General features: G+C 66.7%; 49 protein-coding genes and 1 pseudogene (1 of these 50 only partly in view). 26 read left to right on the top strand and 24 right to left on the bottom strand.

The annotated features are described in order from the left end of the window. Positions 1 to 282: 282 nt before the first annotated feature. Positions 283 to 3,684: a class I SAM-dependent DNA methyltransferase gene (locus GGQ64_RS06055; protein ID WP_183800554.1), complete on the bottom strand. Its 3,402-nt coding sequence runs from the start codon at positions 3,682 to 3,684 to the stop codon at positions 283 to 285. 368 nt (positions 3,685 to 4,052) lie between these two features. Beyond that, the gene (locus GGQ64_RS06050; protein WP_183800551.1) at positions 4,053 to 4,934 is read right to left on the bottom strand and encodes a branched-chain amino acid aminotransferase; all 882 of its coding nucleotides are present in this window, start codon (positions 4,932 to 4,934) and stop codon (positions 4,053 to 4,055) included. A gap of 186 nt (positions 4,935 to 5,120) precedes the next feature. Between GGQ64_RS06050 and GGQ64_RS06045 the strand changes: the two genes are divergently transcribed. From GGQ64_RS06045 to tam, 5 genes are all read left to right on the top strand, one after another. Then, the gene (locus GGQ64_RS06045) at positions 5,121 to 6,161 is read left to right on the top strand and encodes an alcohol dehydrogenase catalytic domain-containing protein (RefSeq protein WP_183800548.1); all 1,041 of its coding nucleotides are present in this window, start codon (positions 5,121 to 5,123) and stop codon (positions 6,159 to 6,161) included. 101 nt (positions 6,162 to 6,262) lie between these two features. Continuing rightward, entirely contained in the window at positions 6,263 to 6,736 is a 474-nt protein-coding gene (locus tag GGQ64_RS06040) for a DUF1801 domain-containing protein (RefSeq protein ID WP_183800545.1), read from the top strand. 30 nt (positions 6,737 to 6,766) lie between these two features. Continuing rightward, positions 6,767 to 7,189, top strand: coding sequence for a DUF1801 domain-containing protein (locus GGQ64_RS06035; protein WP_183800544.1), 423 nt, complete (start codon positions 6,767 to 6,769; stop codon positions 7,187 to 7,189). Between the two features lie 133 nt (positions 7,190 to 7,322). Continuing rightward, entirely contained in the window at positions 7,323 to 7,973 is a 651-nt protein-coding gene (locus GGQ64_RS06030; RefSeq protein WP_183800541.1) for a haloacid dehalogenase type II, read from the top strand. A 45-nt stretch (positions 7,974 to 8,018) separates the two neighbouring features. After that, positions 8,019 to 8,789: a trans-aconitate 2-methyltransferase gene (gene tam / locus GGQ64_RS06025; protein WP_183800538.1), complete on the top strand. Its 771-nt coding sequence runs from the start codon at positions 8,019 to 8,021 to the stop codon at positions 8,787 to 8,789. 9 nt (positions 8,790 to 8,798) lie between these two features. Here the strand turns inward: tam and GGQ64_RS06020 are convergent, their stop codons facing one another. Together GGQ64_RS06020 and GGQ64_RS06015 are read right to left on the bottom strand one after the other, a co-directional pair. Beyond that, positions 8,799 to 9,542, bottom strand: a complete 744-nt coding sequence (locus GGQ64_RS06020) for a pentapeptide repeat-containing protein (protein WP_246422369.1) — start codon at positions 9,540 to 9,542, stop codon at positions 8,799 to 8,801. A gap of 165 nt (positions 9,543 to 9,707) precedes the next feature. Next, entirely contained in the window at positions 9,708 to 10,805 is a 1,098-nt protein-coding gene (locus tag GGQ64_RS06015) for a helix-turn-helix transcriptional regulator (RefSeq protein WP_183800535.1), read from the bottom strand. A 92-nt stretch (positions 10,806 to 10,897) separates the two neighbouring features. On the opposite strand from GGQ64_RS06015, the gene GGQ64_RS06010 reads away from it, so the two are divergent. Beyond that, a complete protein-coding gene (locus tag GGQ64_RS06010; protein ID WP_343059425.1) occupies positions 10,898 to 11,839 on the top strand; it encodes a DUF1194 domain-containing protein in 942 nt (313 codons plus the stop codon). Between the two features lie 14 nt (positions 11,840 to 11,853). Here the strand turns inward: GGQ64_RS06010 and GGQ64_RS06005 are convergent, their stop codons facing one another. After that, on the bottom strand, positions 11,854 to 12,750 hold the full coding sequence (locus GGQ64_RS06005) for a LysR family transcriptional regulator (protein WP_183800532.1): 897 nt from the start codon (positions 12,748 to 12,750) through the stop codon (positions 11,854 to 11,856). 159 nt (positions 12,751 to 12,909) lie between these two features. Here GGQ64_RS06005 and GGQ64_RS06000 point away from each other — a divergent pair, with 159 nt between their 5' ends. Beyond that, the gene (locus GGQ64_RS06000; protein ID WP_183800529.1) at positions 12,910 to 14,112 is read left to right on the top strand and encodes an MFS transporter; all 1,203 of its coding nucleotides are present in this window, start codon (positions 12,910 to 12,912) and stop codon (positions 14,110 to 14,112) included. Between the two features lie 85 nt (positions 14,113 to 14,197). Here GGQ64_RS06000 and GGQ64_RS05995 read toward each other — a convergent pair whose 3' ends face one another. Further along, positions 14,198 to 15,028, bottom strand: coding sequence for an alpha/beta fold hydrolase (locus tag GGQ64_RS05995; protein ID WP_183800526.1), 831 nt, complete (start codon positions 15,026 to 15,028; stop codon positions 14,198 to 14,200). A gap of 366 nt (positions 15,029 to 15,394) precedes the next feature. Here GGQ64_RS05995 and GGQ64_RS05990 point away from each other — a divergent pair, with 366 nt between their 5' ends. Next, on the top strand, positions 15,395 to 16,561 hold the full coding sequence (locus GGQ64_RS05990; protein WP_183800523.1) for an MFS transporter: 1,167 nt from the start codon (positions 15,395 to 15,397) through the stop codon (positions 16,559 to 16,561). On the opposite strand, the gene GGQ64_RS05985 is transcribed toward GGQ64_RS05990, so the two are convergent. Continuing rightward, positions 16,521 to 17,468: an EamA family transporter gene (locus GGQ64_RS05985; protein ID WP_183800520.1), complete on the bottom strand. Its 948-nt coding sequence runs from the start codon at positions 17,466 to 17,468 to the stop codon at positions 16,521 to 16,523. The two genes, GGQ64_RS05990 and GGQ64_RS05985, sit on opposite strands and share 41 nt — an antisense overlap. Positions 17,469 to 17,623: 155 nt before the next feature. Then, positions 17,624 to 18,013 (bottom strand): DUF2780 domain-containing protein, encoded by a 390-nt coding sequence (locus tag GGQ64_RS05980; RefSeq protein ID WP_183800517.1) that lies wholly within the window; start codon positions 18,011 to 18,013, stop codon positions 17,624 to 17,626. Positions 18,014 to 18,244: 231 nt separating this feature from the next. On the opposite strand from GGQ64_RS05980, the gene GGQ64_RS05975 reads away from it, so the two are divergent. The 5 genes and pseudogenes from GGQ64_RS05975 (at position 18,245) to GGQ64_RS05955 (ending at position 23,397) form a co-directional block, all read left to right on the top strand. After that, positions 18,245 to 19,801, top strand: coding sequence for a helicase HerA-like domain-containing protein (locus tag GGQ64_RS05975; protein ID WP_183800917.1), 1,557 nt, complete (start codon positions 18,245 to 18,247; stop codon positions 19,799 to 19,801). A gap of 169 nt (positions 19,802 to 19,970) precedes the next feature. Next, positions 19,971 to 20,260: pseudogene (locus GGQ64_RS05970) on the top strand (DUF4242 domain-containing protein). Positions 20,261 to 20,608: 348 nt separating this feature from the next. Beyond that, positions 20,609 to 21,283: a YoaK family protein gene (locus GGQ64_RS05965; RefSeq protein WP_183800514.1), complete on the top strand. Its 675-nt coding sequence runs from the start codon at positions 20,609 to 20,611 to the stop codon at positions 21,281 to 21,283. 59 nt (positions 21,284 to 21,342) lie between these two features. Beyond that, on the top strand, positions 21,343 to 21,546 hold the full coding sequence (locus tag GGQ64_RS05960; RefSeq protein WP_183800510.1) for a hypothetical protein: 204 nt from the start codon (positions 21,343 to 21,345) through the stop codon (positions 21,544 to 21,546). A 327-nt stretch (positions 21,547 to 21,873) separates the two neighbouring features. Then, complete coding sequence (locus tag GGQ64_RS05955; protein ID WP_183800507.1) at positions 21,874 to 23,397, top strand: ATP-binding cassette domain-containing protein; 1,524 nt, start codon at positions 21,874 to 21,876, stop codon at positions 23,395 to 23,397. Between the two features lie 142 nt (positions 23,398 to 23,539). On the opposite strand, the gene GGQ64_RS05950 is transcribed toward GGQ64_RS05955, so the two are convergent. The 3 genes from GGQ64_RS05950 to GGQ64_RS05940 all read right to left on the bottom strand — a co-directional run bounded on the left by GGQ64_RS05950 (position 23,540) and on the right by GGQ64_RS05940 (position 25,753). Beyond that, the gene (locus GGQ64_RS05950; protein WP_183800504.1) at positions 23,540 to 24,301 is read right to left on the bottom strand and encodes an RES family NAD+ phosphorylase; all 762 of its coding nucleotides are present in this window, start codon (positions 24,299 to 24,301) and stop codon (positions 23,540 to 23,542) included. Then, positions 24,261 to 24,644, bottom strand: coding sequence for an MbcA/ParS/Xre antitoxin family protein (locus GGQ64_RS05945; protein WP_183800501.1), 384 nt, complete (start codon positions 24,642 to 24,644; stop codon positions 24,261 to 24,263). Before GGQ64_RS05945 ends, GGQ64_RS05950 begins: the two co-directional genes overlap by 41 nt. Positions 24,645 to 25,330: 686 nt before the next feature. After that, the gene (locus GGQ64_RS05940) at positions 25,331 to 25,753 is read right to left on the bottom strand and encodes an organic hydroperoxide resistance protein (RefSeq protein ID WP_183800498.1); all 423 of its coding nucleotides are present in this window, start codon (positions 25,751 to 25,753) and stop codon (positions 25,331 to 25,333) included. A 107-nt stretch (positions 25,754 to 25,860) separates the two neighbouring features. On the opposite strand from GGQ64_RS05940, the gene GGQ64_RS05935 reads away from it, so the two are divergent. The 5 genes from GGQ64_RS05935 to chrA all read left to right on the top strand — a co-directional run bounded on the left by GGQ64_RS05935 (position 25,861) and on the right by chrA (position 31,131). Then, a complete protein-coding gene (locus tag GGQ64_RS05935) occupies positions 25,861 to 26,385 on the top strand; it encodes a MarR family winged helix-turn-helix transcriptional regulator (RefSeq protein ID WP_183800495.1) in 525 nt (174 codons plus the stop codon). Positions 26,386 to 26,443: 58 nt separating this feature from the next. Then, a complete protein-coding gene (locus GGQ64_RS05930; RefSeq protein WP_183800492.1) occupies positions 26,444 to 28,378 on the top strand; it encodes a sensor histidine kinase in 1,935 nt (644 codons plus the stop codon). Continuing rightward, entirely contained in the window at positions 28,347 to 28,724 is a 378-nt protein-coding gene (locus GGQ64_RS05925; protein WP_183800489.1) for a response regulator, read from the top strand. The genes GGQ64_RS05930 and GGQ64_RS05925 overlap by 32 nt, the downstream gene beginning before the upstream one ends. Positions 28,725 to 28,904: 180 nt before the next feature. Next, complete coding sequence (locus GGQ64_RS05920) at positions 28,905 to 29,720, top strand: chromate resistance protein ChrB domain-containing protein (protein ID WP_183800486.1); 816 nt, start codon at positions 28,905 to 28,907, stop codon at positions 29,718 to 29,720. A 1-nt stretch (position 29,721) separates the two neighbouring features. Next, a complete protein-coding gene (chrA, locus tag GGQ64_RS05915; protein ID WP_425488487.1) occupies positions 29,722 to 31,131 on the top strand; it encodes a chromate efflux transporter in 1,410 nt (469 codons plus the stop codon). Positions 31,132 to 31,169: 38 nt separating this feature from the next. On the opposite strand, the gene GGQ64_RS05910 is transcribed toward chrA, so the two are convergent. Further along, complete coding sequence (locus GGQ64_RS05910) at positions 31,170 to 31,958, bottom strand: L,D-transpeptidase family protein (protein WP_183800483.1); 789 nt, start codon at positions 31,956 to 31,958, stop codon at positions 31,170 to 31,172. Positions 31,959 to 32,215: 257 nt separating this feature from the next. On the opposite strand from GGQ64_RS05910, the gene GGQ64_RS05905 reads away from it, so the two are divergent. Next, complete coding sequence (locus tag GGQ64_RS05905) at positions 32,216 to 33,055, top strand: protein-L-isoaspartate O-methyltransferase family protein (RefSeq protein ID WP_343059423.1); 840 nt, start codon at positions 32,216 to 32,218, stop codon at positions 33,053 to 33,055. 99 nt (positions 33,056 to 33,154) lie between these two features. Here GGQ64_RS05905 and GGQ64_RS05900 read toward each other — a convergent pair whose 3' ends face one another. Together GGQ64_RS05900 and GGQ64_RS05895 are read right to left on the bottom strand one after the other, a co-directional pair. After that, a complete protein-coding gene (locus GGQ64_RS05900) occupies positions 33,155 to 34,594 on the bottom strand; it encodes a metal-dependent hydrolase family protein (RefSeq protein ID WP_183800480.1) in 1,440 nt (479 codons plus the stop codon). 127 nt (positions 34,595 to 34,721) lie between these two features. Continuing rightward, on the bottom strand, positions 34,722 to 35,324 hold the full coding sequence (locus GGQ64_RS05895; protein ID WP_183800477.1) for a TetR/AcrR family transcriptional regulator: 603 nt from the start codon (positions 35,322 to 35,324) through the stop codon (positions 34,722 to 34,724). Between the two features lie 50 nt (positions 35,325 to 35,374). Between GGQ64_RS05895 and GGQ64_RS05890 the strand changes: the two genes are divergently transcribed. After that, the gene (locus GGQ64_RS05890; protein WP_183800474.1) at positions 35,375 to 36,220 is read left to right on the top strand and encodes an oxidoreductase; all 846 of its coding nucleotides are present in this window, start codon (positions 35,375 to 35,377) and stop codon (positions 36,218 to 36,220) included. 41 nt (positions 36,221 to 36,261) lie between these two features. Here the strand turns inward: GGQ64_RS05890 and GGQ64_RS05885 are convergent, their stop codons facing one another. From GGQ64_RS05885 to GGQ64_RS05870, 4 genes are all read right to left on the bottom strand, one after another. Next, positions 36,262 to 37,074, bottom strand: coding sequence for a nickel-binding protein (locus GGQ64_RS05885; RefSeq protein ID WP_183800471.1), 813 nt, complete (start codon positions 37,072 to 37,074; stop codon positions 36,262 to 36,264). 85 nt (positions 37,075 to 37,159) lie between these two features. Further along, positions 37,160 to 38,800, bottom strand: coding sequence for a cisplatin damage response ATP-dependent DNA ligase (locus tag GGQ64_RS05880; protein WP_183800468.1), 1,641 nt, complete (start codon positions 38,798 to 38,800; stop codon positions 37,160 to 37,162). Between the two features lie 256 nt (positions 38,801 to 39,056). Continuing rightward, positions 39,057 to 40,067: a ligase-associated DNA damage response exonuclease gene (locus tag GGQ64_RS05875; protein ID WP_183800465.1), complete on the bottom strand. Its 1,011-nt coding sequence runs from the start codon at positions 40,065 to 40,067 to the stop codon at positions 39,057 to 39,059. Between the two features lie 88 nt (positions 40,068 to 40,155). Continuing rightward, complete coding sequence (locus tag GGQ64_RS05870; RefSeq protein WP_183800462.1) at positions 40,156 to 40,614, bottom strand: MarR family winged helix-turn-helix transcriptional regulator; 459 nt, start codon at positions 40,612 to 40,614, stop codon at positions 40,156 to 40,158. A gap of 172 nt (positions 40,615 to 40,786) precedes the next feature. On the opposite strand from GGQ64_RS05870, the gene GGQ64_RS05865 reads away from it, so the two are divergent. Continuing rightward, positions 40,787 to 41,257, top strand: coding sequence for a DUF1579 domain-containing protein (locus GGQ64_RS05865; protein ID WP_183800459.1), 471 nt, complete (start codon positions 40,787 to 40,789; stop codon positions 41,255 to 41,257). Between the two features lie 255 nt (positions 41,258 to 41,512). Beyond that, positions 41,513 to 42,391 carry an amino acid ABC transporter substrate-binding protein gene (locus tag GGQ64_RS05860; RefSeq protein WP_183800907.1) on the top strand — a complete coding sequence of 293 codons (879 nt, stop codon included), beginning with the start codon at positions 41,513 to 41,515 and terminating at the stop codon, positions 42,389 to 42,391. A gap of 553 nt (positions 42,392 to 42,944) precedes the next feature. On the opposite strand, the gene GGQ64_RS05855 is transcribed toward GGQ64_RS05860, so the two are convergent. Further along, positions 42,945 to 45,245, bottom strand: a complete 2,301-nt coding sequence (locus GGQ64_RS05855; protein WP_183800456.1) for a sensor domain-containing protein — start codon at positions 45,243 to 45,245, stop codon at positions 42,945 to 42,947. A 307-nt stretch (positions 45,246 to 45,552) separates the two neighbouring features. On the opposite strand from GGQ64_RS05855, the gene GGQ64_RS05850 reads away from it, so the two are divergent. Then, complete coding sequence (locus GGQ64_RS05850) at positions 45,553 to 46,920, top strand: TIGR03808 family TAT-translocated repetitive protein (protein ID WP_183800453.1); 1,368 nt, start codon at positions 45,553 to 45,555, stop codon at positions 46,918 to 46,920. 315 nt (positions 46,921 to 47,235) lie between these two features. After that, entirely contained in the window at positions 47,236 to 48,039 is an 804-nt protein-coding gene (locus GGQ64_RS05845) for a GNAT family N-acetyltransferase (RefSeq protein ID WP_183800450.1), read from the top strand. A 23-nt stretch (positions 48,040 to 48,062) separates the two neighbouring features. Here GGQ64_RS05845 and GGQ64_RS05840 read toward each other — a convergent pair whose 3' ends face one another. After that, entirely contained in the window at positions 48,063 to 48,593 is a 531-nt protein-coding gene (locus GGQ64_RS05840; protein WP_183800447.1) for a copper chaperone PCu(A)C, read from the bottom strand. A gap of 208 nt (positions 48,594 to 48,801) precedes the next feature. Between GGQ64_RS05840 and GGQ64_RS05835 the strand changes: the two genes are divergently transcribed. Beyond that, the gene (locus GGQ64_RS05835) at positions 48,802 to 49,461 is read left to right on the top strand and encodes a glutathione S-transferase family protein (RefSeq protein WP_183800444.1); all 660 of its coding nucleotides are present in this window, start codon (positions 48,802 to 48,804) and stop codon (positions 49,459 to 49,461) included. Here the strand turns inward: GGQ64_RS05835 and GGQ64_RS05830 are convergent. Next, a complete protein-coding gene (locus tag GGQ64_RS05830) occupies positions 49,421 to 50,377 on the bottom strand; it encodes a LysR substrate-binding domain-containing protein (protein ID WP_183800441.1) in 957 nt (318 codons plus the stop codon). The two genes, GGQ64_RS05835 and GGQ64_RS05830, sit on opposite strands and share 41 nt — an antisense overlap. 137 nt (positions 50,378 to 50,514) lie before the next feature. On the opposite strand from GGQ64_RS05830, the gene GGQ64_RS05825 reads away from it, so the two are divergent. Then, a complete protein-coding gene (locus tag GGQ64_RS05825) occupies positions 50,515 to 50,715 on the top strand; it encodes a hypothetical protein (RefSeq protein WP_183800438.1) in 201 nt (66 codons plus the stop codon). A 374-nt stretch (positions 50,716 to 51,089) separates the two neighbouring features. Here the strand turns inward: GGQ64_RS05825 and GGQ64_RS05820 are convergent, their stop codons facing one another. The 3 genes from GGQ64_RS05820 to GGQ64_RS05810 form a co-directional block, all read right to left on the bottom strand. Next, entirely contained in the window at positions 51,090 to 51,710 is a 621-nt protein-coding gene (locus GGQ64_RS05820) for a glutathione S-transferase family protein (protein ID WP_183800435.1), read from the bottom strand. Positions 51,711 to 52,034: 324 nt separating this feature from the next. Beyond that, positions 52,035 to 52,424, bottom strand: coding sequence for a VOC family protein (locus GGQ64_RS05815; RefSeq protein WP_183800432.1), 390 nt, complete (start codon positions 52,422 to 52,424; stop codon positions 52,035 to 52,037). Positions 52,425 to 52,852: 428 nt separating this feature from the next. Further along, on the bottom strand, positions 52,853 to 53,308 hold the 3' end of the coding sequence (locus GGQ64_RS05810; protein ID WP_183800429.1) for an asparaginase. 552 nt of this gene lie beyond the right edge of the window; the window shows 456 of its 1,008 coding nt (coding positions 553-1,008); its start codon lies off the right edge, out of view; it ends in the stop codon at positions 52,853 to 52,855.

The raw sequence follows: 53,308 nt of genomic DNA, 5'->3' as shown, positions 1-53,308 counted from the left end.
CCCTGCGTATGCGACACACTGCATCCCTCACGCCGGACGTGATCCAGCGTCGCACAGCCCGCCCCCGCCGTCATCCCGGCCCCCGAGCCGGGATCCAGCCGCCTTTCCCCTCCTCCGTCATCCCGGACTTGATCCGGGATCCAGCCACCGCGCGTCCGCGCGGTGAATGCCCCATATCATTGCGGATGCAAAAAAATCCTTTTCCCGCGCGATGGACATCGCGCGCTGGATCCCGGCTCGAGGCCGGGATGACGGAGGGTTTGGGTGTTTCGGCCTGCCCCCTCACGCCGCGCGGCGGTAGGCGAAGGTGCGGCCGTCCGACGTGGAGATGAGGCCCATGCGGTGGAGCGAGGCCAGCACACTGGAGACGGCGGGGCGCACCTTCTGGCCCTGGCGGAAGCGGGCGGCGATGGCTGCGGCATCGACCGCGCCGCCGGTCTCGATCAGCGCATCGATGACGAGGCCGGTCTGGGCGACCTCGTCTGTGAGCGGATAGCTCGGGCGGACGCCGGTGCCGGCTGCCTCGGCAGGCAGGCCGAGATCGGCCTCGAGCTGCTCGGCCTTCTCCTTCTCCGAACCGAAGCGCGGGATCTGGTAATCGGGCCGCAGCCAGCGCACCAGCCCGCGCTTTTCCTCTCTCAAACGCTCCTTGTTGAGCGCCACGAGGCGGGCCAGCACCTCTTCCTCGGGCAGATCGACCGGCCAGCCATAGGCCTCGGCCACCGCCGCATCGAGCCTGTCGTGCAGCTCCCTCATGATCAGCACCAGCCCGTCGTCGAAGATGCGGCGCTCCTTCTCCTCCAGATCGTCGGGCCTCACGCCGGCGCGCAACCGCTCCAGCACGTTGTAGAGCCCGGTCAGCGTCAGGTGCCCGTGTTCGGCCAGCACGCGCTTGCGATGGGCGTCGAGTTCCTCGGCGACGGCGGCGATCGCCGCCTTCTGCGCGTCCGTGGCGGTAGGGAATGGGAAGGGGTCGAAGCAGCGGGATTTGACGTAGACCGGGTCGTTGCCGACGCCGAGCCAACCGCCCGTACGCATCGCCCAATGCACGTGGAAGCGCGAGGACAGCACGCCGAGCGGATAGCCGTCGCTGAGCCCGATGGCGACCAGCTTGTTGTCCGGCAGGATCGCAGCATCGAGGAACTGGAAGGCGCGGTGCTTGGCGGTTTCGACGGTGGCGATGTAGCGGGGGAGATTGGCGAGCGCCGGGCGCAAATCCTTGCGGGGCTCGCCGAAGATCCACCAATTGTCGCGATAGGTTGCGCGGTTGTTCTTGTCCCGCTCCGGCTTAACTGTGGTCAAGACGTGCTGATAGACCTCCGGAAAACGCGCGCGAACCTGCTCCGCCGAAAGCCCGAAAAGGTCGATGACCATGACGCCGCGCGGGCGATCGGTCAGGTCGCGGCCGTTGCGATAAGTGCGGATGTGCTGTTCGAGGCCCGGCCGCCGACCGAGCCCCAGATGCTCCGCCTCCTGCGGCGTTACGATGAAACCGGAGCCATGGAGCGACATGCCTCTCGATGAGAGTGCCTCGCTGGCCTTCAACGGCGCAACCGACGCTACATCCACCCCGACCGTCAGGTCCGAATTCACCTTCCCCCGCTTCTCGGCAAACAGGATCACCGGGCTGTCGGTCTCCACCGCCTCCTCCGCCGTCACCTCCAGCAGCAGGCCGTCCTTCCTGCCGGCTTCGGCCACCGTCATGGCGATGCGGACGGCGGCGCTGTCCCTCGTCACCTTGGTCCAGGGATGATCGGGAATGGCCATGACCAGCGACAGCGGCTTTTTGGCGTTCAGATAGGGCTCCATCACCCGGCGCTGGAACACCTGGCTGATGGAATTGGTGGTGACGAAGCCGAAGCGCTTCAGCGGGCTCTTCGCCTTCAGCAGGATTTCCGCCGAACGGTCCCACCAGTACATGACGAAATCGGCGCTCTCGTTCATGTGCTTGTGGGCCTTCCACAGCGCCTGCGCATAGGCGCCGCCCATGCGGGCGCGGATGTCCTTGCCGCCGACGAAAGGCGGGTTGCCGACGATGTAGTCGGCCTTCGGCCAGTCCGGCCGACGGGGGTTCGGATAGGTCTCCACGCCGTCCTTCACCTGCGGCAGCGGATAGCCGTCCCAGGTCAGCACCGCGTCCAGGTTCTGGATGTTGCGGAAGGCTTTCAGGATCGGTTCGGACGGGGCGGCACCGCTGTTGCGGAAGTGCCATTGCAGGTGGCCGATCCAGAGCACCAGCTCGGCGATGGCGGCCGCACGCGGGTTGAGCTCCAGCCCAAGGAACTGGTGCGGATCGACCGAATGGCTTTCGAGCGACAGCGCCTCCTGGCCGCCGAGGTCGTTGATCGCCTCCAGCACCTCGCCCTCTAGCCGCTTCATCAGCTCCAGCGAGACATAGAGGAAGTTGCCGGTGCCGCAGGCGGGGTCGAGCACGCGGATCTCGCAGAGCTTGTCGTGGAAGGCCTGCACCGTCCTGATCGCGGCCTCGGCCTTGCCGTCGGACTTCTGCCGGTCGGCGGTGGAGCGCACGCTGTCCCATTCGGCGCGCAGCGGATCGATGACGGTGGCGATGACGAGCCGCTCGACATAGGCGCGCGGCGTATAATGCGCGCCGAGGCGGCGGCGGTCGGTCGGGTCGAGCGCCTGCTCGAGGAACGTGCCGAAGATCGCCGGCTCCACGTCGCGCCAGTCATGGCTGGCGGCGGCCGCAAGTTCGCCGATCTCTTCCTTGCCGAGCTTCAGCGCCCGGCGGTTCTTGAAGAACGCGCCGTTGAACTTCCTCACCTTCTGGCGGATCGCGGCGGTGAAATCGCCCTCGTCCATCGCCCGCCAGAGGTCCTCCATCATGCCGGGGAAGATCTCCGGCGTCTCCACGCAAACCTTCAGGAGCTCCTTGAAGCTGTCCTTCGGCAGGAGGTCCACGTCCTCGGCGAACATGGTGAAGAGCACGCGCATGAGGAACATGGCCACCTCTTCGGTCGGATAGCCGGATTTTTCCAGCGCCTGGCTGACCCGGGCGATGCGGGTGGCGATCTCGCGCGTCACCTTGGCCGCGTGGCGCGAGGGATCGAGCGAGAGCGGATCGGACCAGATGGCGACGAGCCGGTCGCGCACCTCCTTGTCGCGCAGGTCCTCCAGGTAGATGCGGAAGGAGCGGCGATCGGGGAACTGGTCGTAGGCCTTTCCGTCGCGGCGGAAATTGGAATAGACCTCGATGCAGTGGCCGACGTCGCAGACGAGCACGAAGGGCGGCGGCTCGTGGCTCTCCGGCAGCAGCCGGACATAGTTTTCCGCCTGCGTGCGGGCGTTCATCATCAGGACGTCCCAGGAGCGGTTGGCGCCGGCGCGGCGCCCGCGCGGGGCAGCCGCGATGCCGGGCAAGACCGGCGCCTCGGCCAGAAGCTTCTTGTCGCCCGAAAGCCGGCTCTGCTTGGCCTCCAGGACGAAGCAGTCGCGCTTGTAGAGATCGATGCGCTTCGACGACACTGTGCCGTCGCGGCCGGCCTCCCTGACCACGCGCTCGAAGACGTAGGAATTGCCCTCGGTGGTCGCGGACGCCGGATCGGCATGCGGCAGGCCGAGAAGATCGCAAAGCTCGGTGAGGAACAGGGCGTAATTCGCCCGCTCCTGTCCGCCCTCCTGCCCCTGCCAACGCCGGATGAAGGCTTCGACTGCCGCTGTCACTTTCGCATGATCCCCCTGGCCATCCCCTGGCCGCTTCGGGCGCGATCTTAGTCAGGCGGGAGAAAGGTGCAAGGGCCCGGTGCCGGCCATCCGTATGCGACATACTGCATCCGCCACGCCGGACCCGGTGTCGTACCGCCCCGCCCCTTCCGTCATCCCGGCCCCCGAGCCGGGATCCAGCAGCGCCGCGTCCGCGGCGCGGGAAGTGCTTTATCGCGCAAGGACTTGCGCGGCTGGATGCCGGCTCGGGGGCCGGCATGACGGTGCGGCCGGTGCTGATCCTCACGCATTACAGGCAGTTGCCGCGGGTCTTCTCCCCCCTTGTGGGGGAGATGCCCGGCAGGGCAGAGGGGGACTTGCCGCCCCCCTCAACCGTTGGCGCTGGAATGGGCCCAGTCGAAATAGAGTTCACGCGCCTTGGCCGTTACCGGGCCGGGCTGGAGGTGGCGGTCGTCGAGGCGGTTGACGGGGACGACCTTGGAATAGTTGCCGGAGGTGAAGATCTCGTCGGCGGTCTCGAAATCCTTCAGCGTCAGCGTCTTCTCTATGACGCTGAAGCCCTCGTCGCGCATCAGCTTCATGACCCGGTGGCGGGTGATGCCGGCGAGGAAGGTCTGGTTGGCCGTGGGCGTGAAGACGACGCCGTCCCTGACCATGAAGATGTTGGAGGCGCCGGTCTCGGCGACGTTGCCGAGCATGTCGCGCACCAGCGCGTTGTCGAAGCCGCGGCGCTTGGCCTCAACGATGATGCGGGCGTTGTTGGGATAGAGGCAGCCGGCCTTGGCGTCGGTCGGCATGCACTCGATCGTCGGGCGGCGGAAGGGCGAGACGGTCAGCGAGTTGCCGGCATGGACGTCCCCCATCGGCGCCTCGAACAGGCACAGCGCAAACCGGGTGGATTCCGGGTCGGCGGGGACGACGCCGTAGGCGCCGTGCTCGGCCCAGTACATCGGCTTGACGTAGATCGCCGTCCTGCCGTCGAATTTCTCCACGCCCTCCCAGGCGAGCGCCTCGATGTCCTCGGCCCGCATGGTGGCCCGCAGACCGAGGGCGTCGGCCGAGCGGTTGACGCGCTGGCAATGCAGGTCGAGGTCCGGGGCGATGCCGTCGAACCAGCGGGCGCCGTCAAACACCGTCGAGCCGAGCCACATCGCATGCGAGGTGGGGCCGATCAGCGGCGGATTGCCGGGAAGCCATTCGCCGTCGACATAGGTCCAGGTGGGGGTGCGCGGGGATGTATCGACTGCCATCTTTGTTGCTCCTTTTTTTCCGGTCCGTTCTTCCGGGGCAAGTTGCCTCTGGCCTGAACCAATCGGCGGGCGCTGTCCACTCACGATCTTAGATGAATGCATCAGCCATTGTCATGGGTGCGGCGGTGGAAGGCGTGGCCGGCGCGTGGCATAGAGATCGGGACAGCAGAACTGGAGGGACCGCCCGTGAAAGCGATGTACTACGAAGCCTTCGGCGCCACCCCGCAGATCCGTAAGCTGCCGGATCCGACGCCTTCGCGCAACGGCGTGGTGGTCAAGGTCGAGGCGAGCGGGCTCTGCCGCAGCGACTGGCACGGCTGGCAGGGGCACGATCCCGACATCCGGCTGCCGCACGTGCCCGGCCACGAGCTTGCCGGCACGGTGCTCGCCGCCGGCAAGGGCGTGTCACGCTTCAGGGTCGGCGACCGGGTGACGGTGCCCTTCGTCTCCGGCTGCGGCCATTGCCACGAGTGCCGCTCGGGCAACCAGCAAGTCTGCGAGGAGCAGTTCCAGCCGGGCTTCACCCACTGGGGCTCGTTTGCCGAATATGTCGCCCTCGACTTTGCCGACCAGAACCTCGTTCCCCTGCCGGAGAACGTCTCCTTCGCCACCGCCGCCAGCCTCGGCTGCCGCTTCGCCACCTCGTTTCGCGCCGTCTGCGACCAGGCGAAGGTCAAGGGCGGCGAATGGGTGGCCGTGCATGGCTGCGGCGGCGTCGGGCTGTCGGCGATCATGATCGCGGCGGCGCTCGGCGCCAGGCCGATCGCGATCGACATTTCCGAGGAGAAGCTGTCCTTCGCGCGCAAGATGGGGGCCGTTGCGGCGGTTAACGCGCGCACGGTGGCCGACGTCGCCGAGGCCGTGCGCGAGATCACCGGCGGCGGCGCGCATGCCTCGATCGATGCGCTCGGCTCGCCGGTCACCTGCTTCAACTCGATTGCGAACCTGCGCCGCCGCGGGCGACACGTGCAGGTGGGGCTGATGCTCGGCGAGGATGCTGCGCCGCAGATCCCGATGGCGCAGGTGATCGGCCACGAGCTGGAGATCTACGGCAGTCACGGCATGCAGGCCTGGCGCTACGACGCCATGCTGTCGATGATGGCGGCGGGCAAGTTGCAGCCGGAAAGGCTGATCGGCCGGGAAATCAGCCTTGCGGACGCCGTTCCCGCGCTGATGGCGATGGACAGCGCGACCGACCTCGGCATCAGCGTGATCACGACATTCTGAGGCAGACTTCTGCAGGACGGGGCTTTGCCACCACCGGTAGGTCCGTCATCATGGCCATCGCGCATCCCCTACCGGGACGCGGCAAGCGAATGGAGAAGACGATGGCGAACGGGACGAGGACGAAGACGGGCAAGGGCACTGACGCGGCCGGGGCTGCGGCCGGCGAAGGGGAAGGGCCGGTGCTGCTGTCGGGCGGCAATCCGCAGATCGCCAAGGGCTATGGCGACGCGCCTGTGCAGGCCTATATCGCCGCCATGCCGGGATGGAAGAGCGAGGTGGGGCACCGGATCGACGCGCTGATCGTCGCCGCCGTCCCCGAGGTCGGCAAGGCAGTCAAGTGGAACTCGCCGTTCTACGGGTTGGAGGGCCAGGGCTGGTTTCTCAGCCTGCATTGCTTCACGAAGTACATCAAGGTGGCCTTCTTCCGCGGCACGGCACTCGAGCCCGTCCCGCCGGAGGCATCCAAGAGCGGGGACACGCGCTATTTCCACATCCACGAGGGCGAGGCGCTCGACGAGAAGCAGTTTGCCAGCTGGGTGAAACAGGCCAGCCGGCTGCCGGGCGAGAAGATGTGATGTGAAGCTACAGACGGAGGAGGAACGCGGATGACTGCCAGCAGTTCGAAGACAGAGCAGGCAGGCGAGGATCCCTCGCGGCTGATCGACGCGCGGATCGCCGAACTCGGCGACTGGCGCGGCGAGACGCTGGCGCGGGTGCGCGCCCTCGTCAAAGAGGCGGTGCCAGACGTGGTCGAGGAGTGGAAGTGGCGCGGGGTTCCGGTGTGGTCGCACGGCGGCATCCTGTGCACCGGCGAGACCTACAAGGCCGTCGTCAAGCTCACCTTTGCCAAGGGGGCAGCACTCGAGGATCCTTCGGGTCTCTTCAACGCCAGCCTGGAGGGCAATACCCGCCGCGCCATCGATATCCGCAAGGGCGAGGCCATCGACGGCGCAGCGCTGAAGGCGCTCCTGCGCGCCGCCGCCGCCTTGAACGCTGCAGGACGGCCGCGGAAGGCCAAGGGTGGCTGAGACGTCTGAAATCCGTAGTTGGCCGGCGGGAAGCGCATGTCGTAGCGCGGTATTGTGCGGCGCACCGAATATTGACATGATCCGGGACTAGTGATCTGGAATGTCAGCGCTTTCGGGAAGTTGAGCTATCGCCTTGCCCTATGCCGCCTATGTCTTCGATGCCTATGGCACCCTGTTCGACGTCCATGCGGCTGTCCGCCGCCATGCCGGCGACGTCGGCCCGGACTCCCAGCGCTTTTCCGAACTGTGGCGCTCCAAGCAGCTTGAATATTCCTGGACCAGGGCGCTGATGGGCGCCTACCGCGACTTCTGGCAGCTGACCGAGGAAGCGCTCGATTTCACGCTCGAGCGCATCCCGGGCGTCGATCCGGCGCTCAGGGGCCGGCTGCTGGAGGCCTACTGGAAGCTCGACTGCTATCCGGAAGTGCCGGCCGTGCTGAAGGCGTTGAAGGCCCGGGGGGCGCGGGTGGCGATCCTGTCCAACGGCTCGCCGGCGATGCTGCGATCGGCGGTCGCCAATGCCGCGCTCGACACGGTGATCGACGACGTCTTCTCCGTCGATGCGCTGCGCACCTACAAGACGGCGCCGGCCGTCTACGACGTGGTGACGACCAGCTACCGCCTCTATCCGGATGCCGTGTCGTTCCAGTCCTCCAACCGGTGGGACGTGGCCGGCGCCACCAAATTCGGGTTCCGCACCGTCTGGATCAACCGCAGCGGCATGCCGGACGAATATGCCGACCTCAAGCCGTCGCTTATCCTGCCGACGCTGGAGGCGCTGTAGTACGGGCGGCGGCAGTCGGCCGAGGATCAAGAGCAGGAGGATGGAATGGGCTGGTCGGCAGCGCAGTATCTGCAATTCGAGGACGAACGGACGCGGCCGGCCCGCGACCTGCTGGCGCAGGTGCCGGACCTGCCGGCGGGCCCCGTCTACGATCTCGGCTGCGGGCCTGGCAATTCGACCGAGCTTTTGCTTTCCCGCTTTCCCGGCCATCCCGTCACCGGCATCGACAGCGATGCGGACATGCTGGCCGCCGCCCGCAGGCGGCTGCCGCAACTGTCCTTCGCGTTCGGTGACCTTTCCGCCTGGACCCCGCCGGCGCCGGCAGCACTGCTCTATGCGAACGCGGTGTTCCAGTGGGTGCCGGAGCACCTGGCGGTGTTCTCGCGGCTGATGGACCATCTCGTGCCTGGCGGGGTGTTGGCCGTGCAGATGCCGGACAACCGGACCGAGCCGAGCCATGTCGCGATGGATACCGTGGCCGAGGACGGCCGCTTCGCGCGCCATTTCGCGACCGACCACCCGCGCCGCCCGACGCTGCCGCCGCCGGTCGCCTACTATGACGCGCTCGCGGCCAAGGCCGGGCGCGTCGACATCTGGCACACGATCTACAACCACCCGATGCGCGATGCGGCGGCGATCGTCGAATGGGTCAAGGGCACGGGCATCCGGCCCTATCTGGCGCGGCTTCCGGCAGACGAGCAGGACGGCTTCCTCGAAGCCTACCGGCAGACGATCGAACAGGCCTACCTCAAGGCTGCCGACGGGCGCGTGCTGCTGCGTTTTCCCAGGTTGTTCCTGGTGGCGGTCAGGGCTTGAGGCAGCCCCTCAATCGAAGGGGCAGGGCCAGCTGGACGGGACGGTGAAGCCGGGGGGCAGCTTCGTTTCGGCGTTGCCGCAGGCGAGGTCGACCTGCTCCTGTTCCAACCCCGTCGAAGACGACAGGTCGAGGCCCTCGATGCGGGTCAGGAACAGGAAGGCACGGGAGAAATCGAGACCGCCCTCGAACTTCGCCTTGCTGAGATCGGCACGGGAAAGATTGGTGTAGCGGAAGCGGGCGCCGGTCAGTTCTGCGCCGGAGAAATCGGCGCGGCCGAGCTCCGCCTTGTCGAACACCGCATTGGTCAGCACCGCGTCCTTGAAGCTCGCCCGCTGCAATTCGGCGGCGGCAAAGGTGGCGCCGGCGGCGGTGACCTTGTCGAAACCGGTGCGATAGCCCTCGACGCGGTTGAAATTGGCCTTCTCGGCCGTCGCTCCCGTCAGCCACGCGCGCGCCATGACGGCTTCCTCGAGATTGGCGCCGTCGAGATTGGTCCGGCTGAGATCGGTCAGGGTGAAATCGGCCTCGACGAGAACGGCGCCCTTGAAGTCGTTGCCCTGCAGCATGATCATCTTCTTGGCGCATTTGCTCCAGTCGACGCCCGGGCCGGGGTCGTTCGAGCACTCGGCGGCCGCAGCAGGCCGCGCCGGACCGAGGGCGAGCGTCAAGAGAACGACGCCCGAGGCGAGGAGGCCCAGGCAACGGCCAGCCATCCCGGCCGAACGATCACGAAGTGCCGCAAGAATGCTCATTCCAGACTTCATTTCGCCAGACTTCATTTCGACGTATGCTCCCGCAATCCCATGCCTCATTTTTCGCATATGGTGGCGGAAATGGGAAGGACAAGCCGCGCCCCGGCCAAGCGCCGCGCCACCCGACCGGCGCAGGTTGGTATCAGTGCCTGATTGCAGTGGAAATCAACTTTTCCCCAAAGAGGCCAGCAAGGCCACCAGCGTGGCCTGTCGATGCGTGTCGGTTTTCTGGAAGATGGATTTGATCCTGCTACGGGCGGTTTCCTTGGTGACACCAAGTGTGTCCGCAGCATTTTCGAGGGATTCGCCGATCGCCAGAAGTGCGGCGAGCCGCGCTTCTGCCGGTGTGAGCCTGAAAGCGCGACTGAACACCTGCCAATCGGACCTGGCCGGCCGGACGATCTCTTCGAGAAGTAGCAATGCTCGCGCACAAAGAAACGGAGACTTTGCCGCACCATCGACGGGCAGAGTCCGGATCACGAGCGGAGCGGCGTTCTCCCGCCTGACGACGATCGGAGGCGCAAGCAGGGTCTTGCCCTCGCGAAGTCCTCGCAGCCGGTCGACAACCTTGCAGTATTCCGCCGCGGCGTGACGATCGCGGAACATCAGGCGCTCGCCAACGATACGGATAGACGCGCCCATCAGTTGCCGTGCTGCAGCGTTGGCATGGATGAACCTGCCGGTCTCGTCGATCGCCACCACGGCTTTTCCGATTTGATCGAACGAATTGGCAACGGACGACAGGGCGACGCGGCCGGCCAGATGGGCAAGGCTGCCGACTTCGTTCAGCCGCAGGGAGAATTGCCGGAGGACGGCCCTGTCGGTCTGTTCGAACGCGCCCTGCCGCAGGGACCGATGCAGTGTCAGGGACCAGAAATCGGGACCGCCGCGAACCCCGATGCCCGCCCACCACATGCCGTCGAAGCGGGGCAGGAACTCCTCGAAGAACGGCGCGCGCTGATCGCCGGCATCGGCCAGATCGCGATCCAGGGCGACTTCGCCTCGCATGTTCATGACCCTGGCACGCCGGTGACTGTCTGCGTCCTGCTCCGGCCAGCCCTCGCGGACATAGGTTTCCAGGCATTCCTTGAGGTGTCCGGTCGCCAGCGCCCCTCCCGATCCCGTCTGCGGGATCAAGCCAGCGCCCATGGCGCCGGTGGCCGTCGCCACCTCCTCCAAAAGCTCCGTCCAGCGCGACGGATCGGCAACGATATCCGACACATGCATGGACGCATGCTGCAACCGCTTGATGTCGATGGACATCTATCCCCCTGCGTGATCGACAGGCACAAACAGCGCGCAGAATCTAAAGCAATATAGGCCGACTGGCTACAGGACAGCTCGGCGCCATTGCAGTGGACGCTCGCAAACCCGGAATCAGCCCTCCAGCCCCCGATCAACCCCCAAAAGGGGGTCGAATGTCTTCCGCGCGAATGCTTCCGTCTCCCCAGGGGATCATGCCCCACAAGATGACCGGCAAGAGGGGGCAGACGGGTATGGGCTTTTCCTTGAAACTGGCGGCGGCGATCGCTGTCGCGTTGACTCTCTCAGCGCAGGCACGCGCCTCCGACGTCGACGCGGCGCGCACCTTCGACGTCGATGTCGCCATCGTGTTCGCGGTCGACTACTCATCCTCGATCGATCCGGATACTGCCGATCTGCAAAGGAACGGGCATGTGGCCGCACTCACTTCGCCGGAGATCGTCAAGGCCATTTCCAGCAATCCCCGGGGCTGCATCGGCGTGACCTACTTTGAATGGGCGAGCCCGGCACACATCAAGGTCGTTCTGCCGTGGACGCGGATTTGCGGACTGGCAGATGCCGAAGAGGCTGCCCGGGTGATCAGCAAGAAGGGCGATACCGGCTTCAGCCGCCGGGGCAGAGGCGGGACATCCATTTCCTCGGCTATCGAGGTCGGAAGACTGCTTCTCGAGCAGTTTCCGGGAAGCGCCGACCGAAAGGTCATCGACATCTCCGGCAATGGAGAAAACAACGACGGCTTGCCCGTTCAGGGATCCAGGATGAAGGCCGTCGAGAAGGGCTACACGATCAACGCCATCGCTGTCCCGGATGGAAAAGACGAGAACCTCGGCCGTTCACTGGCATCCTATTTTGCCGACAACGTCATCGGCGGTTTCGAAGCCTTCGTCGTGGTGCCGCGGGCGACAGGCGACTACACCACGGCTCTGCGCCGGAAGATCGCCAGAGAGATCGCCCTCGATATCGATCCGCGTGTGCTGAAAGCCGAGGCGCGCATCGGGTGGCCGCCTGTCATAACCATCGCGGACGCCCGATAGTTCAGACCCGCCGCTCAGCCGATCTGCGCGGTCAGGAAATCGATGAAGGCGCGGATGCGGGCGGCGAGGTGCTCGTGGCCGGCGAAGACGGCGTAGACGGTCTCGACCTCGCCGGGATGGAAGTCCTCCAGCAACGGCACCAACCGGCCGGCTGCGAAATCCGGCTCGACGTGGAAGCGGCCGACGCGGCCGATGCCGACACCGTCGAGGCAGAGCTGGCGGACGATGGGGCCGCTCGAGGCCATGACGTTGCCGGACACCGTACGCAGGACCGGCGTGGTCCGGCCCGGCAGCCGGAACGCCCATTCGTCGACGCTGCGGCGGAAATTGAAGCGGATGCAGTTGTGGGTTGCGAGATCGTCCGGCGTCTTCGGCGTGCCGTGGCGTTCGAGATAGGCAGGGGCCGCCATGACGACCGGCGTGCTCTCCATCAGCTTGCGCGCCAGCAGCGAGGAATCGCGCAAGGGCCCGGTGCGGATCGCCACATCGGCGCGCTCGCCGACCACGTCGATGACACTGTCGGTCAGCGTCAGGTCGAGCGTGATCCCGGGATAGAGCGCCAGAAAGTCCGGCACCAGCGGCAGGATGATGCTTTCGCCGATGGCGACGGCCGCGTTGACGCGGATCGAGCCGCGCGGCGTGGCACGGGCACCGTCGGCCACCGCCTGCTCGGTCTCGTCAATTTCAGAGAGGATCCGGCGCGCCCGCTCCAGATAGACCTCGCCTTCCGGCGTCGGCTCCAGCCTGCGGGTGGTGCGCACCAGAAGCCGGGTCGACAGCCTGTCCTCCAGCCGGCTGACGAGCTTGCTGACGGCAGAGGGCGACAAGCCCAGCCTGCGGCCGGCGGCCGAGAAGCTCTTCATGTCCACGGCCGTCACGAAGACTTCCATTTCACCCGCGCGGTTGTCCATTGCGATCGTCACCTATGAATTGACTTCAAAGATATTTATCCCATCACACGGATTATCGAACAAGAGCCCGCGGGCCATATTGGCGGCAACCAAACCGTTCACCCGATTTACCGCCCGGCCCGGGCCCTGCCCCTGTGCCGGCTGCGGAAGGAGAAAACCATGCCCCTTGCGCTCTTTGCCCTGACGATCGCCGCCTATGCGATCGGCACCACCGAATTCGTCATCGTCGGGCTCTTGCCGACCGTCGCCTCCGACCTCGGCATCACCCTGCCGCTCGCCGGCCTCATCGTTTCCATCTATGCGCTGGGGGTCACCTTCGGCGCTCCGGTGCTGACGGCCCTGACCGGCCGGGCGGCCCGCAAGCCGCTGCTGCTCGGCCTGATGGCGCTGTTCATCGCCGGCAATACGCTGGCGGCCCTGTCGCCCTCCTACGAGATCCTGCTCATCGCCCGCGTGCTGTCGGCCTTTGCCCATGGCGTGTTTTTCTCGGTCGGCGCGACGATCGCGGCCGAACTCGTTCCCGAGGACCGGCGGGCGTCGGCGATCGCGATGATGTTCATGGGACTGACGGTCGCCATCGTCACCGGCGTGCCGCTCGGCACGGTGATCGGCCAGACCTTCGGCTGGCGCGCCACCTTCTGGGCGGTCGCAGCGCTTGGCGTCATCGCCTTTGCCGGCATCGCGGCACTCTTGCCGAACACGCTGCAGCGCCCGCAGGCGGCGAAGCTCTCCGAGCAGGTGCGCGTGCTCGGCTCCGGCCGGCTGCTGCTCGTCTTCGCCATGACGGCGCTCGGCTATGGCGGCACCTTCGTCACCTTCACCTACCTCGCCCCGGTGCTGCAGGAGATCACCGGCTTCTCCGCCTCCTCCGTCAGCCTCGTGCTGGTGCTCTACGGGCTTGCGATCGCCGCGGGCAACATCGCCGGCGGGCGGATCGCCGATCGCGACCCGGTCAGGGCACTGACCGTCCTGTTCGCAGCCCAGGCCGCGGTCCTCGTGCTCTTCACCTTCACTGCGCCCTCGCCGGTGCTGGCGCTTGTGACACTCACGGCGCTGGGCTTCCTGTCGTTCGCTAACGTGCCGGGCCTGCAGATCTACGTGGTCCAACTCGCCAAGCGCCACCGCCCGGCCGCCGTCGACGTCGCCTCGGCGCTGAACATCGCCGCCTTCAACCTCGGCATCGCCGCCGGCGCCTGGATCGGCGGGCTGGTGGTCGCCTCCCCACTCGGGCTCGGCGCCACGCCCTGGGTCGGCGCCATCCTGGTGGCCGCGGCCCTCGGCTTCACGCTCCTGAGCGGCGCGCTGGACCGGAAGGCCGTGGCACGGGAAACGGAGCTGTCCGGCGTACCGGCAGAGGCCTGAGCCGTCGCAAAAGCGACAGTCTCCCGCCCACATAACATGCAGGCGCGTCCGGCCACGGACGCGCCTGCATGCCGAGACCGGGGGCTCAGCCCTTGATGAAGGCGAGCAGGTCGGGATTGATCACGTCGGCATGCGTCGTGCACATGCCGTGCGGGAATTTCTCGTAGACCTTGAGCGTGCCGTTCTTCAGCAGTTTCGACGACAGCAGGGCCGAGTCGGCGATCGGGACGATCTGGTCGTCGTCGCCGTGCATGACGAGCGTGGGCACGTCGATGATCTTCAGGTCCTCGGTGAAATCGGTCTCCGAAAAGGCCTTGATGCCGTCATAGTGGGCCTTCGCACCCCCCATCATGCCCTGCCGCCACCAGTTCTCGATCACGCCCTGGGACGGTTTCGCGCCCTCGCGGTTGTAGCTGTAGAAGGGGCCGCCGGCGAGATCGAAATAGAACTGCGACCGGTTGGCGGCGAGTTGCTGGCGCAGGCCGTCGAAGACCTCGATCGGCAGGCCGCCGGGGTTGGAGGCCGACTTGACCATGACCGGCGGCACGGCGCCGATCAGGACAAGCTTGGCCACCCGGCCCTTGCCGTGGCGGGCCACATAGTGGGTCGCCTCGCCGCCACCGGTGGAATGGCCGATATGGACGGCGTTGCGCAGGTCGAGATGCTCGACGACTGCGGCCGCGTCGGCGGCATAGTGGTCCATGTCGTGGCCGTCGCTGACCTGGCTCGAGCGGCCGTGGCCGCGACGGTCGTGGGCGACAACGCGGAAGCCCTTGCCGACGAAATAGAGCATCTGGTTGTCCCAGTCGTCCGAGCTCAGCGGCCAGCCGTGGTGAAACACGATCGGCTGGCCGTCCTTCGGACCCCAGTCCTTGTAGAAAATTTCGACGCCGTCCCTGGTGGTGATCGTACTCATGGTCTGATTTCCTTCAGTTAGCGTTGGGTTTTCCAGGCTCGATGTCTGCGCGGCGGCTGGCAGCGTCCGCGGGAGGGTCATCGCCGCGGCGCCGGCGCCGATCAGGAGAACATCGCACCGCGACTGGTTTATGGGCGTCAACTCCAGGTTTGTCATGTGTAACCTTGGTGACGGACTGTTCGAGGAGGACGTTAGTCCTTCGACCCACGCGCCCCGGCCCGCCCCTCATCCGGCGCTTTGCGCCACCTTCTCCCCGATGGGAGAAGACGGGAGGGCTTCTGCCCCGCCTGCGGCCCATTTCCTTCCGTCGCGGGCTCGGCTATGACGGTTGCGGGCCGTCTCGGTGCCGCCCGGGGAACAACTTCCATGCAGACCAACCCAAACCTCGCGGCACAGGCGATGCCGGATTGGCCGGCGATTGCGGCCGTCGTCCTCGGCGTCACCGCCTTTTCGGTGGCGCAGGGCGTCACCTATCCGCTGATCTCGCTGGTGCTGGAGGCGCGCGGGGTGTCGCCGACGCTGATCGGCGTCAACGCCTTCGGCTTCGCGCTCGGGCTCGCCGCCGCGACGCTGATGATCGGCCGGCTGACGCAGCGCTTCCGCGCCCAGCACCTGATCGTCGCCGGTCTGATCGGCTGCTCTGTCTGCCTGGCCACCTTCGCCGCCTTCTCGTCGATGCCCGTGTGGTTTCTTGCCCGCTTCGTGCTCGGCTTCTGCGCCAGCGTGATCTTCATGCTGAGCGAGGCCTGGCTGAACGTCGCCTGCCCCGACCGGCTGCGCGGGCGCGTATCGGGCATCTATGGTGCCGCGGTCTGCGCCGGCTTTGCCGCCGGCCCGCTCGCGATCCCGCTGTTCGGCACCGCCGGCGGCTTCGGCTTTGCGCTGACGGCCGTCTATCTGGCGCTCGTCGCGTTTGCCACCGGGCTGCTGATGGTCCAGACCCGCACCGTGCCGGAGCCGTCGTCGACGAAGGACGTCTTCATCTTCTTTCGCCATGCGCCGATGCTGGTGGCGATGGTGTTCGCCTTCGGCTTTGCCGACATCGCGGCGATTTCGGCGATGCCGGTCTATTTCGTCAAGAGCGGCCACTCCGAAGCCTTCGCGGCACTGAGCGTCACCGTGCTGGCGCTGCCGACCGCGCTGGCCCAGCCGTTCATCGGCTATGCGCTCGACCGGCTGTCCAGGCACGCGGTTGCGGTCGGGACGGCGGCGGTCGCGGCCGGCGGCTACATCGCACTCCCCTTCCTCGACCAACCGGTGCCGATCCTCGTCGCCTTCGGCCTGATCGGTGCGGCCAGCTTCTCGCTCTATACCTGCGCACTGACCATGCTCGGCGAACGCTTCCGCGGCAGCATGCTGGTGGCGGGGAGTGCGGCCTATGCGCTGACCTACGCGGTCGGCAGCGGCGCCGGCTCCAGTCTCACGGGGCTGGTGATGGGCGTGGTCGGGCTCGATGCCGGCCCGCTGATGGTGGGTGCGGCCCTTGCGGTCTTCACCGGGTTCTTTGCCCTTTCGGGACGGCGGCGGGGCTGAGGGCCACCTCCTCGCGCATCCGCCGGGCCGGCAGGTTGATCAGCACCACGCCGGCGATCGCCGTCACCGCTCCCGCGAGCACGACGAGCGGCAGGTGCTCGCCGAGAAGCACCGTTCCGAGGAGGACGCCGACGACGGCGCGCAGATAGGCCTGGCTCGCAGCCCCGAGCGAGCCGATCGTCTGGACGAGGCGGAAATAGATCATCACCGCGACGCCCGTGCAGAACACCGCCAGCATGGCGACGGCCAGAAGCGCGGGCAGCGAAGGGGCGAGCCGCCACGGTGCATCCAGCACGAGGCTGAGCGGAACAAGGCAGGCCGAGGCGCAGAGCATCGTGCCCGCCGCCGTCACCGGCGCCGAGAGCTGGCGGAAGCAGCGGCCGTAGATTGCAGCGCCGGCATAGAGCATGGCGCCCATGATCGCCGCGACCTGGCCTGCGACCTGCCGGCCCAATCCGGCGAACGCCTCCGTTCCCACGATGAGCACCACGCCGACAAGGCCGAGGCAGGCGCCGAGGAAGCGGATCGCGTTCGTCGGTTCGTGACGGCTGATGAAGAGGGTGAAGATGAAGACGAAGATCGGCGAGGTGGAATTCAGGACGCTGGCCAGGCTGCTGTCGATATGCTGCTGGCCCCAGGCGAGCAGCGTCCAGGCGATCGTGCTGTTCAGCATCGAAAGCAAAAACAGCCGGCGCCACGTGCCGGCATCCGTCGGCAGGCGTTCGCCGCGCAGGCGCAGCACGGCAAGCAGGAACAGTGCGGCGATAGAAACCCGGGCGGCGACCACCGTCACCGGCGGAATCTCGGCGACGGCGATCTTCAGGAAGAAATAGGTGCTGCCCCAGAGCAGCGCCAGAAGGCCGAGAAGCGCGAATTCCCGCGCCGGTCTGATGGGTCGTTCGGTCACGTCAGTCTCCCGTTTCGGAAAGACCGGACCCTAGACCGGCGCATCGCGAAAATGCTTCGGTTGCGATCGAACCATGCGCGGGCATGCCTTCCGACCGATCCGCGCCGACCGATGCGCAAGAGCGCGCGTGACGCGCTCTTGCGCGGGTTCCATGCTCAGATGAACTGGCCGAGGCCGGGGACGGAGCCGACCACCTCGTCGACCACTTCGTCGCCGGCGTGTTCGCGGGCCACCGCGATCGTCTCCTTGGCAAGCCCGGTGATCTCGCCCATGCCGAGGCCCTGGCTCATCAGCTGCTGGCCGAGCGCCATGACGCCGCCGCCCAAGGAACTCATCAGCCCGCCGAGCAGGCCGCCGCCGCCGGTGCCCTCGCCATTGTACTTCGCAATCAGGTCGGAGGCGCCGGGGATGGACTCGATCATCTGCGCCACCGGGCCTTCCGCCGCCTCGCGCTGCAGGAAGCCGAGCATCATGCCGATCGCCTTTTCGGCCGTTGCCGGGTCGATGCCGACGTTTTCCGCCACGCGGTTGACGAGATCGTTCATGGAAATCCTCCGATGCCTGTTTTGACGTTAACGTCAACGTTATTGGAATCATGCAGCGAACTCAAGCACCCTCGGGCGGCAATCCGCAACTGTCCTGCGGTTTATTAGGGGTGTTGAAGTTCCCCATCCACCTTATAAAGTCGGGGATACGATTCAATGACGAAATCGGGGACGTTGCGGCACGCTTCGCCCCGTCCGGCACGACAAGGGAGTGACACGGTGAGCGAGACGATACTTCAGGACGGCAAGCTCTATATCGGCACCAGCCGCAAGCCGGACGATTCGATCAACAAGCCCGAATATCTCGACCTGAAATTCGGCAACCGCCACGGGCTCGTCACCGGCGCCACCGGCGCCGGCAAGACGATCACCCTGCAGATCCTCGCGGAAGGCTTTTCCAATGCCGGCGTGCCGGTGTTCTGCGCCGACGTGAAGGGCGACCTCTCGGGCATCGGCGCGGTCGGCGAGGCCAAGGACTTCCTGCTCAAGCGCGCCCAGGAGATCGGGCTCGAGCCCTACGACTTCCAGGAGTTCCCGGTGATCTTCTGGGATCTCTACGGCGAGAAGGGCCACCGCGTTCGCACCACCATGACGGAGATGGGGCCGCTGCTCCTGTCGCGGCTGATGAACGCGTCGGATGCGCAGGAGGGCGTGCTCAACATCGCCTTCAAGATCGCCGACCAGGGCGGCCTGCCGCTGCTCGACCTGAAGGACCTGCAGGCGCTGCTGAACTACATGGGCGAGAATGCCACCGAGCTTTCCAACAAGTTCGGCTTCATCTCCAAGGCCTCGGTCGGCTCGATCCAGCGCGAACTGCTGATCCTGGAGCAGCAGGGCGCCGAGCACTTCTTCGGCGAGCCGGCGCTGAAGATCTCCGACATCATGCGCACCACCAATGACGGGCGCGGCGCGATCTCGGTGCTGGCCGCCGACAAGCTGATGATGAACCCGCGCCTTTACGGCACCTTCCTGCTGTGGCTGCTCTCGGAGCTGTTCGAAGAACTGCCGGAGGTGGGCGACCCGGAAAAGCCGAAGCTCGTGTTCTTCTTCGACGAGGCGCACCTTCTGTTCAACGACGCGCCTAAAGTGCTGATCGAGCGCGTGGAGCAGGTCGTCCGCCTGATCCGCTCCAAGGGCGTGGGCGTCTATTTCGTCACCCAGAACCCGCTCGACGTGCCCGAGACCGTGCTCGCCCAGCTGGGCAACCGGGTGCAGCATGCGTTGCGCGCCTATACGCCGCGCGAACAGAAGGCGGTGAAGACGGCGGCCGACACCTTCCGCCCCAATCCCGATTTCGACTGCGCCACCGTGATCACCCAGCTCGGCACCGGCGAGGCGCTGATCTCTACGCTGGAGGGCAAGGGCATCCCCTCGATGGTGGAGCGCACGCTGGTGCGCCCGCCGGCCTCGCGCGTCGGTCCGCTCACCGACGCCGAACGGGCGGCGGTGATGAAGGTCAGCCCCGTCGCCGGCCTCTATGACGAGGACTCCGACCGGGAATCGGCCTACGAGATGCTGGCGGCGCGGGCGAAGAAGCTGGAGGAGGCCCAGCAGCAGGCCGATCAGCAGGCGCCCGAATCCGAAGAGCAAAACGGCGGCAGCCGCTGGACTCTGCCGGGCTTCGGCGACGAGCCGACCCAGGCCTCGACGACCGGCAAGCCGAAGGCGCGCTCCGGCTACCAGCGCGAATCCGTAGTGGAAGCGGCGATGAAATCCGCAGCCCGCAGCGTCGCCACCTCGCTCGGGCGCGCGATCGTGCGGGGGATCCTGGGGAGCCTGCGGCGGTAGGGCAACTTCGCGTCCTCCGCATGGGCCTTGGACCAAGTGCGGGGGATGCGCCCGATCGCGCCTTCGAGGAAGGCGTTGACGGCCGCCCGGCGGGCGGCCTTGATGGTGCCGTCGAACCGGAGCCCCTGCTGCCGTCCTGCGGCAGCGGCTCCCGAGAGGAGATCGCGGCATGCCCACATTCATTATCGAACGCAACATTCCAGGCGCCGACAAGCTCGGCGAAGACGACCTCTGCGCCATCTCGGCGAAGTCGAACGAAGCGGTGGCGGGGCTCGGCAAGCCCTATAAATGGATCACCAGCTACGTCGCCGGCGACAAGTTCTACTGCGCGTGCACGAGGCGGAGAGCGCCGACGTGATCCGCGAACACGCCCGCCGTGGCGGCTTCCCCGCCGACAAGGTCACCGAAGTCTCCGCCATCATCGGCCCGCAGACGGCAAACGCCGGCAAGGGGCAGTGACGGGGCCACAGCGCCAATCGAACCGCCGCCGAGATCGCACAAGCCGCTGACGACAACACCAACCGCACCGCCGAGGGGTCACCCCCACCCGCCGCTGCGCGGCGACCTCCCCCTCGAGGGGGAGGTAGGTGGACGGTGCGACCGACGGGGCCGTTACCCTCCCCTTGAGGGGGAGGGTCGGAGCGAAGCTCCGGGGTGGGGTGATGCGGCGCCGGTGAGGGAATTCGGCGTTCCGGACAGTAGCCGGCAACCGCTACCGGGCCCAACCCGCCGGGCTCCGCGTCCGTCTTGCCATGCCGCGCAACCTCTGATTAGCTCTGCGCGTCGCAATCTGGAATCACGTCTCCCATGTCGGTCGCAAGGCGGCGGCGCCTGATCAGGCGCCAGCGAAGTTCTGTCGGGCTCGCGCTCGTCGCGGCCATCTCCTTCCTCGCCGGCATGACCGATGCGATCGGGCTGATGGCGGTCGGCGAATTTGTCTCCTTCATGAGCGGCAACACCACGCGCACGGCGGTGGCGCTAGCCGAGGGCGACGTGGGGCGGGCGATCCTGCTCCTGACCGGGCTCGTCGCCTTCGTGCTCGGCAACACCTTCGGGGTGATCGTCGCCGCCCGCTCGCGGCCCTATGGCGTGCTTCTCTGCGTCACCGCCCTGCTGGCCGCGTCTGCCTTGGTGCCGGAGCCGCGCGAGGTGCGCTTCCTGCTCCTGATCTTCGCCATGGGCACGATCAATGCCGCCGTCGAGCAGATCGAGGGCCTGCCGATCGGCCTGACCTATGTCACCGGCGCGCTCTCCCGCTTCGGCCGCGGGTTGGGACGCTTCATCCTGGGCGTGCGCGACCGCAAATGGCTCGTCCAGATCGTGCCGTGGACCGGCATGCTGGCCGGCGCAATCGCGGGGGCCGGCCTGCAGCGCCATGCGGCGGACGCGGCCGCCTGGGCGCCCTTCGTCGTCGCAGCCCTGGTCACCGCCGCCTCGATCCTCATCCCCCGCCGCTGGTCGGTCCGCTTCCTGCAGCGGTGACGGAAGGCGTATCCTGAGTAACCGGTGCTTCGGCAGCCCAATGCAATGTGGAGAACGCAATGGCCCTGAGATCAATAAGCATCGATGAATTGGACGGCTTTCAAATAGACGACCACGGTCAATTGTACTGGCGAGAGAAGACCGTAATTCTAGAGAAGCGACTAAAACTGGAAACCTACCAGATCCTGTTGGCAACTCTTGCGACGGCTGGTGCCGTTGCATCCGGTCTGCATCCATTTGGCGTCTCGCTCGGCTGGTGGTAGCGCTAGCGCCCCATGCGTGGAGTTGAAAATTTCCGCGATCGGTGCTATTCAGCCGGCCTTAACCGACGCTGCGAAAGGAGGGCGGACGTGAAATTCGATTTTCTGCCCAATCTCTCGCATGGTCCCGATCGTGCCCTGCAGATGCGTTTGCAGGGCTGACCAGAGACCGTTTCTCAACGACCCTATCTGGTCTGCCCCTGGTGGCAGCGTGCATCCGTGCAGGATGTTTCGCGAATTCCAATGCTTCCGAGCCTGAACGCCCGCATTCGACGATGGCTGATGCCCGCGATGCCGCGCCTGCCCGGACAATTCGACCAGGGATCGACAATGTCGCTCATCACCCTTCGCAATCTCGGCGTCACGCTGGGCATGCCGCTCTTTTCCGGCCTGAACCTTTCCGTCAACGCCTCCGACCGCATCGGCCTCGTCGCCGCCAATGGCCGGGGCAAATCCACCCTGCTGCGGCTGCTGGCCGGTGCGCTCGAGCCCGGCGAGGGCGAGATCACCCGCGCGCGCGGGCTGACCGTCGGCCATGTCGAGCAGAGCGTGCCCTCTGCCCTCATGGGTGCGACCCTGCAGGACGCTGTTCTGGCCGCGCTCCCTGCCGATCAGGCGGAAGACGAGCGCTGGCGCGTCGACGTCGTCATGGAGATGCTGGAGGTGCCGGACGCGCTGCGCACGCGGCCGCTGTCCAATCTCAGCGGCGGCTGGCAGCGGCTGGCGCTTCTGGCCCGCACCTGGATCCGGGAGCCGGACGCGCTGCTTCTGGACGAGCCGACCAACCATCTCGACCTGTCCCGTATCCTGCAGCTGGAGGGTTTCGTGAACGGGCTGCCGCGTGGCACGGCGGTGATCGTCGCCAGCCACGACCGCGCCTTCCTCGACGCCACGACGAACCGCACGCTGTTCCTGCGGCCGGAGAATTCGGCCGCCTTCGCCCTTCCCTACGGCCGGGCGCGGGCTGCGCTGGACGAAGCGGATGCGGCAGATGCACGGCGCTACCAGCGCGACATGAAGCAGGCGGCGCAGTTGCGCCAGCAGGCGGCGAAGCTGAACAATATCGGCATCAATTCCGGCTCCGACCTGCTGGTGGTCAAGACCAAGCAGCTGAAGCAGCGGGCGGAGAAGCTGGAGGACGCGGCGAAGCCGGCGCATCTGGAGCGTTCCGCCGGGGCGATCCGGCTTTCCAACCGGGGCACCCATGCCAAGGTGCTGGTGACGCTGGAGGATGCGACGATCGCCACGCCGGACGGCACGGCCCTCTTTCGCACCGGCCGGCAATTCATCTGCCAGGGCGACCGGATCGTGCTGCTGGGGTTGAATGGCGCCGGCAAGACCCGGCTCGTCACGGCGCTGAAGGCCGCAATCGAGGGTGCTGCCGTTCCCGGCATCAAGGCGACGCCGTCGCTGGTGCTGGGTTACGGTGACCAGGCGCTCGCCGACCTTGCCGATGCGGACACGCCGCTTGCCGCGCTCACCCGCCGCTTCGCTCTTGGCGAGCCGCGGGCGCGCGCGCTGCTGGCCGGCGCCGGCGTCGTCATCGAGAAGCAGGGCAAGCCGCTCGGCCGCCTCTCCGGCGGGCAGAAGGCGCGGCTCGGCATGCTGGTGTTGCGGCTGGCCGAGCCCAACTTCTACCTGCTCGACGAGCCGACCAACCATCTCGACATCGAGGGGCAGGAGGCGCTGGAGACGGAACTGATGGCGCAGCAGGCGACCTGCCTGTTCGTCTCGCACGACCGAAGCTTCGTCCGCGCGGTCGCCAACCGCTTCTTTCGCATCGACAGGCGGCGGCTGGTGGAGGTGGAGGATGCGGAGGCGTTCTTTGCCGAGGCGGCGGCCTTGAACGGCTGACGGGGCTATCGCATCTGGAGCGCCCCCTCTGGCCTGCCGGCCATCTCCCCCACAAGGGGGGAGATGACCCGCGGCACCCATCTGCCCAATAGGGAGTTACAGAGAAGCGGCGTTGCCGGCCTGGCCGCCTCAGGGTCACGGCCTAACGGCCCTGCGGCGCCAGCCGCGGATCGTGGGCGAAATCGGCGTGGGCGAATTCCAGGCGGGCCGCCGGGAACTCGCAGATCGCCTGCACGCCATGGGTGGAAAGGCGGATGCGCCAGGTCTGGCGCTCGAGCGGCCGCGGCCCGGCGAAGGCTGCGGGCACGAGCAGCGCCACGTTCGCCCCGCCGCGCGGATCGCGCACCGAAGCGTAGCGGATCGCAGCGATGCCTGCGGTGCGCGCCGCGTCGGACAGCGCCTGACAGGCGGCGTAGTCGGTCGGGTCGGTCCAGAGCGCGCGGTCGCGGTCGAGCGGGGGGCCGGTCAGGTCGATCGCGGCGGAGGTCGCGACTGCGGCCGAGAAGGCGGTGAAGTCGGCGGCATTCGCCGGATAGGGCGTCGACGGCGATTCGGCGAAGAACAGCAGGCGGTAGAACGCCATTTCGGCCAGCGCGGTCTCGACCGCCTCGGCGGCGTAGAACACGCCCGGCGTCCGCCCTGCCCTGCGGAAGCGCGAGCCGTGCGGATAGACGGCGCCGTATCGGAAGGGGGTGGCGAGCAGGTAATCGAGGCCCGCGCATTCGGGCGGAAGCCTCGGCTTGCTCTCTTCCAGGAGATCCTCCAGCAGCGCCTGCTCCTCCAGCGTGTCGACGAGCTTCAGCGTCGAGACGCGGTGCTGCGCCTCCACCAGCCGCCAGACGGCGCCGGCGTAGGCGCGCGCCTCAGACGACAGCGCGGCGGGCGTCCAGGTAGGCAATGACATCGACCAGGCCGGAAATGGAGGTGATGCGCTCGAGCGGACGGCCGCCGAGTGCGCGGTTGTCGGCCGTCATCCAGCGTCGCGCCACCGCCTCGTCGCCGCCGACGACGGCATCGAGCGAGCGGAACAGGCGGATGAAGAGCACGGCGAGTTCGAACGGCTTGGTGCCGCGCTCCAGCCGCCAGTCCTGCCTGCGCATGCGCGAGACGCTGGCCTCGGAGACCCCGAGCACGGACGCCAGCACGCGCGACGTCATCCCCAGCCCCTCCGCCGCCCGCACGGCCGCCTTGGTCACCACGGCTTCTGCCTGGGTTTGTTCATTGGGGGCTGCGGTTTCGGTGAGCATGGGAGGCGTCCTTTCCATGGAAATAATATAGCATGAAATTTTCGGAAGGAAAGGGCGGCGATGGATGGGCTCCCCTCTTCTCCCCAACGGGGAGAAGGTGGCGCGCAGCGCCGGATGAGGGGGCGCGGCACGCGCCGAGTTCGCGGCGGCCCCCTCATCGCCTCGCTGCGCTCGGCACTTCTCCCCGGTGGGGAGAAGAGGGAGGGTGTGGCGGCCGCCTGCGGCCCCATCTCCTTGCTAAGAAAGCTTGCCCCTCACCCCGGCCCTCTCCCCGCAAGCAGGGAGAGGGGGACGGAGACGTCGCGGCAATCCACCTTCTCCCCGCTTGCGGGGAGAAGGTGCCGGCAGGCGGATGAGAAGCATTTACGGGAGAGGCTGCGCCGGTTTGCGATGCAATACCTCTGACAACCGGGAGAGTTTCGCTCGGAAAACGCAGGCGTCCCGCAAGCTCCCCTCTTCTCCCCCAGCGGGGAGAAGGTGGCGCGCAGCGCCGGATGAGGGGGAACGGCACGCGCCGAGTTCGCGGCAGCCCCCTCATCGCCTCGCTTTGCTCGGCACTTCTCCGCGAGGGGGAAGAGGGAGGGTGTGCCGCCCTGCCCGCAGATTGCAAACGCAAAAAAACGCCCGGCGCCAATGCACCGGGCGTTGGTCGGTCGGGGCCGTTCGCCCCGGAGATCGATCTCGCCTCAGGCGATCGTCGTCTTGACGTCGAGGTTGCCGCGGGTGGCGTGGCTGTAGGGGCAGACGACGTGGGCCTTCTTGACCAGGTCCTCGACCACGGCCTTGTCGACGCCGGGGACGGAGACCTGCAGGGCGGCGTCGATGCCGAAGCCGCCGCCGTCTTCGCGCGGGCCGATGCCGACGGTGGCCGTCACCTTGGCTTCATCGGGGATCTTTACCTTCTCCTTGCCGGCGACGAATTTCAGCGCGCCGAGGAAGCAGGCGGAATAGCCGGTGGCGAAGAGCTGCTCGGGATTGGTGCCGCGGGCGCCGTCGCCGCCGAGTTCCTTCGGCACGGTCAGCGTCACGTCGAGCACGCCGTCTTCGGTGGCGCCATGGCCCGCACGGCCGCCGGTGGCAGATGCCTTGGTAGTATAGAGAATGGGCATATCGGATCTCCTTGGGTTGTCGATGATTATCGTGTAGCGTAAAATCAAATTGCGCGCAATATAATTTTGCACATTGCTTTTTTGGAAGACGCCTGCGATAGTGCGCCATGGCAAACAAGCGCGCGATCCCGGACATTCAGATCAATGACGCGATGCTGGCGCTCGACCGCCAGCTCTGTTTCGCCATCTACTCGGCGGCGCATGCGTTCAACCGCACCTACAAGCCGCTGCTCGAGCCGCACGGCCTCACCTATCCGCAGTATCTGGTGCTGCTGTCGCTCTGGCAAGACGACGCCAAGACCGTCAAGGCGCTCGGCGAGGCGCTCCACCTCGATTCCGGCACGCTCTCGCCGCTGCTGAAGCGGCTGGAGGCGAGCGGCTACATCGCCCGCACGCGCGACCGCGCCGACGAGCGGCAGGTGCTAATCACGCTCACCGGCAAGGGCAAGGAGATGAAGGCGGCGGCCGGCGGGATCCTGATGGAGATCGGCAAGGCTTCCGGCTGCACGGTCGAAGAGCTGGGCGCCCTCGGCGCCGGGCTGCAGGCGCTGGCCGATAACCTGCGCGCCGGCCACAGCCACAGCCAAGACCCCGACCCGGCCGACCAGCCGGAAGGCGCGCCTGGAAAATAAGCTGGCTCCGGCAGGCGCTCGCCCTATACTGCCGTTCGTCGCAGACGATGGAGGTCGAATGCAGCACGATGACCGGCAATGGCGACTGACCGGCCTGTCGGCGGGGCTGTGGTGCATCGTCGTCGGCATCGGCATGATCGTCTTCTGGCTGGCCGAGCCTGCGGAACTCGCCGCCCGCCACCCCGAGATCTTCGGCATGAAGTTCAATGCGGCGCTGGCGTTCACGGCCCTCGGCGCGGCCTTCCTGCTCGCGCTTTCCGGCCACCGCGTGCTGCCGGTCATCGCTTCTCTCGCCGTGCTCGCCTACGGGGTGGTCGCGCTGTCGCAGCACGTGTTCGGCATCGACCTCGGCATCGACCAGGTGCTCTACAAGCCGTTCACCGACATCGGCACGAGCCTGCCCGGACGGATCGCGCCGAACACCGCGCTCTGCTTCATCCTCATCAGTCTTGCCGTGATCCGGCGCGCGTTGCGCGGTAGTAGCGACCTCGTGCAGATGGCCGGCAGCTATGCGGCCGTCGCGATCGCCGCCACCGCGTTGATCGGCTACCTGATCGATTTCGACGCCGCCCATGACTGGATCGCCAACACGCGGATGTCGGTGCAGAGCGCCACCTGCTTCCTGGCGCTGGGCGTCGGCATCCTCTTCGTCGGTGCGCGGACGGCCGGCTATCACCGGCTGGCGATCGCAGCCTCGCTCGGGGTCGCGACCTACCTGATCCTCTTGACGCTCGCCTACCTGAAGGTCAGCGAACAGGCGAAAAGGCTGCCGTTTGCGATCGACCGCGCCGGGATTTCCTCGACGGCCGCCACGCTGCTGGACCTCATCCTCCTGTCCGGGCTGATCTATGCGGGGCTGCTCGCCTATTCCTACTGGAGTTCGCGCCGCTACAGCCGCAGCGCCACCAACCTCAGCGAGAGCCAGGAGCGGCTTTCGGCGATCATCAACACCGCCGTGGACGGCATCCTGACCGTCAGCGCCGACGGCACCATCCTTTCGGCAAATCCAGCCTGCCAGCGCATTTTCGGCCACGCGCCGGAAGACGTCGTCGGCAAGCCGATCAGGATGCTCCTGCCCGGACCGCCCGGCGACAGCGCGCAGGCGGCCCGGGCCGGATGCATTGTCGCGAGCGGGGAGACGGACGCACAGCGCAAGGACGGGCGCATCGTCCCCGTCGAGCTTTCCGTGGCGAAGGTCGAGCTTACCGAGGGGACAGTCCACACCGCCATCATCCGCGACATCTCCGAGCGCAAGCATTTCGAACGGCAGTTGCTCGCGGCCAATGCGGAACTGGAGGAGTTCGCCTATCGCACCTCGCACGACCTGCGCTCGCCGATCGCCTCCTCGATCGGCCTGCTCAACATCTCGCGCGAACTGCTGGAAAACGGCGACCACGACGCGCTGTCGGGCACGCTGGAGCGGATGGAGCGCAACTTCACCCGGCTGGACCACCTGATCCAGAACATCATCGTGCTGACGCGCGACCGGCTGATGGAAGAGGAGGACCGCAGGTTCTCCCCCTACGACGTCGTGCAGAACCAGGCCGACACCCTGTCGACGCTGGAAGAGGACGGACGCATCCGGATCGCCAACCACATCCCGCCGCAATTGACAATCTTCAGCAAGCCGTCGAAATTCGACGTCATCGTCGGCAATCTCCTGTCCAATGCGATCAAGTACCATGATCCCAGGGAGGCGGATCCGCGGGTCGACGTCTATCTGGAGGAGCATGCCGGGACGATCCGTCTCGTGGTGGAGGACAACGGGCTCGGCGTGCCGGAAGAGAAGCGTCCGCTTCTGTTCCGCATGTTCAAGCGTCTGCATCCGAGCCGGTCCTTCGGCAGCGGGCTCGGCCTCTACATCTTGAAGAAAAGCGCCGAATCGCTCGGCGGATCGGTCACCTTTGAGGCCAGGGAGAAGGGCAGCCGCTTCATCGTCGAGCTGCCGAACGGGGACGGACATGAAGCTGAATACCATACTGGTGGTCGATGACGACGAGAACGACCAGTTCATCTGCGAATACACGATCCGCAAGTTCGATCCTGCCATCACCATCCTGAAGGCGCAGGACGGCACCGAGGCGCTGGCCATCCTGGAGACGGAGACCCCGGATGCCATCATCCTCGACATCAACATGCCGATCATGAACGGCTTCGAGTTCCTGGAACACTATGCAAGGGCGTTCTCCAACCATGCGCCCGTCGTCGCCATGCTGACGAGTTCGCAACTCGGCACCGACCGGGAGCGGGCGCTGCGCTATCCCTTCGTCAAGAGCTACCTGGAAAAGCCGCTGACGATCGAGCACCTGCGGCAGATGCAGGAGCTTCTCGAAGCCTGACGGTGGGGCTGCGGCGACGGCCGCCCTCCCCTCTTTAGAGAGAAGGTCGCCGCGGAGCGATTCCACAATTGACATCGACCTGATCTCATGTCTGACTGGATGTATGGGGTCGCGATCACCCCACGAGGCGTCATGCTGAAGAATCGCGTCCAACGAACCGTCAAAACGGAGGGACGCGCGATGCCGTCGTTCACTGAAATATCCCCTGAAAAACTCAGCCGTCTCATCGGAACCCGCGGGGCTCCGACGCTCGTCGATGTCCGCAACGACGAGGATTTTTCCGCCGATCCCAGGCTTGTTCCGGGATCTTTCCGACGCCCCTTTGCCGAGGTCGCCGAATGGGGCCAAGGTCTTGCCGGCCCGGCCGTCGTCATCTGCGACCATGGCGCCAAGCTCAGCCACGGCGTGGCCGCGCATCTGCGCGCCATGGGCGTTGCTGCCGAAACGCTCGAAGGCGGCTTCAAGGCGTGGATCGCGGCAGGTGGCCCGGCTGTTCCCGAAGAGAAGCTGCCGCCCCGCGACAGGCAGGGGAGAACGGTCTGGGTGACGCGGGCGCGGCCGAAGATCGACCGCATCGCCTGTCCGTGGCTGATCCGCCGCTTTGTCGATCCGTCTGCGGTCTTCCTGTTCGTCGTTGCTTCCGAAGTCGCGATGGTCGCAGATCGCTTCGGCGCGACGCCGTTCGATATCGAGGACGTGTTCTGGAGCCATCGCGGCGAGCGGTGTTCGTTCGACACCATGATCGAGGAATTCGGACTGGAATCGGAACCGCTGCTGCGCCTCGCGACGATCGTCCGCGCGGCCGACACGTCGCGGCTTGATCTCGCGCCCGAGGCTGCGGGCCTGCTGGCTGCCTCGCTCGGGTTGTCCAGGATGTACACCGACGACCTCGAGCAACTCGAGGCAGGGATGGTTCTCTACGATGCCTTCTATCGCTGGTGCCGGGACGCCACGGAGGAGACGCACAACTGGCCTTCCGCAAAGAAGGGGGCCTGACATGACCAGCATGTCCGACACCACAACGGCGGTCGACCAGCCGGCCGCCGCAGCACAGCACGGCGTGTCCTTCGGCGAAGCCTTTCGTGTCTGGCTGCGGGTTGCCGCACTCAGCTTCGGCGGACCGGCGGGGCAGATCGCCGTGATGCACCGCATCGTCGTCGACGAAAAGAAATGGATCGGCGAGCATCGCTTCCTGCACGCCCTCAACTATTGCATGCTGTTGCCGGGACCGGAGGCACAGCAGCTCGCCATCTATATCGGCTGGTTGCTGCACCGGACTGCTGGCGGTCTGGTCGCAGGCATCCTGTTCGTGCTTCCCGGCTTCCTTTCCATCCTCCTGCTCAGCTACCTCTATGTGGCCTTCGGAAATGTCGATGCCGTCGAAGGGATGTTCTTCGGTCTCAAGGCGGCCGTGCTTGCGGTCGTCGTGCAGGCGGTCGTCAGGATCGGCGGGCGGGCGCTGAGGAACCCGGCGATGATCGCCATCGCCTCTGCCGCGTTCATCGCGATCTTCGCGTTCCATGTGCCGTTCCCGCTGATCATTCTGGCTGCCGCGGTCATCGGCTTTGTCGGTTCGAAGTTGGGCTCCGGTTCCTTTCGGGTGGGCGGCCACGCGTCCGGGGGCGGCGCGGTGCTGTCGGACGCCGACTCTGCGCTGGGCGAAGAGATACCGTCGCATGCGCGCCCGAACCTGCAATGGTCGTTGCGGATCTCGGTCGTCCTGCTTGCGCTGTGGCTCGTCCCGTTGCTCCTTCTCTATCTGTTCCTCGGCAGCGACGACGTATTCACCCAGATCGGCGTGTTCTTCAGCAAGATGGCCGTCGTGACCTTTGGTGGAGCCTACGCCGTGCTGGCCTATGTCGCGCAGGAAGCGGTCCAGCACTACGGCTGGCTCAAGCCGACAGAGATGCTGGACGGCCTTGGCATGGCGGAGACGACGCCGGGGCCGCTCATCATGGTGCTGCAGTTCGTCGGCTTCATGGGCGCCTACCGTGATCCGGGAAGCCTGAACCCGATGACGGCCGCCACGCTGGCGGCGGTCCTGACCACCTGGGTCACGTTCATCCCCTGCTTCCTCTGGATATTCCTAGGAGCGCCGTTCATCGAGAAGCTGAGGGGGAACGCAGCACTTGCAGGAGCGATGTCGGCCATCACCGCCGCGGTCGTCGGCGTGATCCTCAACCTGGCGATCTGGTTCGGACTTCATTTCCTCTTCGCCGATGCCCAGATCCACCGCCTGGGGCCGCTCTGGATCGAACTGCCGATCTGGTCCTCGCTGTCGTTGCCGTCGCTGGCACTCAGTCTTGCAGCGGCGATCGCGATCTTCCGCTTCAAGGTGTCGGTCATCCCGACCTTGCTCGCCTGCGCTGTCGCGGGCATGGCGTGGAGGATCCTCGGCGGTGCCTGATCGAAGCGCGTGGCGGGCCCGGCTACTGCCGCCGCGTGCTACAGCACCACGATCGGCGCGCCGTTCGGCACGCGGCTGTAGAGGTCGATGACGTCCTGGTTGAGCAGGCGCACGCAACCCGACGAGGCGGCGCGGCCGATCGACTTCCACTCCGGGGTGCCGTGCAGGCGGTAGAGCGTGTCCTGGCCGTTCTGGAAGATGTAGAGCGCCCGCGCGCCGAGCGGATTGGACAGACCGGGCGCCATGCCGCCGTTGCGGGCGGAATAGCGCTCCAGTTCCGGCTGGCGGGCGACCATGCTGTCGGGCGGGGTCCAGCGCGGCCAGGCCTGCTTCCACTGGATGACGCCGCGGCCGTCCCAGGCAAACCCCTCGCGGCCGATGCCGACGCCGTAGCGCATGGCACGGCTGCCGGACATGGTGAGGTAGAGATAGCGGTTGGCGGTATCGACGATGATCGTGCCCGGCGCCTCGCCGAACGGATCCTCCACCTCGTGGCGCAGGAAGCGGGCGTCGATCTGCCGGTAGGGGATCTGCGGGATGGTGAAGCCGCCGTCGATGCGGGCGTCGTACATGCCGGCGAAGGCCGGGTCGAGATCCGGGATGCCGGTCGGCAGCACCGGCTGCTCGTAGGGCCCCTGGTCGGGATCGCGCCCCTCCAGCCACGGCCCCGGAACCCCTTCCAGCGCCGGGTTGCGGTAGACCGCATCGGTCTGCCAGCGGAACCGGTCGGTGTTCATCGACGACGTGCAGCCGGCAAGGCCCGTGGCCGCGGCAAGCCCGGAGAGCCGAAGGAACCGGCGGCGGGAGAGAGTGAGTTCTGAGGCCATGATCAGCGACGCAATTCCATGAAGTCCGAGAAACGCAGACAGAGAAGGATAAGGGGCGATTCCTTGCCGGCGAGATAACGTCTTTACCGTGCCGCAATTGTGGCAGCCCCGGCTGGCGCGTGGCTTGCGGCTGCCGCCGCGACGATCCCCTGCCTTTCCGGGGGCGAAATATGACCATTGCCCGCACGAAGGGTTTCCATAATCTGGCATGCGACGCCACCACGATGCCTCTGCGACACCATTTTCGGAGCCTGTCCGTGACCGCCATCCGCCGTGCCACCCTCGACGAGATCCGCCTTTTCCACGCGAAGATGATGGCGGCGGCCGGCAACGCCACCGACGACCGGCTCGAGCGCATCATCGAGGCCGTGCCGCGGGAAGCCTTTCTTGGGCCGGGACCGTGGCAGATCAGGGCCGGCCGCAGCTATCTGGAGACACCCTGCGCCGATCCGGCATTCCTCTACCAGAACGTGCTGGTCGCCCTCGATGCGGCGAAGGGCATCAACAACGGCGAGCCGTTCCTGCATGCGGCCTGGCTCAACGCCGCCGCTCCGGCCGCCGGCGAGACGGTCGTCCATGTCGGCGCCGGCACCGGCTACTATACCGCCCTGCTCTCGATGCTGGTACTGCCGAACGGGCGCATCCATGCCTACGAGATCGAGGCCGACCTTGCAGCGCGCGCCAGAGAGAACCTCCGGCCGTTCGAGGGAGTCGAGGTGATCCATGGCGACGCCACGACCCTGCCGCTGCCGCCTGCCGACCTGATCTACGTGAACGCCGGCGTGGTGGCCCCGCCGGTTCGCTGGCTGGATGCGCTGCGGACCGGGGGGCGGCTGATCTTTCCCTGGCAGCCGACCGACAAGGTGGGGCTCGCGCTGCTGGTGACGCGCACCGATGCAGGCCATTGCGTCCGCCCGCTGATGCGCGCCACTTTCATCCCCTGCATCGGCGCATCGGACAGTTCCGGCTGCCGCAAGACGCCGACCGTTCCCGACGCGGCCGCCGTCCGGTCGATCCGGCTGATGCGCGACGAGGCGCCCGACGAGACGGCCGTGGCGATCTATGAGGACGTTTGGTTCTCGCGTACGGAGATCTAAAGCGCGTCACGATCTTTCAGATCCGCTCCCGCGCTTCAGATCTTTCATTTTGCGCATGTCGTCGTCGCAAAACCGCTGCACACTTTTGCGCGACATGCTTTAGAGCGTGTTCTTGTGGATCTTGCCGTCCTTCATGATGACGGCGAGATTCTTCTGCGGATCGCGCAGGAGGGCGATGTTCTCCAGCGGGTTGCCGTCGACGACCAGGAGATCGGCGAAGGCGTCGGGCTCGACGACGCCGAGCTTGGCCGGATAGGGGTTGCGCGGGCCGGAAAGGCCGAGGAGCTCGGCATTGGTCGAGGTCACCATCTTCAGGATCTCGGCGCTGGAATACCATTCGGACAGATGCGTCAGCATGGTGTTCTGGCGCATCGTGATCGCCGGCGAGAACAGCATGTCGGAGCCCCAGGCGAGCTTGAGCCCGTGCTTGCGCGCCAGTTCGTAGACGACGGGGGTGCCGGCGATCACCTGGTTCAGGCGTTCGGCGGACGGCCCGGTCAGGGGCACGGCATCCTCGGTCGACAGGAATGGCTGGGTGCTGAGCCAGGCGCCCTTTTCGGCCATCAGCGCTGCGGTCGCCTCGTCCATCAGGTGCGCGTGCTCGATGCAGGCGGCACCGGCATTGACGGCGCGCTGCACCGTTTGCGGCGCATAGGCGTGCACGGCCACGTAGGTGTTCCAGTCGCGCGCCACGGCGACGGCTGCGCGCAGGTCCTCCTCGCTGAAGGTCGTCATGTCGAGCGGGCTGCGCGGCGAGGACACGCCGCCGCCGCCCATCACCTTGATCTGCGAAGCGCCCTGCAGCAACTGCTCGCGCACGCGCATCTGCACCTCGCCGAGGCTGTCGGCGAGCATCGCGCCGCCCACCTGCTCCATGATGCTGAGCCGGGCGGGATCGCGGGGGATCTCCGAGGGCATCCGCAGGTCGCCGTGCCCGCCGGAGGTGGTGATGAAGGCGCCGGAGGGATAGATCCGCGGGCCGGGGATCGTTCCGGCGTCGATCGCCTGCTTGAAGGTGAAGACGGGTCCGCCGAGGTCGCGCACGGTCGTGAAACCGCGCAGCAGCGTGCGTTCGGCCTCGGCGGTGGAAGCCGTGTAGATCAGGCCCGGATCGCCGGTCGTCGCGACCTGCACCGGCACGGCGGCGAAGAGCGTGTGCCAGTGCGCGTCGATCATGCCCGGCATCAGGAACCGATCGCCGCAATCGATGACCGTCGCCCCCGCCGGCGGCGGGTTATTGCTCCGGTCGACGGCCGCGATTCGGTTGCCCTCGACCAGGACCTGCACGCCGGCCTCACTGCCGGCGGAGGTGCCGTCGAACAGCCTCGCCTGCCGGAACAGGGTCTGCGGCGGCTTGTCGGACGCCTGCGCAAGGACAGGCTTCGGCACGCCGGCAATGAGCGCCGCACCGGCGCCGGCGAGCAGCGCGCGACGAGTCAGGCGCTCCAGGCGCAGCGATGCCTGCTGGACCTCGAGCGACTGGCAGGCGCAACCGCCGCCGTGCACCAGATGCCGGTATTTCTCCCCGAGACGCAGCATTCACATTCCTCCAGCAATTCGAGACCGATACAGGCAGACAAAAGACATGCAACTATCGCGGCACCTTGGCCGACCACGGCGGCAATGTCCAGCGTTGCGGAAGGCTGCGCGCGGGATGCCGGAACCGCTACCGTTCGGTAAATCCGAGCAGCAAGGTTAGAGCGATCTCCCGCGCATTCGAGGCGAGCGCCTCGTCCGGCAGTTCGCCGGCGGTCCAGAAGGACAGCACCCCGCGAAAGGCAAAAGCGAATTGCCCCGGCAGGCAGCGCAGCGCCTGCTCGCGCCCGGCCCCGGCCAGGCCTTCGCCTGTGCCCAGCGCCAGCGACCACAGGGCCATGGAGTGCTCCAGGACCTTTCCGGGGGACGGGCCGGCGGTGCCGATCCACCCCATCACCGCCCGGTTGACCTCCGGTTCCTCCAGCATCACCGCGACAGCCGTGTCGATGGCCAGCAGCACGCGGCCGGATGCGTCCGCAGGCAGCGTTGCCTCGACGAAGCGCTTTATCATCGTATCGATCCGCCGGGCCGAAAGGGCGTGCATGATCGCGGCCTTGCTTCCGAACTGGTTGAAGGGCGTCGCGAAGCTGACGCCGGCCTCCGCGGCGAGGTCGCGCATCGAAAAATCGGCCTTGCCCTTGCGGAGCAGCCGTTCCGCCGCATCGAGCACGCGCTGGCGGAGCGGCTCGCCCCTGGCGGCATTGGTGAATGGTTGGATCTTGATTCGTTTCATGAAGGAATCTATATCATGATATAGTTATCTTTGAAACACGGAGTTGGACCATGACGGCTTTCGCCCCCAAGACTTTCCTCATCACCGGTGTCAGCTCGGGCCTGGGCCGGGCCTTTGCCTCAGGCGCGCTCGAGGCCGGCCACCACGTCATCGGCACCGTGCGACGGGAAGCTGACACCGCGGCCTTCGCCGCGCTCGCGCCCGGTCGTGCCCACCCGCTGGTGCTGGACGTGACGGATTTCGATGCGATCCCGGCGGTCGTCGGCGAGGCGGAACGACAGGTCGGCCCGGTCGACGTGCTGGTGAACAATGCCGGCTATGGCCACGAGGGTGTCCTGGAGGAATCCTCCATCGACGATCTCCAGCGCCAGTTCGCCGCCAACGTGTTCGGTCCGGTGGCGATGATGAAGGCGGTGCTGCCGGGCATGCGCGCGCGGCGTCGCGGCCACATCATCAACGTCACCTCCATGGGCGGCTTCATCACCATGCCGGGGATCACCTTCTATTGCGGCAGCAAGTTTGCCCTCGAAGGCATCTCCGAAGCGCTCGGCAAGGAGGTGGCGGGCTTCGGGATCCGGGTGACGGCGCTGGCGCCCGGCCAGTTCCGCACCGATTGGGCCGGACGGTCCATGGATCGCACGCCCCGCAGCATCGCCGACTATGATGCGGTGATGGATCCGATCCGGGCGGCACGGCAGGCCAAGAGCGGCAACCAGCCCGGCGATCCGGCCAAGGCCGCGCAGGCCCTGCTCGCACTGGTCGAGGCCCCGCATCCGCCGGTGCGGCTGTTTTTGGGCGATGACGCGCTGGGGCTGGTCGAACAGAAGCTCGACGGGATGAAGGCCGAAATCGCCGCCTGGGATGCGCTCTCGCGCTCCACCAGCTTCGCGCCGTAAGCTCCTGGGCCCAGTGAGCGCGCAGGAATGAGGCTACGGCGCTAGTTGGTCCACGCGCACTGATAGGCCAGCACCCGCTTGGCAAACCCCTTCAGCCGGAAGCGCCCGGCGCGGGCGAAGATGTCGGCGGTGCCGCATTCCTGGAAGACCTTCTCTGAGGCGAGGATCTGGTCGGCGCCTGCGGCGGCGCAGAGCCGCGCCGCCGTCTGGACCGTCGTGCCGAAGAGGTCGTTGCTGTCCTCGACGGGCTCGCCGGAATCGAGCCCGATGCGGACGTGAAGCTGTTCGGGATTGTCGGCATTGAAGCGCTGGAACTCGCGCTGGATCTTCATGGCGCATTCGACGGCGGCCACGGACGACGGGAAGGCGGCCATGATCCCGTCGCCGGTATGCTTGACCTCGCGGCCGGAAGAGCGCGACAGGCAGCGGCGGACGACCGAATCATGCGCCCTGACGAGTTCGGTCGCCCTGAGGTCGCCGAGGCGCGAGGTCATTTCCGTCGAGCCGACGATGTCGGTGAACAGCACCGCCCGGTGGCCGGCGTCCCTGCTCCCGGCACCGGATCCCCGGCCTTCCAGATCGTCAATCCGCCCGAGAAAGGCCTCCACGGCCGAGAGCGCCACCTCCACGACCTCGCTGGCGACAAAGCCGTGCGCCTCGCGATGGACGCATTGCGCGGTCTCCATGTCGGGCGCATCGATGAGGCAGAAGGTCCGGCCGTTGCGGTGATCGAACCAGTAGGTCAGGAACTTGACCCCGTACTGGTCCTGAATGCCGAGATCCTTCAGATGCGCTTCGGCGACCTCCTCCGAGGTCGCGCCGACAAGGTCGTGCCTGTCCATGAATATCGGCATTCGCCCGCTCCCCCCGTCGGGATCGTGTCGCATGCCGGAATTTTACGCCAGCGACGGCGCGGCGTCCATCGGGCGTTCCCCGCCCCTACCCCGCCTCCTTCGCCTCCACCAGCGCCATCAGGGTTTCCAGCCGGTCGGCGTCGCGGGGGAGCTTGTCTTCGCGCAGGCGGGCGATGCGGGGGAAGCGCATGGCGACGCCGGACTTGTGGCGGGTGGAGCGGTTGATGCCCTCGAAGGCGACCTCGACGACGAAGCCGAATTCGGGCTCGGCGCGCACGGCGCGCACGGGGCCGAAGCGCTCGACGGTGTTGTTGCGCACGAACCGGTCGAGCACCTCGAGTTCGGCGTCGGTGAAGCCGAAATAGGCCTTGCCGACCGGCACCAGCATGTCGCCTTCCGGCCCGTCTTCCGGACCTTGCGCCCAGACGCCGAAGGTGAAGTCCGAATAGTAGCTGGAGCGCTTGCCGTGGCCGCGCTGGGCATACATCAGCACCGCATCGACATTATAGGGGTCGCGCTTCCACTTGAACCACGGGCCCTTCAGCCGGCCGGCCTGGTAGGCGCTGTCGAGGCGCTTGATCATCACGCCTTCGATGACCGGATCGGGCGGATCGGCGCGCAGGCGTTCGAGTTCGCCCCAGCTGGAAAACGGCACCAGCGGGGAAAGATCGAAGCGGTCGTGCGGGGCCGCCTCAACCAGCTCGGCGAGGCGGGACCTGCGCGTCACGAAATTTTCCGGGCGCACGTCCGCCTCGGCATCGAACAGGATGTCATAGGCGCGCACGAAGGCGGGGTAGTCCTCCAGCATGCGGGCGTTGACCGTCTTGCGGTTCAGCCGCTGCTGCAGGTCGGAGAAGGTCCGCGTCGCGCTGTTGGAGCGGGCGGTGCCGCCGACCAGAAGCTCGCCGTCGATCACGCCCTGGAATGTCATGGCCTCGACGATATCCGGGAAGGCGGCGGAGATGTCGTCGCCGGAGCGGGAATAGAGCCTGCGGGTGGAGCCTGCCGCCGAGAGCTGGACGCGGATGCCGTCCCATTTCCATTCGGCGGCGAAATCGGCCGGGTCGAGGCCGTCGAGGTCGCCCTCGCCAACGGGATTTGCCAGCATGACCGAATGGAAGATCGCCGGCGTCGCCAGCACCGGGCGCTCCGCCCTGCCCTCCAGCCAGGCAAACAGCGCCTCGTAGGGCGGCTCGAGCCCGTGCCACAGGGTCTCGATCTCGGTGATGTCGCGGCCGGAGAAATCGGCGAGCGCCTGCTTGGCGAGCCGCGCGGAGACGCCGATGCGCAGGGCCCCGGTCGCGAGCTTGATGAAGGCGAAGCGGGCGGAGGGATCGAGCCGGTCGAGCAGGTCGCGCACGGCTCCCCGCACCTCGGTGCGGCCGAGCGCGTTCATGCGGGTGACGACGGCGGACAGGCGCGGCTGGCGGTCGTCGTCGATCCGCTCCTTGCGCTCCTGGTCCCAGACGAGCGCAATGGTCTCGGCGAGGTCGCCGACATAGTCGTAGGAATAGCGGAACAGCACCTCGTCCATCCGCTCCAGCACCAGATCGCGCAGGAGCGCCGGCTTGACGCTCTTCAGGTCCAGCGTGCCGGCGATCGCCGCCAGCCCGTAACCGCGGTCGGGGTCGGGCGTGTCGCGGAAATAGTCCGCCAGAAGCTTCAGCTTGCCGTTGCGCGACGGGGTGAGGACGAGGCGGTCGAGGAGTGCGGCGAAGGCTTTCATGGGACGGCTTCGCCTCGCCTGTGGGTGGATGTGGCAAAGCCCCCCTCATCCGCCTGCCGGCACCTTCTCCCCGATGGGGAGAAGAGCCCGTGCGGCGCCGCCGCGGCCACGGCTAACGAGAAGTACGGCAGGCCCACCCCGATCTCCCTCTTCTCCCCATCGGGGAGAAGGTGCCGGCAGGCGGATGAGGGGGGCGGCGGGGCCGGTACGGGCGCGATGAGGTCGCTGGTCTGATCGGTGTGAAACGTCGCCACCATCAATCCCCCTCGTCCTCGTAGCCGACGAGATGGAGCGGGCGGGCGGGGATGCCGGCGAGTTCGCACCAGCGCACCAGCGCCTCCTCGCGGCCGTGGGTGACCCAGACCTCGGCCGGGGCGAGGTCGCGGATGGTCTCGGTCAGTTCGGGCCAGTCGCAATGGTCGGAGATGACGAGCGGCAGTTCCACACCGCCCTGTTTGGCGCGCTGGCGCACCATCATCCACCCCGAGGCGAAGGCGACCAGCGGCTCGGGAAAGCGGCGCGCCCAGCGCTCGCCGAAGGCGGACGGCGGCCCGACGACGACGGCGCCGGCGAAATCGGTCCGGTCCCCCTTCTCCAGCGTCGCCGGCCTCAGATCACCGAGATCGATGCCGCGCGAAACGTAGTAGTCGCAGAGCTTCGAAAGCGAGCCGTGGATATAGACCGGGCGGTCGTAGCCGCAGTCGCGCAGGAGCCGGATGACGCGCTGCGCCTTGCCGAGCGAATAGGCGCCAATGAGGTGGCTGCGCTCGGGAAACTGCTTCAGCGAGGTCAGAAGCTTGCCGATCTCGCCCTTCGGATCGGGGTGGTGGAACACAGGCAGACCGAAGGTCGCCTCGGTGATGAAGACGTCGCAGGCGACCGGCTCGTAAGGCGCACAGGTCGGGTCGGGACTGCGCTTGTAGTCGCCGGAGACGCAGAAGCGGGTGCCGTCTGCGGCGATCGCGATCTGCGCCGAGCCGAGCACATGGCCGGCCGGATGGAAGGAGACCCTGGTACCGGAGAGGTCGATCGTCTCGCCGAACTCGACCGGCTGCGCGGTGCCGCAGAAATCCGGGCCGTGGCGGATCGCCATGATGTCGAGCGTCTCGCGGGTGGCCAGCACCGCGCCATGGCCGGCGCGGGCATGGTCGGAATGGCCGTGGGTGATCAGCGCGCGGGCGACCGGCCGCATCGGATCGACGTAGAAATCGCCGGAGGGGCAATAGAGGCCGGCGGGCGCCGGATAGAGCAGCTGATCTGGCTTCATCCCTGCGAAGATAGGCGAATTTGCGCGAGCCGCCAGAGCGGGCGGCGATTTGGCGGACGCATGCTGCGGCAGGCCGCTGCGCGGGCACTCAGGACAGCATCTTCAGTCCCTGCCGCAGCGCGTCGACGTCGATGCCGGCGAGGTCGGCTTCCACCGCGGCATGGGTTTCCACCCAGACCGGCAGGGCGCGGGCCAGCAGGTCCCTGCCCGCCTCGGTCAGCGCCAGCCTGCGGCCGCGGCGGTCGCGCGGGTCGGGCAGGACTGCGACCAGGCCGCGGCGCGACAACGGCTTGACGGCTGCCGTCAGGGTCGTGCGGTCCATGGCGAGCAGGACCGCGACGGGGCCCATCGGCGGCGGCTCGGGACGATTGAGCGCCATCATCAGCGAGAACTGGCCGTTGGTCAGGCCGACCGGGCGAAGGGCCTCGTCGAAGCGGCGCCCGAGCGCGCGGGCGGCCCTTTGCGCATGCAGGCAGAGGCAATGGTCACGCACATGCAGCGTGGTATCATGGGAGACGGTGGCGGAGATGGCGGCGTGCTCGGTCATGCGCATTACTGTTGATATCAACGTACCCTTGTCAAGAGCAACCGTGCCCCAGTTCCTGCCCATGGCCCCGCCCCGCTTCCTCACCGTGCGCCGCCGCCTGGCCTTGACGAATGGCCGATGGTTCCAAGTTTCTATCGCAGAAAAAGCGCGACACGCACGGGAGGTAGCGGCAATGGCAGAGATCACGACACAGCACCGGTGGCTGGAGCGGCTGGTGGGAACCTGGGACGTCTCGGACGAGGCGATGGCCGGACCGCCGGCGGAAGTCACCTGGACGGAGACCGTCCGCCGCATCGGCGGCCTGTGGGTGCTGTGCGAGGGCCGCGGGCTGATGCCGGACGGCGAGCCGGGCGAATCGGTGATGACGATCGGCTACGATCCCGCGCGCGACCGCTACATCGGCAGCTGGATCGGCTCGATGATGACGCATCTGTGGCACTATGACGGGATCTTGGAGCCGACCGGCAACGTGCTGGCGCTGCACAGCGAGGGCCCGGATTTCGAGAACGAGGGCAAGCGCCTGCCCTACCAGGACGTGATCACCTTCATCGACGACGACCATCGCACGTTGACCGCGCTGGTGGACAAGCCGGGCAAGGGCTGGGAGAAGATGATGGAGGTGCACTACTGGCGGCGGCGGTAGGCGGTCGTCCGTCTCTCCGCCTGCGGGGAGACGTAGGAAGCGCAGCACGTGGAGCCGCAGCGGCGGAGGCATCTTTGCGCCATTTGCGGTCATGCCGGCCATGGGGCCAATCGACCTGCCATGGCGACGATGCCGCCGAGCGACGCCAGGCGTCTTCGGTTGACATATGGGGGGCAGCCCATAAGCTGCGTGTACCCTTTGAGATCGACACCGTTTTTCGGAGACAGGGATCATGCAGGTGCCCCGCAGACACGTATGGCCAAGCGCATGAGACGGCTTCTGCTGGCAAGCCTCGCCCTTTGCTTTTCAGCTTTGGCGACCGCGGCGGCAACGCTCGACACGATTGCGGAGCGTGGAACCGTGCGTATCGGCTACATCTCCGACCAGGCGCCTTTTTCCTCCGGCCAGCCGGGGGCCGAACCGGTGGGATATGCCATCGACCTGTGCGGCAAGATCGCCGACGAGATCGAACATCAGTTTCCGCAACTGAAACGCGAATATGTTGGGATGACGCTCGCCAACGGCTTCGATGCAGTCAAGAATGAAGATATCGACCTGCTTTGCGGTTCCATTACCGTGAACTTGGAGAGGCGGGAAATCGTCGATTTCTCACAACCGATCTTTCTCACCGGGGCGAGCGCGCTGCTGCGCAAGGATTCACCCGACTACCTGCAGACGCTCTTTCTCGACGGACCCGCCGTTCACGCCGTCAGCGAGCGCGTTGCCACAAACGTCATCGGCATGCGCGCAGACACGACGACGGCAGCGACACTTCGCGAGGCACTTGCAATCCAGGAATCGAAGACACGGCTTGACGATTTCAACACGCATGAGGACGGGCTCAAGGCGCTGGAGGACCGCAAGATCGATGCCTACATCGCCGATCAGGTGCTGCTCATCAGCCTGGCCAAGCGGGCGCGCGATCCGTCCTCGCTCAAGGTCGGTGATCGCCTGCTCACGCATGAACCCTATGCGATCGCGTTGCGTCGCGGCGACGCCGACTTCCGCCTGCTGGCAGACCGCGCGCTGACGGATTTCTACCTGTCGGACGATCTTCTGCCGCTGTTGGAGACCTATTTCGGAGCCGAAGCGCCAATGCTGCACACGCAGATCATCATGCAGCACGTGCCATAGGTCGTGTGTGCGGACGGAAGCCGGTTTGCCTGCACAGTCTTCGGAGCGTGTCCGCGAAGGGCCCATCGCGGGCGACCGGCCGTCCGGTATCTGCTCGTCTCACCAAGCTCGAAAGCACTGCCCGATACCGCGGGGCAAGCCCACTCATGCCGTGTGATGGGAAGGTCATGATCTCATCTGCGTCAACATGGCTGATGTTGTATGCAGCAGTGTTGAGGTAGTGCTGCCTCACGATAGATAGTAATAGCCTGGAAATATCCGAAATGTGGGATTGGTTCCCTATAGTCTTCTTTCCGCTCAAGATCCTCGTGTTAGGCACGGGCATGTTCTTCGCCATCAAGTGGCATCACGATCAAGCGAAGAAGAAATAGCGGAACCAGCGGACCGTAAGCGCCCGCCAATTGGAGAAGCGCCGCCCATTTAGTCCGCTCAGGGCCAAAAGCGGCCATGACGGCATCTGCTGCCGAGTGGCGTAGATTTCCGGCAGGGGCACAGCAGGCGGAATGCCTCGAGGACCGGCGTCCCCGGCGTCCACCGCAAACGTCGGTTCCGGTCAGATGTTGGGGATGCGGAGCAGGGTCTCGATGCCCTCGGCGCGCACCGGCTTGCTCAGATAGTAGCCCTGGATCTCGTCGCAGCCGGCGCCGCGCAGGAATTCCAGCTGCTCGCGGGTTTCCACGCCCTCGGCGATCACCTTCAATTGCAGCGTATGGGCGAGCGAAATGATGGCGCGGGCGATCGCCGCGTCGTCGGGGTCGTCGGGCAGATCCTGCACGAAGGAGCGGTCGATCTTGAGGCGGTCGACCGGGAAGCGCTTGAGCGCGCTGAGGCTGGAGTAGCCGGTGCCGAAATCGTCGATCGCCAGGTGCACGCCCAGTGCCTCCAGCCGGTGCATGAGGGCGACGGCCTGCTGCACGTCGGCCATGATCACGCTTTCGGTCAGTTCCAGCTCGAGATAGCGCGCCTCCAGCCCGCTCTTCCTGAGTGCTGAGGCCACGCGCTCGACCCATTCCGGCTCCTGGAACTGGCGCGCGGAGACGTTGACACTGACCACGACCGGCGGCAGGCCGGCATCCCGCCAGGCCTTGTTCTGCCGGCATGCCGCCCTGAGAGTCCAGTCGCCGATCTGGCCGATCAGGCCGGTATCCTCGGCAAAGGAAATGAAATCGCCGGGCATCAGCAGCCCGCGCTCGGGATGGTTCCAGCGGATCAGCGCCTCGACGGCGAAGATATGCCCGGTCTTCAGGTCCATCTGCGGCTGGTAGTGGAGCACGAACTCCTCGCGGGCGATCGCCCGGCGCAGTTCCTCCTGGTAGCGCAGCTTTTCGTGCGCGCTCGACGCCATCTCGGCGGTGAAGAACTGCAGCGCGTCGCGGCCGATCTCCTTGGAGCGGTACATGGCGAGGTCGGCATTGGCCAGGAGCTCGGTGGCGTTGCGGCCGTGGCCGGGATATAGGGCGACGCCCATGCTGCAGGTGACCTGCACGCTGTGGCCCTCGAGCAGGACGGGATCGGCGATCGCCTTGCGGATCGATTCCAGCCGTACCGAAAGCTGCTCGCCCCTGCGACGCGGGCCGGTAAGCAGGACGACGAACTCGTCGCCGCCGAGGCGGACCAGCGAATCCTCCGGGCGAAGCTTGTCCAGCATCCGCCGGGACACCGTCTTGAGCAGTTCGTCGCCGGCGTGATGGCCGAGGCTGTCGTTGACCAGCTTGAAGTTGTCGAGATCGATGAAGGCGACGGCGATGGTGCCGTTGGCGTCGTCGGCCGCCTCGATGGCGCTCGAGATGCGCTCGTCGAGCATGCTGCGGTTGGGCAGGCCGGTCAGCACGTCATGGTGGGCGACGAACTGGATGCGGTCCTCGGCCTGCTTGCGCTCAATCGCGATGCCGGCGATGTGCGTGGCCATGCCGAGCAGCTTCTGGCAGGTGGTGGACGGCAGGCCCGGCGTGCGCCCGTAAAGCCCGAGCGAGCCGAGCACCTGGCCCTGATAGGAGTGGATCGGCGCCGACCAGCAGGAGCGAAAGCCGTAGGGGACGGCCAGGTCGCGATAGCCTTCCCATAGCGGATCAGTCTCGATGTCGGCGACGAACACGGGCTCGCCGCGCCACATGGCGGTGCCGCAGGAGCCAACCGCCGGGCCGATCGGGATGCCGTCGATGCGGGTGAAGCAGTTCGGGTCGAGATTGGGGGCGGCGACGTGCCGCAGGCAGTTTTCCTCCGGATCGAGCAGCAGGACGGAGCCCGTGACATCGGCGATCTGTCCCTCGATCAGGTGAATGAGCGCGGTGAAGACATCCTTCAACGGCGCGCCGACCGCGATCATCTTCAGAAGCTCCGCCTGGCCGAGATGCAGCTGCTCCTGGCGCTTGCGCTCGGTGATGTCGCGGGCGACGCCGATGATGCCGACGATCTCACCCTGCTCGTTGCGCATCGGCAGTTTGGAGGTGAGCAGGCATTTCAGCCCGCCCCGGCCGTCCGGGATCTTCTCCTCCATGTCCAGCATCGGCTCGCCCGAGCGCATGATCTCCTGCTCGATCTCGAAGAACTGCTGCGCGAGTTCGGGCGGAAAGAGATCGAAATCGGTCCTGCCGGTCAGGTCCGTCTCCTTGTACAGGTCGGAGATGACGGCGCGGTTGGCCAGCAGGAAGCGGCTGTCGCGATCCTTGAAGAAGAAATAGTCCGGCGCCTGGTTGATCATCGCCTCCATCCAGTAGGCGCGACTGTGCGGATCGCCGGCGATGGGAAAACGGCGCGCAGCCTCCGCCATCAGCCGCTCGCTCGCCGCGAGCAGGCGCGATGTCGGATCTATCGTCTCGCCTTCCGGCGGCGACAAATTTTCGGACAGCTGCATCCGCAATTCCCCAACCTGCCTGCCTTGTGCCTGGCAGGGCTTCGTCGTTGCAACCCAAGGCTACACTCCAGACCGTTATCCAAAGCTGAATCCATTCGTTCCAATGCCGGATATCCGGCGACTTCCGCTCCCAAACGGCACGGCGGCCGGGCCGGTCGAAGCGGCCGGCCGGTGCCCCATTTTCGCAAGCCGTCCCGCGATGGACACGCCCTCCGGCGGCGGACCGTCCTGATTGCCCGAAATCCGTGTCATTTCGGCACAAAACAACCTGGCACGGTTCCTGCTCCCTGTAGGCCAAGGAGCAGAAATGGTTACCAGACGCTTAATAGTCTCTTCGATCGGCCTGGGGGTGCTCGGCGCAGCCGTGCCGGCGCGCGCCACGAGCGTACCTGCCGCAATCGAGGTCGACCTGCGCGGCGCCATCGACGCCTCGGCGCACGGCGTGCGGCCCGGCGGCGGCGACCGCAAGAGCAGGGCCTTCTCCAGGCTGCTGAAGGAGGCAGCCGAGAAGCAGGTTCCGGTCTTCCTGCCGCCCGGCGACTATGTCGTCTCCAACATCGACCTGCCCGACAACACCCGGTTGACCGGCGTTGCCGGCGCCACCCGGATCCTTTACGGCGGCGACGGCTACCTGTTCGCCTGCCAGGGCGCCGGCAGCATCGTGCTCGAAGACCTGGTGATCGACGGCAACAACCGCTGGCTCGACGACACGGTGGAAGGGCTCGTCCATCTTTCCGCCGCCACGGACGTCAGGATCGAGAACTGCGAGATCAAGGGTTCGTCGAAGTCCGCGCTCTACCTGGAGCACTGCGGCGGCCGCATCGAGAAGAACCGCATTTCGGGGGCTGCCGACCATGCGATCTACGCCATCGAGAGCACCGGGCTTTCGATTACCGCCAACACCGTTCTGGACTGCGCCAATGGCGGCATCCTCGTGCACCGCTGGACCAAGGGGCCGGACGGCACGATGGTGACCGGCAACCGGGTCTCGGGCATCGGCGCGCGCAACGGCGGGACCGGCGAATACGGCAACGGCATCAACATCTTCCGCGCCGACAACGTGATGGTGGCGAACAATCACCTCTCCGACTGCGCGTTTTCGGCCATCCGCTCCAATGCCGGCTCCAACATCCAGATCTCCGCAAACACCTGCCTCGCCTCGGGGGAGACGGCGATCTACTCCGAGTTCGGCTTCGAGGGCGCGATCGTCAGCGGCAACCTGATCGACGGGGCGGCCAACGGCATCCTGATCGTCAACTTCAACGAGGGCGGGCGGCTTTCGACGGTGACGGGCAACGTCGTGCGCAACCTGAAACTCGAAGGGCCCTACGTCCACGACGGGGCCGGCTTCGGCTTCGGCATCGCCGTGGAGGCCGACACGGTTGTCAGCGGCAACACCATCGAGAACGCACCGAAATACGGCCTGATGCTCGGCTGGGGCCCCTACATGCGCGGCCTCGTCGTCAACGGCAATCTCGTGCGCGCCACCCCCGTCGGCTGCGCGGTGACCGTGGTCGAGGGCGCCGGATCGGCGCTGGTCTCGGGCAACGTCTTCGAACAAACGCCGCAGGGCGCCATCGCCGGTTACCGCTGGAACGAGCGGGCGACCGGCGACCTTGCGGACGGGGCGGAGCAGTTCGCCCACCTCACGATCGAGCGCAACCGGACGGGATAAGCCGGGCAGGCGCTCCCGCGGCGCGCGTCTGATCGACGCGCCCGCGGTCAACTCGAATACCGGCCGCCGGGCGATCCGCCCTGCGGCCTGCGAAACTCGCCCCTTTCGGTTCCCGAACGCCGAAGGGGGCGATGGGGCGGGATGGGGAAGGTTACTCTGCGTGCCTTTCCCATCTCCGCCCGCCCCGATCTGCTCATCCCAAGCCTCCCGGCCTATGGCAAAGGCGTCGGTCCTGTGACAGAACGCGCAGCGTCGAACGGCCCGGTCATGACGATCGAGCCGCACGGCAGCCCTTGATCCGGAGCGCGCATTTTCATGTCTGACTGGAGCCTTCCCAAAGAGGAAATCATCGAGGCCAAGGCATTTATCGACATGTTCGAGGTCGCGCCCGCCTTCCTCGTGGAGACGGCCGAACTGGCCTGGATGCGCATCGGCGAGGGTTGCGCGGTATCGCTTCCCTCGGCTCCCGCCATGGGGCTGAACCGGATCCTGGCCGTGCGCGACCGCGACGATCTCGAAAGGGCTTACCAGTGGCTCAGCGGGCGAAAGGGAAAGCGCTACGTCCAGATCGACGAAGCTTCGGCGCCCACGGAGATCCTCCAGTGGCTGAAGGAACGGGGCATGGAAAAGCAGGGTAACGGCTGGGCAAAACTCACGCTGCCTGCCTCCTCAGCCACGTTGCTGCCGGCGGGCACTGTCACGACGCGCCTCGCCGGACCAGGCGATGCAGCCCTGTTCGCCGAAACGATGTGCAGGGGCTTCGGCTTCGATCGTGGCCTTGAGCCTTTCTGGGCGGGAATCATCGGCAAACCCCGATGGAACTGCTTCATTGCCTGGCTGGACGATACCCCCGTCGCCACAGGAGCGATGTACATGGACGATGGCTACGCCTGGCTGGGCGGCGGCGCGACCATTGCGGAATATCGCAACAGGGGTGCGCAGGCGGCCCTGATCAATGCGCGGCTCGAGGCGGGCCTGTCGCAGGGCGTATCCGTCTTTTCGGTGGAAACGGAACAGCCGGAACAGGGGCGGGAGCGTGGCAGCACGTCCTATTCCAACCTGCGGAAAGCGGGCTTCAGGCAGGTCTACACGCGTCAGAACTTTCGCCTGAAAGACTGATCCCGCCGGCTATCATGCGCTTGCTAGTGTGCGTCGTGGCTCGCGCCTGCCGCGCCTGCCGCACCGCCGGCACTGCCGGACCTGAACGCCTCCACCTCGAACTGGACGGTAATCTCCCCCGCCTTCTCGAAATTCAGGGTGGCGGGGAAGCTCTCGCCTTCCCTGAAGGGTGCGGCAATCTTCATGAACATTACATGGAGCCCGCCGGGTCCGAGCTTGACCGTCGCGCCGGCGGGGACCGGGATGCCGTCGGTCAGCTTGCGCATCTGCATGACGTCGTTCTGCAGGCTCATCTCGTGCATCTGCACGTCGCCGGAGACCGGCGAGCTGATGGAGACGAGGCGATCGGGCTCGGCGCCGTGATTGACGATGGTGAGGAAGCCGCCGCCGACCGGCTGGCCCGGCAGCGTCGCCTTGGCCGCCGGGTGGAGGATCTCGATGCTGCCGGCTTTGTATTCTTGATGTTCTTGCGCCGCCGCGCCGAAGGCCGGGGCCAGAAGCACCGGAGCCAGAAGGAGCAGTGCCGCCGAAAGGATGTTCAAGAGCCGCTTCATGTCGGAATCCTTTGTTGACCTTCCCCTCCTGGGGCCCTGGCGCGCACAGGAGCCCCATGGGGACGAAAGGTCAAGGGCGATCGTGGAGCATCGCGCACGATCGGGGAGAGCGTGACGATCACCACAATTCATCGGTGGATCACCGGCACGCGCTGTAATCCTGACCGTCGCTTGCCTATGGTGCGGCTCCAAAACGGGAGAACAGCACATGCTTACGATCTACGGCGTCTATCGCTCGCGCGCGTCGCGAAACTACTGGATGGCGGGCGAACTCGGCCTTGCCTTCGTCTCCGTGCCGGTCATCCAGGCGCGGCGGCTGGACGATCCGGCTGCGGCCGATGCGCCGCAGAACACGCTGTCGCCGGACTTCCTCGCCGTCAACCCGACCGGGCTGGTTCCCTGCATCGACGACGGCGGCTTCGTGATGAGCGAATCGCTGGCGATCAACCTCTACCTCGCCCGCAAGCATGGCGGTCCGCTTTCGGGCCGGACGCTGACGGAGGAAGCGGAGATGCTGCAGTGGACCACCTGGGCTGCAACGGAGGTCGAGCCGCATGCGGTCAAGATCATCCTGACGCTCGACGCCCATGCCGCTGCGAGCGAGCAGGGAAAGCTGACGATCCGCGCGGCCACGAAGGCGTTGAAGAAGGCGTTTGCGCTGCTCGACCGGCGGCTCGCGGCAACCGGCCATGTCGTCTCCGACCGCTTCACCGTCGCCGACCTGAACCTCGCCGAGGTGTTCCGCTACACGATGAGCCAGACGGAGCTCTTCGACGCCGCGCCGAACGTCCGGGCCTGGCTTGCCGCCTGCCAGGCGCGGCCCGCCTTCAAGGCGATGATGGAGGCGCGGCTGCAGGAGCCGGAATAGGCCCCCTGCCACTCTCGTCGCCGTCGTCGATGCCGATGCTCTCGGCGATCGCGCGGCGCATCCATTGCTTGAAGAGCGTGACCTTGCGCGGCTCGCGCACGTCCGGCGCGGTGATGAAGTAGTAGCCCATGCCGGTCTTCACCCTGATGTCGAAGGGGGCGACCAACAGGCCTTCCGCCAGCGCCCAGGAGGCGAGGATCGGCCAGGCCAGCAGCACCCCCTGGCCGGCCAGGGCTGCATCGAGGCAGAGCGAGGCGTCGCTGAACATATGGCGGGTGCGCGGCGCGGGCTGGTCCAGCCCCGCCGCCTCCAGCCAGCGGTCCCAGGTGAACTGGTCGTTCGCATCGATCACGGCCGGCATGTCGACGAGGTCGGCGGGCGTCTTCAGCCGCCCGGCCAGTTCCGGCGTGCAGACCGGAAACATTTCCTGCGGCAGCACGAATTCGGCGCGCACGCCCGGCCAGGTGCCGGGGCCGATGCGGATGCCCAGGTCGACGTCCGACCCCGACAGGTCGGCGAGCGCGGTCGTCGATTCGATCCGCAGGCTGATCTCGGGGTGGGCGGCGCTGAACTGGTGGATGCGGTGGATCAGCCAGCGCGAGGCGAAGATCGGCGCGACCGAGATGACGAGGATCGTATCGTCGCGGTGGCGGGCGCTGCCGACCGCCTCGGCAAGCTCGCGAAAACCCGCCGAAAGCTTGCGCACGAACGGCGTGCCGAAGGGCGTCGGCCGCATGCCGCGGGCGGTGCGCTCGAACACCGTGCGCCCCAGTTGCGCCTCGGCCTTGATCACCTGCTGGCTGACGGCGCCGACCGTGACGCCCAATTCGTCCGCCGCCGCCTGCAGCGAGCCGAGCCGCCCGACCGCCTCGATCGCCCTCAGGCCGTTCAGATGGATGCTGTTCAACGGGCTCATATAGTTTTTCTATAGTATTCGCCTGAACTGCTCAATTGAATTCGTTGCCGGACTGATTCAATATCGGATCGTAATCCTTTGATCCCATAGCCAACTCGCAAGACACGAGCGGCCAATCCCTTGAGAGGGAGAGGACGATGCTGAAGCTTTTCTTGAATCCTTTCACCCTTGTCGCCTCGCTCCTGCCCGCGCCCGACGACCGGGACGACGCCTGGATCCGCGATCCGCTGGCCCACCCCGACATCGAGGCGATGGACGAGCGGCAGCGCGCCGACCTGCCCTTCCACAGCCTTCCCAGGGCCCCCGACCTTTCGGCCCCTGTCGCCTGCCGGACCTGAGCCTGCCGCGGGTAGCATCCCGACGGGACGTTCGCGACAACGCGGCCGATGCGCTAGGATCGCTCCCTCGAATGGGAGGTCGTGCGATGACGGAAACGGAAACGGCAGCGCTGGCGGCACGCCTGGAGCGGCTGGCCGCGGATCTTCCCGGCGTCGAGACCGGCACCTCCTATGGTGCGACCGCACTGAAGGTCGCAGGCAAGATGATCGCCACGGCCAAGGACGCCGGGACCGTCGTGCTGTCGATGCCGCTCGACGACAAGGAACACTTCATCGAACTGGCGCCGTGCGCGAGGCATGGCTCAGGCGGGCGCCGACGAAGCTGCGCAAGCTGCTGCCGGCCGGCGACGGATAGCGGCGGATTGCCTGACGCCTCAGCCCGCCGCCCGCTCCAGCGCACGGGCAACGGCCGGGCGTTCCAGCATGCGGGCGCGATGCGCGGCGACCCTCGGAAAGCCGTCGATGTCGACTCCGTCCGGCTTCAGCCAGCCGGCGACGGTGAAGAGATAGGGATCGGCGACGCTGTAGGCCTCGCCCATCGCCCAGGGACCGGCCGGCATCGTCGCCTCGATCAGGCCGAAGCACTCGGCCATGTTCTGCGGCACCTTCGCCCGCATCGTCTCCTGCGCGGCCGGGTCGTCGGACCATCGCGCGCCGCGGCGGAAATGGGCATGGGCCACGTGGACCGTCGAGCACAGATAGGCGGTGAAGGCCTGCAATTGGCCGAAGGCGAAGGGATCGTCGAGCGGCGCAAGGCGTCTTTCCGGCGCGACCTGCGCAATATAGGCGAGGATCGCCGGCGTCTCGGTCAGGACGCCGCGATCGGTGGAAAGCGCCGGCACGCGGCCCTTGGGGTTGATGTCGAGATAGGCGGGCGAGCGCTGTTCGGAACTGGCAAAATCCACCCTCTTCACCTCGAAGGCGAGGCCGCTCTCCTCCAGCGCGATCAGCGACGCCAGCGCGCAGGTGTTCGGGGTGAAATGGAGCGTCAGCATGGCAAAGTCCTCCGGGCCGTTCGTCGTCGCCGCAACAGAGCGGATAAGACGGCGGATGGCAAGCGGGGTGGAGGAAGCGGGGGCGCCGATGTGAAGCTAAGCGGGGGCGTGAAGCGGACGAGCGGCGTGGAAAAAAGGCGCCGCTCTCCCCCTTCGTCATCCTCGGCCTTGTGCCGAGGATCTGCCTCCGTCTCATCAAGCTACTGACAAAAAAGGATTTAACTCCCATCTGGAGCGATGCGGTCAGATCCTCGGCACAAGGCCGAGGATGACGTCGTGGCTGTGGGATGGCTTGCCGATTGCCCGCGTCGACCGGCGAACCGGCTATTCCTGCGCCATGTGCATCATCTCCCAGACGTGGCCGTTGATGTCCTGGAAGCTGCAGCCGTACATCGGGCCGAACTCGATGTTCGGCTTCCATTCGCGGGCGCCGGCGGCGAGCGCCTTGGCCTTGAATTCGTCGACCTCCGCGCGGCTTGCGGCGGAGAGGCAGGTCAGCACCTGCGTCTCCTTTTCCGGATCGCCAACCTTGCCGTTGACGAATTCCTGGAAGCGGGCCTGCACCATCAGCATGACGAAGATCGTGTCGGAGACGACCATGCAGGCCGCCTGCTCGTCGCTGAACTGTTCGTTGAAGGTGAAGCCGAGAGCGCCGAAGAAACGGCGGGTGGCGGGCATGTCCTTGACGGGCAGGTTGACGAAAATCATGCGCATGCGATCAGTCCTCCGGTTTGTTGCGGCCCGCGTCTCGCGGCCGCCGATGCCACAAGGACGCGCATATAGGGCGCTAGCCGACAGGTGCTGCGAATATTTTTCCACGTGCACGTGTAGGAGGCATGCCGCGAGGCCGGTGTGTGCCGTTCCGGCTTGCGGAAAAGGGTGAGCGGCGGTTCCGGCGGAAGCAACTACCCTCCCCGTCATACCGGCCTCCGAGCCGGTATCCAGCCGCGCAAGTCCTTGCGCGAAAAGAGCATCCCCCGCGCCGCAGACGCGGCGCTGCTGGATCCCGGCTCGGGGGCCGGGATGACGGTGGAAGAGGGGCTTGGCCGGGTGTCAGATGCTGGCTGCGACAATCAAGACCACTTGCTCGGAAGCGGAGCGGTCAGACACGGCGTCACCAGCCCGAAGTCGGGGGCGGCAGCCTACCCCCTCAGCGCTTCCGTCACCCGGACGTCGCCGACGGGGAGGCCGTTCCAGTTCTTCATGGCGTGGTCGGCCTGGCGCATCAGGGCATCGGCGACCGCCGGGTCGTCGTCGAAGAAGCGGGCGAGCGTTGCGGCGACCATAGCCTCGGCGGCGCGGGTGGCGCCGTCCTCGCATTTCAGCGCGATCGCGATGCCCTTTTCGGGGACGGCGGCGCAGAAGACGCCCTCCGCGCCGGTCTTGGCGAAGATGCGACCGGGTGCGGTCTCCATCAGCCGGGTGCAGGCGCGGCGGGTGCCGGCGACATAGAAGGGCTCGGCCATGCAGGCGTCGACGAGCCGCCGCGCGGCCCTTGCGCGGGCGGGCGGCAGGCCTGTGCCCGTCGCCATCCTGGCAAAGCCGTGCGCCAGCGCCTTCAGCGGCACCGCATAGGTGGGGATGGAGCAGCCGTCGGT

It is taken from the genome of Mycoplana azooxidifex (assembly GCF_014196765.1).
GTDB lineage: Bacteria > Pseudomonadota > Alphaproteobacteria > Rhizobiales > Rhizobiaceae > Mycoplana > Mycoplana azooxidifex.
This window is presented reverse-complemented; position numbering and strand designations above follow the sequence as displayed.

Bases quoted from the DNA above. Each gene is read 5' to 3' on its own strand.
- GGQ64_RS06050 (WP_183800551.1), bottom strand. From the start codon at position 4,934: ATGGCAGTCGATACATCCCCGCGCACCCCCACCTGGACCTATGTCGAC.
- GGQ64_RS06040 (WP_183800545.1), top strand. From the start codon at position 6,263: ATGGCGAACGGGACGAGGACGAAGACGGGCAAGGGCACTGACGCGGCC.
- GGQ64_RS06035 (WP_183800544.1), top strand. From the start codon at position 6,767: ATGACTGCCAGCAGTTCGAAGACAGAGCAGGCAGGCGAGGATCCCTCG.
- tam (WP_183800538.1), top strand. From the start codon at position 8,019: ATGGGCTGGTCGGCAGCGCAGTATCTGCAATTCGAGGACGAACGGACG.
- GGQ64_RS06020 (WP_246422369.1), bottom strand. From the start codon at position 9,542: ATGAGCATTCTTGCGGCACTTCGTGATCGTTCGGCCGGGATGGCTGGC.
- GGQ64_RS06015 (WP_183800535.1), bottom strand. From the start codon at position 10,805: ATGTCCATCGACATCAAGCGGTTGCAGCATGCGTCCATGCATGTGTCG.
- GGQ64_RS06005 (WP_183800532.1), bottom strand. From the start codon at position 12,750: ATGGACAACCGCGCGGGTGAAATGGAAGTCTTCGTGACGGCCGTGGAC.
- GGQ64_RS06000 (WP_183800529.1), top strand. From the start codon at position 12,910: ATGCCCCTTGCGCTCTTTGCCCTGACGATCGCCGCCTATGCGATCGGC.
- GGQ64_RS05995 (WP_183800526.1), bottom strand. From the start codon at position 15,028: ATGAGTACGATCACCACCAGGGACGGCGTCGAAATTTTCTACAAGGAC.
- GGQ64_RS05990 (WP_183800523.1), top strand. From the start codon at position 15,395: ATGCAGACCAACCCAAACCTCGCGGCACAGGCGATGCCGGATTGGCCG.
- GGQ64_RS05980 (WP_183800517.1), bottom strand. From the start codon at position 18,013: ATGAACGATCTCGTCAACCGCGTGGCGGAAAACGTCGGCATCGACCCG.
- GGQ64_RS05965 (WP_183800514.1), top strand. From the start codon at position 20,609: ATGTCGGTCGCAAGGCGGCGGCGCCTGATCAGGCGCCAGCGAAGTTCT.
- GGQ64_RS05960 (WP_183800510.1), top strand. From the start codon at position 21,343: ATGGCCCTGAGATCAATAAGCATCGATGAATTGGACGGCTTTCAAATA.
- GGQ64_RS05955 (WP_183800507.1), top strand. From the start codon at position 21,874: ATGTCGCTCATCACCCTTCGCAATCTCGGCGTCACGCTGGGCATGCCG.
- GGQ64_RS05950 (WP_183800504.1), bottom strand. From the start codon at position 24,301: ATGTCATTGCCTACCTGGACGCCCGCCGCGCTGTCGTCTGAGGCGCGC.
- GGQ64_RS05945 (WP_183800501.1), bottom strand. From the start codon at position 24,644: ATGCTCACCGAAACCGCAGCCCCCAATGAACAAACCCAGGCAGAAGCC.
- GGQ64_RS05940 (WP_183800498.1), bottom strand. From the start codon at position 25,753: ATGCCCATTCTCTATACTACCAAGGCATCTGCCACCGGCGGCCGTGCG.
- GGQ64_RS05935 (WP_183800495.1), top strand. From the start codon at position 25,861: ATGGCAAACAAGCGCGCGATCCCGGACATTCAGATCAATGACGCGATG.
- GGQ64_RS05930 (WP_183800492.1), top strand. From the start codon at position 26,444: ATGCAGCACGATGACCGGCAATGGCGACTGACCGGCCTGTCGGCGGGG.
- GGQ64_RS05925 (WP_183800489.1), top strand. From the start codon at position 28,347: ATGAAGCTGAATACCATACTGGTGGTCGATGACGACGAGAACGACCAG.
- GGQ64_RS05920 (WP_183800486.1), top strand. From the start codon at position 28,905: ATGCCGTCGTTCACTGAAATATCCCCTGAAAAACTCAGCCGTCTCATC.
- chrA (WP_425488487.1), top strand. From the start codon at position 29,722: ATGACCAGCATGTCCGACACCACAACGGCGGTCGACCAGCCGGCCGCC.
- GGQ64_RS05910 (WP_183800483.1), bottom strand. From the start codon at position 31,958: ATGGCCTCAGAACTCACTCTCTCCCGCCGCCGGTTCCTTCGGCTCTCC.
- GGQ64_RS05900 (WP_183800480.1), bottom strand. From the start codon at position 34,594: ATGCTGCGTCTCGGGGAGAAATACCGGCATCTGGTGCACGGCGGCGGT.
- GGQ64_RS05895 (WP_183800477.1), bottom strand. From the start codon at position 35,324: ATGAAACGAATCAAGATCCAACCATTCACCAATGCCGCCAGGGGCGAG.
- GGQ64_RS05890 (WP_183800474.1), top strand. From the start codon at position 35,375: ATGACGGCTTTCGCCCCCAAGACTTTCCTCATCACCGGTGTCAGCTCG.
- GGQ64_RS05885 (WP_183800471.1), bottom strand. From the start codon at position 37,074: ATGCCGATATTCATGGACAGGCACGACCTTGTCGGCGCGACCTCGGAG.
- GGQ64_RS05880 (WP_183800468.1), bottom strand. From the start codon at position 38,800: ATGAAAGCCTTCGCCGCACTCCTCGACCGCCTCGTCCTCACCCCGTCG.
- GGQ64_RS05875 (WP_183800465.1), bottom strand. From the start codon at position 40,067: ATGAAGCCAGATCAGCTGCTCTATCCGGCGCCCGCCGGCCTCTATTGC.
- GGQ64_RS05870 (WP_183800462.1), bottom strand. From the start codon at position 40,614: ATGACCGAGCACGCCGCCATCTCCGCCACCGTCTCCCATGATACCACG.
- GGQ64_RS05865 (WP_183800459.1), top strand. From the start codon at position 40,787: ATGGCAGAGATCACGACACAGCACCGGTGGCTGGAGCGGCTGGTGGGA.
- GGQ64_RS05860 (WP_183800907.1), top strand. From the start codon at position 41,513: ATGGCCAAGCGCATGAGACGGCTTCTGCTGGCAAGCCTCGCCCTTTGC.
- GGQ64_RS05855 (WP_183800456.1), bottom strand. From the start codon at position 45,245: ATGCAGCTGTCCGAAAATTTGTCGCCGCCGGAAGGCGAGACGATAGAT.
- GGQ64_RS05850 (WP_183800453.1), top strand. From the start codon at position 45,553: ATGGTTACCAGACGCTTAATAGTCTCTTCGATCGGCCTGGGGGTGCTC.
- GGQ64_RS05845 (WP_183800450.1), top strand. From the start codon at position 47,236: ATGTCTGACTGGAGCCTTCCCAAAGAGGAAATCATCGAGGCCAAGGCA.
- GGQ64_RS05840 (WP_183800447.1), bottom strand. From the start codon at position 48,593: ATGAAGCGGCTCTTGAACATCCTTTCGGCGGCACTGCTCCTTCTGGCT.
- GGQ64_RS05835 (WP_183800444.1), top strand. From the start codon at position 48,802: ATGCTTACGATCTACGGCGTCTATCGCTCGCGCGCGTCGCGAAACTAC.
- GGQ64_RS05830 (WP_183800441.1), bottom strand. From the start codon at position 50,377: ATGAGCCCGTTGAACAGCATCCATCTGAACGGCCTGAGGGCGATCGAG.
- GGQ64_RS05825 (WP_183800438.1), top strand. From the start codon at position 50,515: ATGCTGAAGCTTTTCTTGAATCCTTTCACCCTTGTCGCCTCGCTCCTG.
- GGQ64_RS05820 (WP_183800435.1), bottom strand. From the start codon at position 51,710: ATGCTGACGCTCCATTTCACCCCGAACACCTGCGCGCTGGCGTCGCTG.
- GGQ64_RS05815 (WP_183800432.1), bottom strand. From the start codon at position 52,424: ATGCGCATGATTTTCGTCAACCTGCCCGTCAAGGACATGCCCGCCACC.